Source organism: Rathayibacter sp. AY1H2 (assembly GCF_002931985.1).
Taxonomy (GTDB): Bacteria; Actinomycetota; Actinomycetes; order Actinomycetales; family Microbacteriaceae; genus Rathayibacter.
The window spans coordinates 53,814-108,418 of the sequence record NZ_PSUV01000011.1 but is presented as its reverse complement, the minus strand read 5'-3'; the positions used below and the strand labels follow the sequence as shown (position 1 = coordinate 108,418).

Genomic DNA, 54,605 nt, shown 5'->3' with positions numbered 1-54,605 from the left:
AGGCCGACCCGCTCCAGCATCTCGGCCGCGAGGTCGCGGCGGCGCCAGAACTCCGATCCGGTCGCGTAGAGCAGCGGCGTCATCACGTTCTCGCGGGCGGTCCGCCCCTCCAGCAGGTTGAACTGCTGGAAGATGAAGCCGATGCTGCCGCCGCGGATACGCGCGCGGGCCCGCGAGGACAGGGTCTCGGTGGGAGCGCCCTCGAGCAGCATCCGCCCCTCGGTGGGCTCGTCGATGAGTCCGAGGATGTTGAGCAGCGTCGACTTGCCGGAACCGCTGCGCCCCACGACCGAGACGTGGTCGCCCTCGCCCACCTCGAGATCGACGCCGTCGAGGATCGTCAGCGGCGGTGCGTCGGGCAGCGGGACGACCTTGCGGATCCCCTCGAGCCGGAGGATCGTCACGAGCAGAAGACCGAGCCGTCGGGCTGCGCGATGCAGTCGCCGCCCAGCTGGACGTCGGGAGCCGCCTCCTCCGCGCCCGGCACGAACTGCAGGAGCTCGGCGCCCTCCTCCACTCCGCCGGTGATCTCGACGGAGCTGCCGTCGGTGAGTCCCAGCGTCACCGGGACCTCCTCGGTGCTGCCGTCGTCCGCCCGGCGGAACACGACGCCGGACTGGGCGGTGCCCTCGACCGCGGTGGTCGGCACGACGAGGACGTCCTCCGCCTTGCCTCCCGCGAGCGTCACCGAGGCGGCGAGCCCGGGGAACACGGTGACCTCCGTCGGCACCTGGCAGGTGAAGCTCGTGCCGGAGCCGCCGGTGGAGGTCCCGCCGCCGCCGTCCGTCGCTCCGCCGGTCGTGCCGCCCTCGCCGGCTCCGGCGAGAGGGGTGCTGATGGTGAGGTCGGTGCAGGTGAAGCCGGCGGGCCCACCGGTGATCGCGACCTGCGCCTCCGTCGGCCGGTTCTGGATGCGGTAGAGCTGCTGCGCGTCGATCGTGCCGGTGACGGCGTAGCTCGGCGGCGCGACCTGTCCGGTCACCTCGCCGACCGTGACGGCCTGGTCGTGGATGACGCCGAGCGCGCTGAGGGTGCCGCCGGTCGCGGCGTAGACCCGCTCGAAGCGCACGGAGGGCTCCTGCTGGGTGAGGGTGACGGCGCCGTCCGGGCCGGTCGTCTCGACCGGGTCGCGCGGAGTCTCGACGCGGATGTCGTAGATGAGATCGCCCGACGCGACGGCCGCGCCCTGCTGCACGTAGACGTCGTCGACCGTTCCGGCCGCCGTCGCCTTCAGCGGCACGGCGGGGTCGGCGGCGACGGTGCCCTGGAGGGTGAGGTCGTTGGTGACCGTGCCGCGGGCGACCGTGACGGTCGGCTCGGTGATCTCACCGGTCGGCTGCGTCGGATCGGCCTCGGCCGCGCCGTCCGGGAAGAACGCGATCTTCACCAGGGCGATGCTCGCCGCTCCGATGATGACCATCCATACGATCGGGAACACCCAACGCCGAACCGCACCCATCAAGTCCCCCGACTCCGCTTCCAGGGCGCTCCGCCGTGGGGCGCCGGAGGCAGCCTATCCGGCGGGGAGGTCGCGTCACGGACCGTGGCGCGCCCGTCAGCCGGCGAGCGCCGCGACGATCGAGGCGACGCGGCGCGCCCTCGTCTCGGCGGCCTTCGCGCCCTCGACAGACGTGACGTGGGCCTTCCGCGCGCTGGGCGAGAGCGCGGCGAAGCGCTCCGCAGCGCCCGCCGAGGCCAGCGCGGACGCCAGGTCCTCCGGCACGACGACCTCGCGCGGCGCAGTGTCGAGCTCGATCACGACGTCGATCGCGTCACCGCCGGCGAGCTGCGTCTCGCGGCGCTTCTCGGCCGAGAACGGGATGAGCGCGCGTCCGCCCATCGCTCCGACCGTGCTGGTGAAGCGGTAGCCGTTCACCGTCACCGCGACGGCGGGACGCTTGCCGCCGCCGAGTGCCTCGAGGACCTCGGGCGGCACCTCGATGCCGGTGTTGTTGCCGATCTGGAAGAGCGTCGTGGTGAACTGCACGAGGCGATGATGGCACGGACTCCCGCGTGTCGCGCGGCCGATCGCTGTACTGACGAGGAGGGCCGTCGACTCGATCCTCGTCGACCTCCCGTTCACGGATCCGGAGCGCTCGAGGGCGTTCTCCCCGGCGCTCGGCCGGACCCTGAATCCTCTGCTCAGCCCTGCATCCTCTGTTCAGCGATGACGCCGCCTGCTCCGTCGCCTCCGAGCCCGTGTCCGCGATGCTCCTCCCGCACCCCTCCTTCTCGACCTCCAGGTCGAAGGAGATCATCGTCGCGCGCTCCCGGGTGCAGGACCTCGGCTCCATGCGGGCGCGGCCTCGAGGACCCTGACGGGCACGTCCGGGAGTCCCTGTACACGGATCCGGCCGCGGCCGACGCCGGTCCGCCCCGGGAGTGAGGGGTCGGTGCGCTCAGCAGGAGCGGGTCTCGGGGTCTCCGAGCGAGGAGCGCACGGCGTCGACCGTCATCCTGCCCTCGGGGTCGAGCCGGGCGAGCATGCGCGACATGATGTCGGCCAGCTGCGGGATCTGGTCGGCGTCGAGCGGATCGATGACGTCGGCCAGCACGGTCGCGACGTGACCGGGCGCCGTGTCGACGATCTTCTGGAGGCCGGCGTCGGTGAGCACCGCGTTCGTGGCGCGGCCGTCGGAGGCGCAGGGGCGGCGCTCGAGGTAGCCGCGGGCGACGAGGCGGGTCACCACGTGCGAGAGGCGGGGCAGGGTCGCGTTGGTGCGGGCGGCGAGCGTGGTCATCCGGAGGGCGCGGTCGGGCGCCTCGGACAGCATCGCCAGCGTCAGGTACTCGAAGTGCGTGAGTCCCGCGTCGCGCTGCAGCTGCGTGTCGAGGGCGCCCGGCAGCAGTTCCACGACCGCGATGAAGCGCAGCCAGGCGTCGAGCTGATCGGGCGTCAGCCAACGTGTCTCGGGCGCACTCATCCCCCCACCCTACCCACTACTTGCCGCGACAAGTAAGTCCCCCCGCGCCTCGTCGAGCCGCGTCCCGGGGCTCCGTCGGGAGGCCGACCCGCGCCAGCCTGATCTCACCATCCCCGCGAGCACCGCCCCCGAGGCGAACCAGCGATCCGCGTACCAGCGGATCGCTGCAGCCGTACGCACCCCGCCCTGCAGAACGCACCCCGTCGAGAAGCCGACCGCGCCACACAGAATCCACACCATCCCCGCGAGCACCGCCCCCGAGGCGAACCAGCGATCCGCGTGCGAGCGGATCGTTGTAGCCGAACGCCCCCGCTCCTCAGAACGCACCCCGTCGAGAAGCCGACCGCGCCACGCCCGTCAGGGACGGGCGTGGAATCGACTACAGCACGTCGTCGCTCAGATCGATCGGGTTGCCGAAGCGGTGGTTCGTGATCGAGATCGCCTGCTCGCGGAGGAAGGGCAGCAGTTCGACGCGGCCGGCGGGGGTGACCGGGTCGGCGTAGACGGCGGTGTCGAGGGCGCCGCCGAGGGCTTCGGCGAGGGCGGTCGCGAGGGGGACGCGGGATCCGTCGGCGCGGGTGAGCGGGACCGGCTTGCCTGTGCTGCCGCGGGTCATGCCGGCGACGACGTCGGTGAAGGAGCCGGTCGAGTCGGACGATCGGCGGACGACGGCCTGCTGTCCGTGCGTCGGGCTGCCGGGGGCCTGCGGGCCCGCGTAGCCGTCGACGCGGTCGGAGACGATGTCGCCGATGATGCGGATGCGCGGGGCCGTGATGCGGCCGGCGGCGGCGCGCTCGAGCCACTGGGCGTCGGTCTCGACGACGATGCGCGGGACGAGGCCCGCCATCTCGGCGAGCTCGTCGCCGCCGAGCATCTCCTGAACCCGCGGCGGGAGCGGGAGGGACGTGGAGATGTCCATCCGGGAGCGGGTCAGCAGGCCGGCGGCGATGACGCGGAGGAGCTCTCCGAGGTCGCCGCCGTCGGCCAGGCGCAGCGCGATCGGCACGCGGAGGTAGCGGAACAGGTTGCGCTCGACGCCGACCTTCGAGATGTCGGTGACGACTCCGAACTCGGTCGCCCAGGCGAGCTGGTCGGAGAGTGCGGAGCGGCGGAGCAGGTCGAACTGCTCGAACCGGAGCGAGGACTGGGCCGCCTCGATGAACTGGCGCGCGCGGTCGTCGAGCCCGCGCAGGTGCAGCGTCGAGGAGGAGCGCGCGGGCGAGGGCTTCCAGGAGCCGAGGCCGATGAGGTGGTTGGGTCCGCCCGCCTTCGCGCCGCCGCCGACGGACGAGCGCTTCCAGCCGCCGAAGGGCTGGCGCCGGACGATCGCTCCGGTGATGCCCCGGTTGACGTAGAGGTTGCCCGCCTCGACCGAGTCGATCCAGAGGGCGAGCTCGTCGGCGTGCAGGGAGTGGAGCCCGGCCGTGAGCCCGTACTCGGTGCCGTTCTGCATCCGCACGGCGTCCTCGAGGGTCGCCGCGTGCATGATCCCGAGCACCGGGCCGAAGAACTCGGTGAGGTGGACGTAGCTGTCCTCGGTGACGCCCTCGCGGATCCCGGGGGACCAGAGCGTGCCGCTCTCGTCGAGGCGCTGCGGCTCGACGAGCCACGACTCGCCTCCGCCCAGCGTGGTGAGCGCGTGCAGGAGCTTGCCGGTGGGCTCCTCGATGAGCGGCCCCATCACCGCCGACGGGTCGTCGGGCCGGCCGACGCGGAGCGACGTGACGGCGTCGACCAGCTGAGCGCGGAAGCGCTTGGAGCGGGCGACCGAGCCGACCAGGATCACCAGGGAGGCGGCGGAGCACTTCTGGCCGGCGTGCCCGAAGGCGCTGCGGACGATGTCGGCGACGGCGAGGTCGTAGTCGGCGTGGGGAGTGACGATGATCGCGTTCTTGCCGCTGGTCTCGGCCTGCAGTGCGAGGCCGGGCCGCCAGGAGCGGAAGAGGCGGGCGGTCTCGTAGGAGCCGGTGAGCAGCACGCGGTCCACGAGGGGGTCGGTGATCAGCGCCCGTCCCAGCTCCTCCTCGTCGAGGTCGACCAGGGCGAGGAGCTCCTGCGGGATGCCCGCGTCCCAGAGCGCCTCGACGAGCACAGCGGCCGAGCGGCGGGCCTGGGGCGCCGGCTTCACCACGACTCCGGAGCCGGCGGCGAGCGCCGCGAGGATCGATCCGGCCGGGATGGCGACCGGGAAGTTCCACGGCGGAGCGACGACGGTGACCCGAGCGGGGACGAAGGTGGCCCCGGTGACGGCGTCGAGCTCGCGGGCGCGGGTGGCGTAGTAGTGGGCGAAGTCGATGGCCTCGGAGACCTCGGGGTCGGCCTCGGCGATCGTCTTGCCGGTCTCGGAGGCCATCACCTCGATCAGGCGGTCGCGGTTCGCGGCGAGGACGAGGCCGGCGCGGTCGAGCACGGCCGCTCGGTCGTAGCCCAGGCGCTCGCCCCAGCGCTCCGCGCGGCGGGACACCGTGCGCAGCACCTCCTGGAGCTCCGCCTCGGTGCTCACGCGCGCGGCGTCGGCCGTGCCCGCTCCGATGGTCGAGCCGGCGATGCGCTCGGTGATCAGGCGCGCCCAGCGGCGGTTGCCGGGGAGGGCGGGGTCGGTGTCGGGCTCGTTGTGGAAGCCCGCGGTCGCGGCGGCGGCGCCGGAGCCGCGGCTGAGGCCGAGGACGGCCTGCGTCAGGCCCGCGGCGGCCGGGTCCTGCGCCCGCTCGCCGGCGCGGGCGTGCTCCTGCACGAGGCGGCGGCCGGAGCCGGAGGACCACTCCCGCAGGCGGTCCTGCGTGCGGTTCGGCGGCGGGACGGAGTCGTCGAGGGCCTCGAGCGAGGCGCGGAAGCGGCCGAGCTCCCGCTGCAGCACCTCCTCGTCGTCGAGGCGGAACGCGGCCGACAGGAAGTTCTCGGGGCTGCTGTTCTCCTCGAGCCGGCGGATGAGGTACGAGATGGCCACGTCGAACTCGTGCGGGTGCACGACGGGCGTGTAGAGGAGGAGGCGTCCCACGTCCTCGCGGACGGCGCGCGCCTGCCCGGTCGCCATCCCGAGCAGCATCTCGATCTCGACCGCGCCGGTCACCCCGCGCTCGGTCGCCGTGAGCCACGCCCAGGCGAGGTCGAAGAGGTTGTGCCCGGCGACGCCCACGCGCACCGCGTCGACGCGCTCCGGCCGCAGCGCCCGGTCGAGCAGGCGCTTGTAGTTCGTGTCGGCCTCCACCTTGCTGCCGACGGTCGCGAGCGGCCAGTCGTGCAGGGCCGCGTCGACCCGCTCCATCGCGAGGTTCGCGCCCTTCACGACGCGCACCTTGATCGGGGCTCCGCCGCGGGCCCGACGCTCCTGCGCCCACTCGGTCAGCTCGTCGAGCACGCGGACGGAGTCGGGCAGGTAGGCCTGCAGGACGATGCCCGCCTCGAGGTCGAGCATGCCCGGCTGCTCGAGGAGGCGCCGGAACACGGCGACCGTCAGGTCGAGGTCGCGGTACTCCTCCATGTCGAGGTTGATGAAGGTGGGGTCGGCTGCGGACGCGGCGGCCTGGTAGAGCGGGGTGAGACGCTCCACGACGCGGTCGACCTCCTCCTCGAAGGCCCACATCGACAGCTGGCTGACGACGCTCGAGACCTTGACGCTGACGTAGTCGACGTCCGGCCGCTCGAGCAGGCGGAGGGTCCCCTCGAGGCGGCGGCGGGCCTCGCGCTCGCCGAGCACGGCCTCGCCGAGGAGGTTGAGGTTGAGCCGGTCGCCGCCCTCGCGCAGCGCGGCGACGGCCGCACCGAGACGCGCCTCCGAGGCGTCGACCACGAGGTGCCCGACGAGGCGGCGGAGGACCCGGCGGGCCGCGGGCACGACCACCCAGGGCAGCACGGGGCCGACGGCGCCGCCGGTGCTGATCGCCGCGCGCAGGTAGGAGGGGAGGAAGGCGGGCGTCTTCGCGGTGAGCGCCGCGAGGTTCTCGGCCGCGACCGAGAGGTCCTCGGGCCGGGCGACGCCGTCGACGAACCCGACGGTGAAGTCGAGTCCGTTCGGGTCCTGGAGCACGCCCGCGAGCCGCTGGGCGGCGGGCTCGACCGGGAACTCGCCGCTGCGCGCGATCCAGCGGCGGACCAGGGACTCGACGCGCTCGATCATCGGGCGGTCGTCGACCTCGGGCTCGGCGGCGGCGGGCGCGGCGTGCTCCGACTCCGACGCGGCGTCGGGCCCATGCACGACCTCGTCCTCAGCGTCGCGCACGACCTCGTCCTCGTCCTGGATCTCGGACTCGCTCACGGCCTCGTCCTGAGCGTCGCGCACGACCTCGTCCTCGTCCTGAACACCGGACTCGCGCAGGTCCTCGTCCTCAGCGTCGGACTCCTGCTCGTCCTGAGGCTCAGCCACGTCCCCGCTCCCGGAGTCGCGGGCCTCACCGGCCTCGACCTCGTCGTCCGACTCCGTGCCGCCCTCCGGCGTCCGACCACCGACCGTCGCGTCGACGCCGCTCCGCACGGCCGCGTCGTCGGGCTCGCGCTCCGGGTCGCTGCCGGGCACACCTGGGGTCGTCGACTGCTGCATCCTCCGAGGCTAAGCCCGAGCCGCCGCCCGGACGCGGCGTGACGCGGTGGTCGCGCCGACTCGCCCGCGAGCCGCCCCTGTGGAGGAGCGGATCAGTGCCGGCGGTGGTCCTGGATGGTCATCCGCGGGCCGTGCCGCGGCTTCCTCGCTCCGCTGCAGCCGATCAGCCGGATGATCCGCTGCCGGTGCCCGCGCCACGGCTCGAGGAGCTCGAGCATGCCGTCGTCGTCGACCCCGAGCCGACCCGTGAGCGCGAAGCCGACGGCCGCGGCCAGGTGGTAGTCGCCCACGCTGACCGCGTCCGGATCGCCGTGGGCGAGCATCATCACCTCGGACGCCGTCCACGGCCCGATCCCCGGCACCGACTGCAGCCGGCGGGCGACCTCGTCGCCGCCCCGCCCGAGCGCGAGGGTCCGCTCGAGGCCGGAGGCGACGAGCGCGGCGGTGAGGACGGTCCGCGAGCGCCGCGGATCCACTCCCGCGCGGTGCCAGTCCCACGAGGGCACGCGCCGCCACTGCTGCGCGCTCGGAGCCACGTGCAGAGCGACCGGCCCCGGGGCGGGCTCCCCGTGGAGGCGCACCAGCACCCGGTAGGCGCGCCACGCCTCCGTGCTCGTGACCTTCTGCTCGAGGACCGACGGCGCGAGCATCTCGAACACCAGGTTCGTGCGCGTGAGGCGCAGGCCCGCCGAGCGGCGGAGCACCTCGGCGAGCGGCGCGTGGGCCGACAGGTCGAGCCCGCTCCAGTCGTCGCCGTGGCCGAGGAGCTCGGGGACCGCGTCGATCAGCCACTCCGCTCCCCCGCCCCAGGCGCGCGCGTGGATCGCGCCGTCCGCCGCCTGCCGCAGATGCAGCGTGCCCGGGCCGAGCGGCGTGCGGAACGCCCGCCAGAAGCCGGACGCGTCGAGGAGCATGGTCGGGTCGCCCGAGCCCCGCAGCAGCGTGCGGAGGGTGAGCTCGAGGCTCACGGGCTCCGACGGCGCGTAGACCGTCGCCCAGGAGGGCTCGGGAGCAGGGGCGGGGATCGACACGCAGTGATGCTAACCGGCGGCTCCGACACCGGATCGGACGCTCCTCCGCAGAACCCCCATCCACGACGTGTTCGGAGCGACACGCCCGGCGGATTGGTTCAGACGGCGTGAACACATGCGCGGATCCGATCGCCCGTTTCCACTGGTCAGCAGGTCGGTCCCGGGCGTAGCTTCGCGCTGTCGCGGCGGCGCTCCAGCTGCCCGGCACCCGCCTAACACTGGAGATGCGCACATGTTCGACACGACCTTCATCCGCAACGCGATCGTCAAGAGCTCTGAGACCGCTCTCGACCGTCGCCGCTTCTTCGAGGCCACCGGCGTCGCCGGCCTCGGCATCGGAGCCGCGGCCCTCGCCGCGCCCACCGCCTCCGCCGAGGAGGTCGCTGCCAGCGGCCCCAGCGACGCCTCGATCCTCAACTTCGCCCTCAACCTCGAGTACCTCGAGGCCGAGTTCTACCTCCGCGCCGTCTACGGCACCGGCCTCGGCGGCTCGGACGTGACCGGCAAGGGCACGCCCGGCGGCGTCATCGGCGGCCGCCCCGTCGACTTCAAGACCCCGTGGCTGAAGAGCTTCGCCACCGAGGTCGCGAACGACGAGAAGGCCCACGTGCAGTTCCTGCGGGCCGCGCTGGGCACCGCGAAGGTGGCCCGCCCGGCGATCAACCTGAAGGACAGCTTCAACTCCGCCGCCGTTGCGGCGGGGCTGATCAAGGCGGGTCAGTCGTTCGACCCGTTCGCGAGCGAGTCGAACTTCCTGCTCGGCGCCTTCGTCTTCGAGGACGTGGGAGTGACCGCCTACAAGGGCGCCGCCCCGCTCATCCAGTCGAAGACCTACCTCGACGCGGCCGCCGGCATCCTCGCGGTGGAGGCGTACCACGCGGGCGCGATCCGCTCGGCGATCTACGCCGCCGACCTGTCCGACTCGGCGAACAAGCTCTCCGACGCGCGCGACAGCCTCGACGGCAAGACCGACCTCGACCAGGGCGTCAAGGTCAACGGCCAGGCGAACATCGTCCCGACCGACGGCAGCTCCATCGCGTTCAGCCGCACCCCGGGCCAGGTCCTCAACATCGTGTACCTGAACCCCGCGGCCGGGACGCGCACCGGCGGATTCTTCCCCCGCGGCGTCAACGGCGAGCTCGTCACGACCTAGTCCCACCAGCACCGAGCACGACGACGGGCCCTTCCTCGAGGCGGCGAGGAGGGGCCCGTCGTCGTCCGCGTGCACATCCGTTCACCGGGTCCTCTAACCTGAGCGAGTGAAGATCGGGATCCTGACCTCCGGTGGCGACTGCCCCGGCCTCAACGCCGTCATCCGCGGTGCCGTCTACAAGGGCATCAAGGTCTACGACCAGGAGTTCGTGGGCTTCCGGAACGGCTGGCGCGGAGTGGTCGACGGCGACCTCCTGCCCCTGGGCCGCCCCGAGATCCAGGGCATCGCCAAGCAGGGCGGCACGATCATCGGCACCAGCCGGACGAACCCCTTCGAGGGCGAGAACGGCGGCCCCGAGAAGATCGCCGAGATGATGGACCACAACGGCATCGACTCGATCATCGCGATCGGCGGCGAGGGCACCCTGGCGGCGGCCAAGCGCCTCACGGACGCGGGCCTCAAGATCGTCGGAGTCCCGAAGACCATCGACAACGACCTCGGCGCCACCGACTACACCTTCGGCTTCGACACCGCCGTCGGCATCGCGACCGACGCGATGGACCGCCTCCGCACCACCGGCGACTCGCACGGCCGCTGCATGGTCGCCGAGGTCATGGGCCGCCACGTCGGCTGGATCGCCCTGCACTCCGGCATGGCCGCGGGCGCCCACGTCATCCTCATCCCGGAGAAGCGCACCTCCCTAAACCAGATCGTCGAGTGGGTGCAGAGCGCGCAGGACCGCGGGCGCGCACCGCTCGTCGTGGTCGCCGAGGGCTTCTCGCTCGACACGATGGACGACGCCCACTCCGAGCGCGGCCTCGACGCCTTCGGCCGGCCCCGCCTCGGCGGCATCGGCGAGCTGCTGGCTCCGCTCATCGAGGAGCGCACCGGCATCGAGACCCGCGCCACGACGCTCGGCCACATCCAGCGCGGAGGCACGCCCACCGCGTTCGACCGCGTCCTCGCGACCCGCCTGGGCATGGCCGCCATCGACTCCGTCGTCGCCGAGCACTGGGGCCGCATGGTCGCCCTGCGCGGCACCGACATCTACCACGTGGACTTCGCCGAGGCGCTCGGCACCCTCAAGACGGTCCCGGACGCCCGCTACGAGGAGGCGCGCACCCTCTTCGGGTAGCGCGCGCTCCCCGCGGAGCGGGTCAGCCCTTCGCGCCGTCCGGCGTCGCCGTGGCGACGATCTGCGCCCGCGCGAGGGTGTGGAAGTGCGCGTTGAAGCCGAGGATCGCCGGCGTCGACTCCGGATCGAGGTCGAGCGACTCGACGTCGAGGGCGTGCACCACGAAGAAGTAGCGGTGCTCGCGGTCCGGCGGCGCCGCTCCGACGAACTGGCGCAGCCGCATCTCGTTGGGCAGCGTCTGCGCGCCCGCCGGGAGCAGCTCGAAGCCGGCGGCTCCGGCTCCCGTGGGGAGCTCCGTGGTGTCGGCCGGGAGGTTGTAGACGGCCCAGTGCCAGAAGCCGGAGCCGGTGGGCGCGTCGGGGTCGAACACCGTCACGGCGAAGCTCTTCGTCTCGGCGGGGGCTCCCGACCAGCGCAGGTGCGGCGAGACGTCCTCCCCGCCGGAGCCCTCGCCGTAGTGGCGGGCGGACAGGGGCGCACCGTCGGCGATGTCGTCGCTCTCGAGCGCGAAGGTCGGCACCTCGCCGAGGCGGGCGTAGGGGTCGTAGGTCCAGTCGGACATCCGGTTTCTCCGTTCGGGAAGGGCGGGCGGGGGCCCGCGCCCTCAGCCTAGGAACCCGGCGGTGCGCGCCGAAGGGCTTGCGGAGGGGGTCAGGACCCGAGATAGCGCCCGGGCCGGTGGTTGAACGCCAGGACCAGGTTGAGCACCACCACTCCCGCCGCCGAGATCAGCACGTTCAGCGGAGGCACCACCAGCAGCGCGGCCGCGACCACGCACGCGTCGAGCGCCATCATCACGTAGCCCGCCCGCCAGCCGAGCCGCTCCTGCGCGATCAGGGCGACGATGCTGAATCCGCCCAGGCTCGACCCGTGCCGGAAGAGGATCAGGAGGCCGATCCCCGCGAGCACGTCGCCCGTGAGGACGCCGTAGACGGGCTCGATCCGCAGCTCGCCGAACGCCAGCGGGTGCAGGCCCGCCAGGACCGAGACCAGCACGATCGAGAACATGGTCCGCAGCGTGAAGCGCCAGCCCTTCTTCCACAGCGAGAGGGCGAGGAACGGCACGTTGACCGTGACGAGGATCACGCCGAACGGGATGTCGAGCGGGTACCCCAGCAGCAGTGCGAGACCCGCGGTGCCGCCCGTGACCGCCTGGCTCGCGCGCAGCAGGTAGAGGCCGAGCGACACGACGAACGCACCGGTGACGAGACCGAAGACGTCCTCGAGGCGGGAGTGCGGCACGGGGGCGGAGGCGTCGGGCACCCGACGATGCTGCCACACGCCGCGCCCCGGTCCGGACGTCCTCGTAGGATGTGCCGGTGCTGCCGAAGATCCTGCTGTTCTACCGCTTCGTGCCGCTGGCCGACCCCGAGTCCGTGCGGCTGTGGCAGCGCGAGCTGTGCGAGTCGCTGGGCCTGCGCGGGCGCCTGCTGATCTCGGAGCACGGGGTGAACGGCACGCTGGGCGGCGGGATGGACGCCCTGAAGCGCTACGTCCGCCGCACCCGTGAGCACTCGGCCTTCCACGGACTCGAGGTGAAGTGGAGCGACGGCTCCGGCCTCGACGACGACGGCCGCAGCCTCGACTTCCCCGGTCTCTCGGTGAAGGTGCGCGACGAGATCGTCTCGTTCGGCGCGCCCGACGAGCTGCGGGTCGACGCCGACGGGGTCGTCGGGACGGCGCCGCGGCTCGACCCGGACCAGCTGGACGCCCTGGTCGCCGAGCGCGACGACGTGGTGCTCTTCGACGGCCGCAACGCCTTCGAAGCCGAGATCGGCCGGTTCGAGGGGGCGATCGTGCCGGGGGTCTCCAGCACCCGCGAGTTCGTCGAGCAGCTCGACGCCGGCGTCTACGACCACCTCAAGGGCCGGCCCGTCGTCACGTACTGCACCGGCGGCATCCGCTGCGAGGTGCTGTCGAGCCTGATGACGGCGCGCGGCTTCGGCGAGGTGTACCAGCTCGACGGCGGCGTCGTCCGCTACGCCGAGGCGCGGCGCGACCGCGGGCTGTGGAAGGGGGCCCTGTACGTCTTCGACGGCCGCGGCTCCGTCTCCTTCTCCCCCGACGCCGAGGTGCTGGGCCGCTGCACCTCGTGCGCCGCGCCGACCAGCCGGATGCGCAACTGCACCGACCTCTCCTGCCGCGCCCAGCTCGTCGTGTGCGCGGACTGCGATGCGGCGGCCTGCGCCGCGCACGCGGGCCCTACGCTCGTGCCATGAGCATCGAAGCGCGCGGGCGCACCCTCGTCGACCTCCACACCGCCCCCGAGCTGCTGCAGGTGGTGAACGTCTGGGACGTGATCAGCGCGACCACGGTCGCCGCGCTCCCGGAGACCCGGGCGCTCGCGACCGCCAGCCACTCCATCGCGGCGGCGTTCGGCTACGAGGACGGCGAGCGGATCCCGCTGGAGCTGCACCTCGGCATGATCGAGCGCATCGTCGCCGCCGTCGAGGTCCCGGTCTCGGCCGACCTCGAGGCGGGCTACGGCGACACGGGCGAGACGGTCCGCCGCGCGATCGGGATCGGCGTCGTGGGCGCGAACCTGGAGGACCAGGCGAAGCCGCTCCCGGAGGCGCTGCGGGCGGTCGAGAAGGCCGTCGCCGCGGCCGAGGAGGAGGCGGTGCCCTTCGCTCTCAATGCCCGCACGGACGTGCTCCTCCGCGCCGGCGACCGCGACCGCGGCGAGGTCCTGGCCGACGCGATCGAGCGCGGCCGCGCCTACCTCGACGCCGGCGCCACCTGCTTCTTCGTCCCCGGGCTGCTCCAGGACGCCGAGCTGGAGTCCCTCGTCGCCGCCCTCGGGCGGCAGCGCGTCAGCGTCATCGGCGTCCCCGGATCGCAGTCGCCCGCCCGCTTCGAGGAGCTCGGGCTGGCCCGCGTCTCCTACGGTCCGTGGACGCAGCGCGTCGCCCTGACGGCGCTCCAGGACGCGGCCGCCGCCCTCTACTCCGGCGGATCGCTCCCCGAGGGCACCCGGCCCCTGAACTGACCGCCCGGCCGCGGGCCCGCGGGCGTAGCGTGGGCCCATGTACCGAGCCATCGTCGTCGAGCGGCACTCCGACTCCGACACCGAGACCCCCAACCGAGCCCGCCTCCTCGAGCGCGACGACCCCGACCGCTCGCACGGCGACGTGTCGATCGCCGTCGAGTACTCGAGCGTCAACTACAAGGACGCCCTCGCGCTGGCGGGGCGGCCCGGCATCGTGCGCCGCACCCCGCTCGTCGCCGGCATCGACCTGGTCGGCACCGTGGAGTACGCGGACGGCGAGGCGGGCGAGCGCTTCGACTCCGGCGACCGGGTGGTGCTCAACGGCGCCGGCCTCGGCGAGCGCCACGACGGCGGGCTCGCCGAGCGGGCGCGTGTCGACTCCGCGTCGCTGCTCCGGCTGCCCGGCGCCATCTCGGCGGCACGGGCCGGAGCGATCGGCACCGCGGGCTTCACGGCGATGCTGGCCGTGCTGGCGCTCGAGCGGCACGGCGTGCGACCGGGCAGCGGTCCCGTCCTGGTGACGGGGGCCTCGGGAGGCGTGGGGTCGCTCGCCGTCGCGCTCCTGGCGCGCCTCGGCCACGAGGTCGTCGCCTCGACCGGCCGGCTCGGCGAGCACGGCGCTCTGCTCCAGCGCTTGGGCGCCTCCGACGTCATCGACCGCGCCGAGCTGCAGGAGGGCGGGAAGCCGCTGCAGTCCGAGCGCTGGGCGGGAGCGGTGGACTCCGCCGGCTCGCACACGCTCGCGAACGCCCTCGCGCAGACGCGGTGGGGCGGCACCGTGGCGGCGTGCGGTCTCGCGCAGGGCCCGGACCTGCCGGTGAGCGTGATGCCGTTCATCCTGCGCGGAGTGACGCTGGCCGGCATCAACTCGGTGGAGGCGCCGCGCAAGCTCCGCGAGGAGGCCTGGCGCCGCCTCGCCCACGACCTCGACCTGGAGCTGCTCGACGAGCTGACGACGACGGTGCCGCTCGGCGGGGCGGTCGACGCGGCCGAGGACGTGCTCGCCGGCCGCTCGCACGGTCGGACGCTGGTGGACGTCCGCGCCTGAGGGCACGGCGTCGGCGGAGGGCGTCCGCCCGCCTCGAGCGTGGAGGAGTGGGCGCCTCGGCCGGCGCTGCGGGGCTGCTGCTCGTGCGGCGGTGCGCTACTCCGCGGCCTCGGTGGCGCCGCTCGGCTCGGCCGACGCGTGACCGACGGAGGAGTCGGGGCGCGCGGCGCGGGGTTTCGCCGGCGTGCGGGGCTTCGGCGCGGGCTTCGCGGCCGGCCCCGGCTTCGCGGGGGCGGGCTCGGCGGACTCGGATCCGGCGGGCTTCGGCTCGGCGGGCTTCGATCCCGCGGACTTCGGCTCGGCGGGCTTCGATCCCGCGGACTTCGGCTCGGCGGGCTTCGGCTCCGCGGGCTTCGGCTCGGCGGGCTTCGGCTCCGCGGGCTTCACCGGGGCTGCGGACCCGATCGGCTCGGAGCCGATGACGTACACGGGCGCGGATCCCCCGGACCCGGCCGGCGTGCTCGCGGCGGTCCGAGCACTCGTCTTCGGAGCGGCCTTCGGAGTGGCCTTCGGGCTCTTCGGAGCGGCCCCCGCTGCTGACTCCGTCGGAGCCGCGACGTCCTCCGCGGCGCCGTCCGCCTCCGGAGCCGCGGTCGCCGCTGCCGCCGCGCTCCCGCCGCTCGCAGCCTCCCGGCCCTCGACCACCGTCGCCGGACCCGCCGCCTCCGCGGCCACGGCCGCGGCCTCCGCCGCCTTCGCCTTCTTCTTCGCGCGCTTCTCCGCGGCGGCCGCCTGGGCCCGCTCCGCCTGCTCGGCGACCTCGGGGACGATCACGAGGTCGTCGGTCTCGATCACGGGGATCGCCGCGGTCGTCGTCCCCAGCTGGAGGGCCGCGATCAGCTCGGGAGCGTGCTTGGTGCTCACGATCAGGCGGGAGTAGTCCTCGTCGACCAGGTCGATCACGACGGCCGAGGCGGTGCGCTTGATCAGCAGGAAGTCCTTGCCGCCGTGGAACTTCCACGTGCCGGCCGCGAGCGTGAGCGGCACCGCGGTGCCCGGCGCGCGGATGCCCCGGACCCAGATCCAGGGGTCCTCGGTGACCGTCGCCGAGCGGATGCTCGACCGGTCGACGACGACGTCGCTGCGGTGGAACGCGAGCAGTCGCTCGGCCGCGGTGAGGCGGAGTTCGAGGCGGTCGGGGAGCACGGTCACGACGGGCATGCCTCTAGTCTGCCCCGCCGCCCGCCGCCGGGTCAGCGCCGGATCGCACAACGATGCCCCGCCGCCCGCGTGGGTGGCAGCATGGTCGGATGCCGATGGATCCGGACGAGGCGCGCCTCCTCGACGCGCTGCTGGCCGAGCGGCAGGCCGAGACGCGCGACGAGGCGGCCCGGCTCGAGGCCTCGCTGGCCGAGCTCCTGCGCGACCGTGCCGACGGCACCGCCGATGACGAGCACGACCCGGAGGGCACGCCGCTCTCGGCCGAGTGGTCGCGGATGGCCGGAGTCCGCGACGCTCTCGCCCGCACGGCGCGCGAGCTCGACGCCGCTCGCGCCCGCCTCGGCACCGGCGGCTACGGGGACTGCGCCTCGTGCGGCCGCCCGATCGGGGCCGCCCGCCTCGCCGCCCGGCCCACGGCCGAGCTCTGCATCGACTGCGCCCGTCTGGCGGAGTCGCGCATCCGCTGACGCCCCGCGAGGCGAGCCTGCGGCGCGCCCTCCGCCTGAAGGCCCCCACAGATCCCGGCGTGCGGAAACCCGGTTTCTCCTGCGAGCATTCACATCCGGTCGCGTCCCTCGAACAGGTCTGACGGACCACCCCCTCCCCCCCTGCTCGAAAGGCACTCCTGCGATGACCGAGACGTCGACCGCCCGATCGACCGGCGCCCCTCCCGCCCCCGACAAGCGCGCCTGGCGCTCGCTGATCGTCCTGCTCGCGGGCATGTTCATCGCCCTGCTCGACACGACCATCGTGAACGTGGCGCTGCCCACCATCCGCACCACGCTCGACGCCTCCGAGTCGACGCTCTCCTGGATCATCTCCGGCTACGCCCTCGCGTTCGGCCTCGCCCTGATCCCCGCCGGCCGCCTCGGCGACCGCTTCGGGCACAAGTGGGTCTTCGTCAGCGGCATCGCCCTCTTCACCGTCGCCAGCTTCGCGTGCGGACTGGCCGCGGACGACACCCAGCTCGTCGTCGCCCGCATCGTGCAGGGCCTGGCGGGCGGCGTCTTCGTCCCGGCGGTCAACGCCTACATCCAGCTCCTCTTCCGCGGTCCCTCGCGCGGCAAGGCCTTCGCGGTGATGGGCGCGGTCCTCGGCGTCTCGTCGGCGCTCGGCCCGATCATCGGCGGCCTGATCATCCAGGCCTTCGGCGACGAGAACGGCTGGCGCCTGGTCTTCTGGGTGAACCTGCCCATCGGCGTCGCGACCCTGATCGCCGCTGCGGTCCTCCTCCCCGCCCGTCGCGACCTCGAGGCCGGCGACCGCGCCCCGAGCGGAGGCGTCGACTGGCTCGGCCTCGTGCTCGTCTCCGGCGGCCTGGTCGCCCTGCTCGTCCCGCTCATCCAGGGCGAGGACGAGGGCTGGCCGCTGTGGACCTTCCTCTCGATCGCCGGCGGAGTCCTGCTCCTCGCCGCGTTCGGCGCCTGGGAGGTCCTCCACGTCCGCCGCGGCCGCGCTCCCCTGGTGCCGCCGTCGCTGTTCCGCCACCCGGCCTTCACCGGAGGCGTGATCCTCGCGCTGGTCTACTTCGCGGCCTTCACGAGCATCTTCTTCACCATCTCGCTGCTCTGGCAGTCGGGCCTCGGCCACACCGCGCTCGAGTCGGGACTGGTGTCGATCCCCTTCGCGATCGGCAGCATCATCAGCTCCTCGCAGAGCAACCGGATGACCGCGCGCCTGGGGCGCAACGTCCTGGTGATGGGCAGCGGGCTCCTCGCCATCGGGCTCGGCTGGGTCTGGCTGGTGCTGCTGACCGCGACCCCGGACTCGATCAGCAACTGGCAGCTCCTGCCGCCGCTGCTGATCGCGGGCCTCGGCAACGGCTTCTTCATCGCCCCGAACGTGCAGTTCATCGTCTCGACCGTCGACCCGCAGGACGCGGGCGCGGCGAGCGGCGTGATCTCGGCGATCCAGCGCATCGGCTCGGCCGTGGGCATCGCGGTCATCGGCAGCGTGCTGTTCGGGAGCCTCGTCATCACGGGTCCGGACACGGTCGCCTCGGGCTTCCTCGACGCCGCGGCTCCCGCGATGCTCCTCAGCACCCTGATGGCGGTCGCCGCCTTCGCGCTGGTGTTCGTGCTGCCGAAGTCGGTCTCGCGCCGGGGCTGAGGGCCCCTGTCCGGTCGCCGCACGCCGGCGGCCGGGCGCGCGGGACGTACGCCGCCCGGAGCTCCGGCGCGGCGGGCCCCCCGCCTGATCCGCGGGCGGCCCGGGAGCCTACGCCCGAGCGGCCGCCGCGGCCTTCGCCGCCGCCGGCAGCGCGTCCACGATGCGCCCGATCGCCGCGTCGTCGTGCGCGGCCGAGACGAACCAGGCCTCGTACACCGACGGCGGCAGCGAGACGCCCGCATCGAGCATCGCGTGGAAGAACGCCGGGTAGCGGAACGACTCCTGCGCCTGGACCTCGGCGTAGTCGCGCACCGGCCGGCCCAGGTCCGTGAACATGAAGCTGAAGAGGCTCCCGGCCGTCTGCACCGTGTGCGCGACGCCCTCGGCCGTCAGCGCCGCCGACACCTCGCGCTGGAGCGTCAGCGCCGTGGCGTCCAGCGAGGCGTAGACCGCGTCGTCGGCCAGCTGCAGCGTCCGGATGCCCGCGGCCACCGCGACCGGGTTCCCGGAGAGGGTGCCCGCCTGGTACACCGGCCCGAGCGGTGCCAGGTGGTCCATGACGTCCGCACGGCCGCCGAGAGCCGCGACCGGCATCCCTCCGCCGATGACCTTGCCGAAGGTGTAGAGGTCGGCCCGGTACGGAGCCTCGGCGCCGCGGTTCTCGAGCCCCCACCAGCCGCCGGCGCTCACCCGGAAGCCGGTCAGCACCTCGTCCATGATCAGCAGCGATCCGTTCGCGTGCACGAGGTCGGCGAGGGCCGCGTTGAAGCCCGGGTCCGGAGCGACCACGCCCATGTTGGCGGCCGCGGCCTCGGTGATGACCGCCGCGATGTCGGCGCCACGCTCGGCCAGGACCGCGCGCACCGCCTCGAGGTCGTTGTACGGCAGCACGATCGTCTGGGCCGCGGTCGCGGCCGTGACGCCGGCGGAGGCGGGCAGCGAGAGGGTCGCGAGACCGGAGCCGGCATCGGCGAGCAGCCCGTCGGAGTGGCCGTGGTAGTGGCCGGAGAACTTGATCAGCAGGTCGCGGCCGGTGACGCCGCGGGCGAGGCGGATCGCCGTCATCGTCGCCTCGGTGCCGGTGGAGACCAGGCGGAGCTTCTCGATCGGCGAGACTCCCCCGGCCGTGATCCGCGCCTCGACCAGCTCGGCGAGATCCGTCTCGGCGGGAGTGGACGCACCGAACGAGAGACCGCGGGCGGCCGCCTCCTGCACGGCTGCGACGACCTCGGGGTGCGCGTGCCCGAGGACGGCAGGGCCCCAGGAGCAGACGAGGTCGACGTACTCGCGCCCGTCCGCGTCCGTGATGTACGGGCCGGCGGCCGAGACCATGAAGCGCGGGGTCCCGCCGACCGAGCGGAACGCTCTGACGGGCGAGTTGACGCCTCCGGGGATCGCGTGCCGGGCACGCTCGTACAGGGTGTCGTTCGCCGAGGTGGTCACCCCTCCAGGGTACGCGCGCCGCCCGGCGCCCTCGCGCCGGAGGAGCGCTTTCGGACGAGACGCCGAGGCTCGCTCCCAGGAGGAGGAGCGGCTACTTCAGCAGGTCGCGGGCGATCTCGACGGCCCAGTACGTGAGAACCGCGTCGGCCCCCGCGCGGAGGATCCCCGTGACCGACTCCAGGATCGCCGGCTCGCGCGAGATCCAGCCGTTCGCGGCGGCGGCCTCGATCATCGCGTACTCCCCCGACACCTGGTACGCCCAGACCGGCACGTCCGAGACGGAGGCGACGTCCGAGAGCACGTCGAGGTAGCTCATGGCCGGCTTCACCATCACCACGTCGGCGCCCTCGGCGAGGTCGAGGGTCGCCTCGCGCAGGCCCTCGCGGCGGTTCGCCGGGTCCTGCTGGTAGGTGCGGCGATCGCCCTCGAGCGTGGACTGCACGGCCTCGCGGAACGGACCGTAGAAGCTGGAGGCGTACTTCGCCGAGTACGCGAGGATCGCGGTGTCCAGGTGCCCGGCGCCGTCGAGAGCGGCGCGGATCGCTCCGACCTGGCCGTCCATCATCCCCGAGAGCCCGAGCAGGTGGGAGCCGGCCTCGGCCTGGGCGAGCGCCATCTCCTCGTAGCGGAGGAGCGTGGCGTCGTTGTCGACGCGCCCGCGGTCGTCGAGGACACCGCAGTGGCCGTGGTCGGTGAACTCGTCCAGGCACAGGTCGGTCTGCACGACCAGCGCGTCGCCGACCTCCTCCACGACGACCCGCGTCCCGGCGTTGAGCACGCCGTCGGGGTCGGTCGCACCGGAGCCGACCGCGTCGCGCGTGGTCGGCACGCCGAACAGCATCACACCGCCGATCCCCGCCTCGGCCGCCTCCGTCACCGCTCCGCGGACGCTGTCCAGCGAGTGGTGCATCACCCCCGGCATCGACCCGATCGGCCGGGCCTCGGTGATCCCCTCGGCCACGAAGAGGGGCAGGATCAGCTGCGCCGGGTGGATGCGCGTCTCCTGGACGAGACGGCGGAGTGCGGGGGTCGTGCGGAGGCGGCGCGGGCGGATGGCAGTCATGTCCTCCAGCGTAATCCCGCCCCGCCGAGCACCTCCCGGGAGCGCGGACGCCTCACCCCGTGGAGGTGCTCCGGACGCACGACGTCAGCCGAGAGGCGGGTCCCTGGCCTGCGGGGCGAGGCCCGCCCCTCCCGGCCGACGTCGCGCCGGGGAGGCGGCTCAGCGGGGAGCGCGCTCCGTGGCGACGGCGGCGACCGCGTCGATGAGGGAGGAGGCCGAGCGCTCGTCGGCGACGACGTCGACGCGCAGGCCGAAGGCGCGGGCGTCCTTCGCGGTCTGCGGCCCGATCGCGGCGACGAGGATCGACTCGGGCACCGGGCCGAGCTGCTTCTGGACCTGCTCCGCCACGCTGCCCGAGGTGACGAGGATCGCGTGCACGGCTCCGCCGGCGACATCCGCCACGACGCGCTCCTCCACCGGGACGCCGACCGTGCGGTAGGCGACCACGGAGCGCACGTCGTGCCCGATGCGGGTGAGGCCCTCGGTGAGCAGCGGCTTGGCGATCTCGGACCGCAGCGTCAGCACGCGCAGGGGGTGTCGGCCGCCGGTGGCCTCCTCCCACTCGGCCAGGAGGCCGCGGGCGGAGTTGTCCTCGGAGGGGACGAGGTCGACGGAGTACCCGGCGGCGACGAGCGCGGCCGCCGTGGTCTCGCCGACCGCCGCCACCTTGGTGCTCGCGGGCACGGTGGTGCGCAGGAGGGAGAGGACATCGACCGTGGTGGCGCTCGTGACGGTCATCCAGTCGAAGGCGCCGGCCTCGAGGTCGGCGAGGGCCTGCTCGAGCGCGGGGAAGTCGTCGGTCGGCGCGAAGTTGATCATCGGAGCGACGACGGGCGAGGCTCCCTTGGCTCGGAGAGCGGCTGCGACACCGTCCCCCCACGGGCCTCCGCGGGGGACGAGGATGCGCCACCCCTGCAACGGCTTCTCCCACTGGGAGTAGGCGGCGGGGACGATCACGAAGGGGCTCCCAGGGGTGCGAGTTCGGCGGCACCCGCACCGAGAAGCGCGTCAGCGAGCAGAGAGCCGCAACGGAACGCGGCTTCGACGACGGGCAGTTCGCGACCACCATACTGCGGATCCGCCCGGTGTCGACCACCGCCGACCGAACCGTTATCGACCGGCTCCGCGACCTCCCGTGCGAGGGACGCCGTGCCGTCGACGGCGAAGACCACGCCGTGCAGGACCACGCGGTCCTCCTCGACGACCGCGGAGGCTCCGATCGGAGCGGCGCACCCGGCCTCGAGGGAGGCGAGGAGCGACCGCTCGGCCGTGATCGACGCGCGGGTCGGCACGTGCTCGACCGCCGCGAGAGCGGCACGCAGCTCCTCCGACGGCTCCTCGTCGCGCACCTCGATGGCCAGCGCTCCCTGACCGGGGGCGTGCGGGGAGACGTCGAAGCCGAGCACCTCGGTGATCGCGTCGACCCGGCCGAGGCGGCGCAGGCCGGACAGGGCGAGCACGATCGCGTCCAGCGGCGAGTCGCTGCCGGGCAGCACCCTCCGGAGCCGGGTGTCGATGTTGCCGCGGATGTCCACGATCTCGAGGTCCGGACGGGCGGCCAGCAGCGCCGCGCGCCGGCGGGGCGAGCCCGTGCCCACGCGGGCTCCGACCGGCAGGGTCGCCAGGGTGAGCCCGTCGCGGGCGCAGAGCGCGTCGCGCGGGTCCTCCCGCTCGGGGACCGCTCCGAGCAGCAGGCCCTCCACCGCAGCGGTGGGCAGGTCCTTCAGCGAGTGCACGATCGCATCGCAGCGCCCGGCGAGCAGCGCGTCGCGCAGGGCGCTGACGAACACGCCGGTGCCGCCGAGGGAGGCGAGCGAGCCGCGCATGCGGTCGCCGTCCGACTCGATGCGCACCAGCTCCACGGGGACCCCCGCGGCGGCCGACATCAGATCGGCCGTCATCCGGGACTGCGCCACCGCGAGCGCGCTCGCGCGGGTGCCGACTCTGATGCTCACGACAGACGACTCCTCATCACGGTGCGACTCCCGCCAGGGCGGGCTTGAACCCCGCTCGCACGTTCTCGCAGCAGCCGGGGCGGCAGACGTCGTACCAGGGGCCGAGCGCCGTCATCGAGGGCCGGTCCTCGGTCGGCACGCCGTTGACGCGCTCGAGGACCAGGTCGATCAGGCCGGAGACGTAGACCGGGTCCGTGCCGGGGGTCGCGACGCGGAGCGCGACGAGTCCGTGCTCCTCCGAGGTCTCGAGGGCCTCGTTGTCGAGGTCCCACATGACCTCCATGTGGTCGGACACGAAGCCGAGCGGGACGATCAGCAGCGCGCGGCGGCCGCGGGCCGGCAGCTCCGCGATGGCGTCGTTGATGTCCGGCTCGAGCCAGGGCTGGGTGGGCGGGCCGGAGCGCGACTGGTAGACCAGCTGCCAGGGCACGTCCTCGTCCGTGGCGGCGGCCATGACGACCTCGGCGACGGCGAGGTGCTGCGCCTCGTAGGCGCCGCCCGGTCCGAACTCGTGCACGTCGACGACGGTGCCGTCGTCGTGGCGCTCGTGGGGTCCGCTGCGCTCGGCGTCGGCCATGGGGATCGAGTGCGTCGAGAACAGCACCTCCACCTCGGACGTGACATCGAGGTCGGGCATCCGCTCGCGCAGCTCGTCGAGCCCGTTGTGGACGGCCTTGATGAACGGCATCACGAAGCCGGGGTGGTCGAAGAACTGGCGCACCTTGTCGATCCGCAGCTCGCCCTCGAGGCCGGTCGCGTCGAGCGCCGCCGCGTAGTCCTCGCGGTACTGCCTGCAGGACGAGAAGGAGGAGTACGCGCTGGTGGCGATGGCGAGCAGGTTGGTGAACCCGCGCTCCTTCGCCTCGGCGACGGCCTCGCTCATGTAGGGCGCCCAGTTGCGGTTGCCCCAGAGCACGGGGAGGTCGATGCCGCGGTTCGCGAGCTCGGCCTCGAGCGCCTTCTTCAGCGCACGGTTCTGCGCGTTGATCGGGCTGACGCCGCCGAAGTGGCGGTAGTGGTGGGCGACCTCCTCGAGGCGCTCCTCCGGGATGCCGCGGCCGCGGGTGACGTTGCGGAGGAACGGGATGACGTCGTCCTGACCCTCGGGCCCGCCGAAGCCGGCGAGGAGGATCGCGTCGTAGGCCACGGGGACCTCGACGTGCTCGGGGCCGGACGCCGCCGCAGGGGTGGCCCCGCGGACGAGGATCGGCTCGCTGGTCGTGTCGCTCATCGGAGCACCTCGGCGATCTGGTCGGCGTCGATGCGCCGTCCTGTGTAGAAGGGGACTTCCTCGCGCACGTGGCGGCGGGCCTCGGTGGCGCGCAGGTCGCGCATGAGGTCGACGAGGTTGACGAGCTCCTCGTCCTCGAGCGCGAGGATCCACTCGTAGTCGCCGAGCGAGAACGAGGCGACCGTGTTGGTCAGGACGGAGCGGAACCGCGAGCCCTGGCGCCCGTGCTGGGCGAGCATCGCCCGGCGCTCCTCCTCGGGGAGGATGTACCACTCGTAGGAGCGGACGAAGGGGTAGACCGTGAGCCAGCGGGCCGGCGCCTTCCCGCGCATGTAGGCGGGGAGGTGGTTCGAGCTGAACTCGGCGTCGCGGTGCACGCCCATCGCGTTCCACGTCGGCAGGAGGCCGACCAGCAGCTCCGTGCGCCGCAGCTCGCGGTAGGCCCGCTGCAGCTCCTCGGGCGCCGGGCCCGTGAGCCACAGCATGATGTCGGCGTCCGCGCGCAGGGCCGAGACGTCGTAGGTGCCGCGGACGGTCACGCCCTCGCTCTCGAGCTGGGCGACGAGGTGCTCGTACTGCTTCACCGCGGGATCCACGGCGTCGCTGGAGAGGGTGAACGGACGTGCGGGATCCCTGCGGAGAACCGCCCAGAGCGTGTATCCCAGGGCCTGATCGGAGTGATCCTGATCGGCGGGGGGCTGCGGCGCCGGAGCGGCGGCGCTCGTGTCGGGGGCGGACTGAACGGGACCCGCCGTGCCGGCGGTCTGATCGGTCATTGATCCATCATCCCTCCGCTCGTGCCGATGCACAAAAGCGGCGGGGGCTCTGGCGCCGGAGGGCCCGGGACGCTAGCGCCCCGGGCCCGCCGGCACTCAGTCCTCGATGATCTGCTTCGCGACGCCCCAGACGACGAGGCCCACGGCGGCGGCGGCGCCGACCGCTCCGGCGATCAGCGCGGAGGGGTTCTGGCGGCGCACCACCTGGAGCTTGCGCTCGATCGTCCGCTGGGCGGTACGCACCTTGCGCGGCACGTTGACCTTGTATTCGATCGCGTCGAGGGTCGCGGCGAGCTCGGAGCGAGCGCGCTCGATGTCGGCCTTCAGCTGGCCGGGCTTCAGCTCCGCCGGGTCGACGAAGCGGGGCGTGGTGCTGCTGACGGATCGCTCAGTTGTCATAGCTGCCCACTCCCTTGAACGCCTGGACGTCCTTCTTGATGCTGTCGATCGAGTCCTGCGGCACCGGCGGCACGGCCTTCTTGATGGTGCGCACGCCGACGAGGGCGAGGATCACGGCCACCAGGAGGAAGAAGACCGTCACGATCAGCGCCGACAGCCAGGCCGGAAGCCAGGAGGCGATGCCGATGATCGCGAAGGCGACCAGCGTCGCCCACGCGGTCAGGAGGAGGAAGGCCGCGACCGCGAACAGGCCGACGGCCAGACCCGCGCTCTTCGCCTTGCCCGCCAGCTCGTTCTTCAGCGAGGCGACCTCGGCCTTGACGAGCTCGATCACGAGGCCGGGCAGGTCGCTGACCAGCTCTCCCAGTGATCGGGCGTTCTTGGGATTGCGTTCGTTCACCACGGGAGCTCCTCGAGGGTGGGACGTGCCGGCCGGCGCGCGCCTGGCACGGCCGGAGGGATGAGCACTAGGCCCTGCTGGTGGAGGTGGACGTCGTCGACCCGCCGGAGCCGGCCGACGCCGCGGCCTCGTCGACCTTCGAGGCCGCCTTGCGGGCGGCGGCCGACGCCTCCGCGTCGCTCGCTCCCTGGGCCTTCCTGCCGCCGGACACGGCCTTGACGACCACCGAGCGCACGACCTCGTACGCCTTCTCCGAGACGCTGCTCAGCTGGGTCTTCGCGGCACCGCCGACGGCGCCCGCGACGTCCTGCACCGGCTGGGTCCGCCAGAAGCGGCCTGCCGCCGAGGCGATCTGCTCGTACCGCTTGCGGCCGGCACGTGCTCCCAGCACGTACCCGGCTGCGGCTCCTGCCACGAAAAGAATCTTGCCCTTCACGCCTACTCCTCGTCCTGGGTCGCTCTCGCGATCGTCCACGCGGTCGGTGACCACTCGTGCCGGGGCACGCCGCACGCTCGCGCGGATGCCTGGGCCTAAGAGTAGCCGTCGGCGTCGCGGGCGTCGCTCGGCAGCCCGACTCCTTGACGCACCAGTCGGCGCCGGATAAGGGCGGCCGTCTCGGCGGCGTGCGGGAGCACCGAGGCGAGGCCCGTGCCCGCGATCCAGGTGCCGGTCACGGCGACTCCCTCGATCGGGAGGAGCGCCTCGCGGAACGCCTCCAGGTGCGCGCGGCGGCCCAGCGCCGCGGCGGGCCGGACGTTGGCCCAGCGCACCCGGGCGGAGTCGACGAGCGACGCCGGATCGAGGGCGAGTCCGAGCAGCGTCGAGGCGTCGAGCAGGGCGATCGCGGCCGCCTCGGCATCGGTGCGCCCCTCGAGCGGCGGGCGCTCGCCCGGGCGCCCGTAGGAGAGGCGCAGCACGTGGCGGCCGGGAGGGAGGGAGGCGGCCAGCCAGTCCCACTTCGCGGTCGCGTGCGTGATCGCCTTGGCCGTGACGTCGGTGGCGGTGGGCGCCACGAGCACACCGGAGCCGCGGGGGGCTGCGTCCAGGCGGGCGTCGTCGAGGACCAGGGTCACCAGCTCGACGGAGTCGTGGGGCGCCTCGTCGGCGCGCTCCGCGACGGCGGGAGCGAGGCCGGCGAGCAGCGCCCGGGCGTCGCGCTCCGGCGTCGAGACGATCACCGCTCGGGCGCTCAGAGCGCCGTCGGCGAGGGTCAGGACGAAGTCCCCGTCGGAGCCCTCGAGCCTCTGCACGGAGGTGCAGGTGCGGATCTCGCCGGAGAGGTAGTCGATCCGCTGGACCAGCGCGGCGACCAGGCGGTGCATCCCGCCCTCGATCCCGCGGACCGCGACTCCGGCCGGGAGGTTCGCGCGGAGGGCGGCCACTGCCCGGGCGAGGGAGCCCGCGCGGGTGAGCGCGCCGTTCAGTCCGGGTGCGGCCAGGTCGACGTCGATGTCGTCCGGCCGGCTCGAGTACACGCCCGAGACGACCGGCGCGACCAGGTCCTCGAGCACGCGCTCGCCCATCCGGGTGCGCACCAGCTCGGCGAGGGAGTGGGCGCGGCCGATGCGCAGCACGGGCATCAGGGTGTCGAGCCAGGCGCGCCAGGCACCGCGGCGGCCGATCGCCCGCACGACGTCGGGGGCGAGCGGCGTGCCGGGGATGCCGAGGATGCCGGCCCGGGGCGACGGCACGGAGCGGCCGTTCGAGAGGTGCAGCCACGAGCCGTGCGTCCGCGGCTCGACGATCGACTCGGCGAGCGGGACGCCGTCGAGGGTCAGCGCGGCGAGCGCCCGCTCGACGTGGCCGCCGCGGGTGGCGAAGCTCTCGGCGCCCGCATCGAGCGCGGCTCCGGCCAGCGCGAGCGGAGAGACGGAGCCGCCGACCCGCTCCCCCGCCTCGAGCACCACGACGCGCAGGCCGATGCGCAGGCACTCCGCGGCGGCGGCGAGCCCCGCCACTCCGCCGCCGACGACCGCGACGTCGTACGACGCCGCGTCGCGGGGGCGCTCCTCGCTCACGGCCGCCAGGCGTGCACGAACGCGACGAGGCGCGTGAGCACGTCGGGGTCGGTCTCGGGCGGCACGCCGTGGCCGAGGTTGAGCACGTGCGCGGGGGCGCTCAGGCCCCGGCGGAGCACGTCGTCGACGTGGGACTCGAGGACCTCCCACGGCGCGGTCAGCAGCGCCGGGTCGACGTTGCCCTGCACCGGCACGAAGCCGCCGAGGCGGTGGTTGGCCTCGTCGAGCGGGATCCGGTAGTCGACGCCGACCACGTCGGCGCCGATGCCGTGCATCGCTCCGAGCAGCTCGCCGGTGCCGACGCCGAAGTGCACGATCGGGACGTTGCGGCGCGTCTCCCCGTGGTCGAACGCCAGGTCGCGCACGTGGACGAGGGCGCGCGCGGAGGCGGGAGCGACGTGGGTCGTGTAGTCCGAGAGCGAGAGCGCCCCGGCCCAGGAGTCGAAGAGCTGCGCGGCGCTGGCCCCGGCGAGCACCTGCGCGCGGAGGAAGCGGCCGGTGACCTCGGCGGTCCACTCCATCAGCTGGGCCCAGGCGGCGGGGTCGGCGTGCATCATCGTCCGCGCGCGCAGGTGGTCCTTGGACGGGCCGCCCTCCACCAGGTAGGCGGCCAGGGTGAAGGGAGCGCCGGCGAAGCCGATGAGCGGGGTGTCGCCGAGGCCCGCGACGGTGCGGCGCACGCCCTCGCGGATGGGCTCGAGCGTCTCGTCGAGGACGGACGGGTCGATCGAGGCGAGCTCGGCGACGTCGGCGGCCGTGCGCACCGGCTTCTCGAGCACCGGACCGCGCCCGGGGACGATGTCGACGCCGACGCCCGCGAGCCGCAGCGGGATCACGATGTCGCTGAAGAAGATGGCCGCGTCCACTCCGTGGCGCCGCACCGGCTGCAGGGTGATCTCGCTCGCCAGCGCCGGGTCGAGGCAGGCGTCGAGCATCTTCGTGTCGGTGCGCAGGGCCCGGTACTCCGGGAGGCTGCGGCCGGCCTGGCGCATGAACCAGACGGGCGTCCTCTCGCCCCGCTCGGAGCGGTAGGCGCGCAGGAGCAGCGAGTCGGCCGTGCGGCCGGCGGAGAGGGGGTGCAGCGGATCGAGCAGGCCGTCGGTGGGGGAGGTCACCGCGGCATTATTCCAGGCGCATCCGTGCATTCCTCCCCAGTCCGGGACCCCGCCCCGCAGAGCGCGGGTAGACTGACGTGGTGCTTCTGTGTCTGACGGCGTCGCACAAGAACGCCAGCTTCGATCTCCTCGAGAAGCTCTCCGTCGACTCCTCCGCCGTGACCGCGGCCCTCTCCGAGGGGATCGACTTCGTCTCCGGAGCCGTCGTCGTCGCGACCTGCAACCGCTTCGAGGCCTACCTCGACATCGAGGAGCCGCTGACCGCCGCGCAGGCCGTCGCCGTCGAGGCCGCCACCGCCGCCGTCAGCGCCGCGACCGGCGTCGAGCAGGACGAGCTGCGCGGGAGCGTCGACGTCGTCTCGGGCGACCGGGTGGCCGAGCACCTCTTCGCCGTCTCCAGCGGGCTCGAGTCCGTCGTGGTCGGCGAGGGCGAGATCGCGGGCCAGGTCCGACGGTCCCTCGAGGAGGCGCGCCGCCTCGGCACCACCTCCTCCGAGCTCGAGCGGCTGTTCCAGCGCGCCTCGCAGACCTCGCGCGGCATCAAGAACCGCACCGGCCTCGGCAGCGCCGGCCGCTCGATCGTGCGCCTCGCGCTCGACCTCGCCGCGAGCCGCGTCACCGACTGGCGGGCCGCCCGCGTCCTCCTCGTCGGCACCGGCAGCTACGCGCGGGCGACCGTCGCGGCCCTGCGCGACCGCGGAGTGGTGGACATCGCCGTGCACTCCCCCTCCGGCCGCGCCGAGGGCTTCGCCGCCCGCCGCTCGCTCCGGCCCATCGCCGCCGCCGATCTCGCGCTCGAGGCGGTCTCGGCCGACATCGTCATCACCTGCACCACGACCCAGGAGCCGGTGCTCGACGCCGCCCTGCTCGCCGCCGGGCGCCTCCAGGGCTTCTCCCGCGAGCGCCAGCTCGTGATCGACCTGGGCCTGCCGCGCAACGTCGCCTCCGACGTCACCTCGGTCGCCGGCGTCGAGCTCCTCGACCTCGAGACGATCAGCCTGCACGCGCCTCTCGATGTGCTCGACGCGTCGCAGCAGGCGCGCGCGCTCGTCGACAAGGCGGCCCGGAAGTTCTCGGACGTCGCCGACGAGAAGAGCCTCACTCCGGCCGTCGTCGCCCTGCGCGCCCACGTGTTCGACGCGCTCGACGCCGAGATCGAGCGGGCCCGCTCGCGCGGCGACGAGGACGGCCGCACCGAGCAGGCGCTCCGCCACCTCGCCGGCGTGCTGCTGCACACCCCGAGCGTCCGCGCCCGCGACTACGCGCGCGCCGGAGCGCAGGAGGCGTACCTCACCGGGCTCGAGGCGCTCTTCGGCATCGAGGTCCCGGCCGAGCCCGCCGCCGCGCGCCCCGACTCTGACGCCGCCACCGCGTGAGCCTCCGGCTCCCCTTCGACGCGGAGCCGCTGCGCTCCGCGCCGCTGCTCACCGAGCGCCTGCTCCTGCGTCCCCTCGGACCGGAGGACGCCGAGGACCACGCGCGCTACCAGGGCGACGCCGACGCCGTCCGGTTCCTCCGCTGGCCGGTGCGCACCCCCGAGGAGTCGCGGGCGCACCTGCAGCGCCGCCTCCCCTCGACACGGCTCGCCGCTGACGGCGACGTGGCCGTGCTGGCGATCGTCCCCCGGGAGGGCGTCCTCGCCGGGCGGATGATCGGCGACCTCACGCTCATCGCGACGTCCGTCGAGCAGGAGGCGGTCGAGATCGGCTGGGTTCTGCACCCGGAGGCGCAGGGGCGCGGCTACGCGACCGAGGCCGCCCGGGCGCTGCTCGACCTCGCGTTCGACACCCTCGGCGCCCACCGCGTGATCGCGCAGCTCGACGCTCGGAACACCGCCTCCGCCCGCCTCTGCGAGCGCCTCGGGATGCGCCTCGAGGCGCACCACCGGGAGGACGAGTTCTGCAAGGGCGAGTGGACCTCGACCCTCGTCTTCGCCCTGCTCGCCCGCGAGCGCTGACCGCAGGGCCGGCTGGTCCGCGCCCTCCGGGACGCCGCCGGCCCGTCCGGTCGGCGGCGTCCCGGGAGGAGCGTCAGGCCCCGCGGAGCCCGGTGAAGAGGTACGACTCGAGCTGCTCGAGCGGGATGCGCTCCTGCTTCATCGTGTCGCGGTCGCGGACGGTCACGGCGTCGTCCTCGAGCGAGTCGAAGTCGACGGTCACGCAGTACGGGGTGCCGATCTCGTCCTGGCGGCGGTAGCGGCGGCCGATCGCTCCGGAGTCGTCGAAGTCGACGTTCCAGAGCTGGCGCAGCTGGTCGGCGACGCGGCGCGCGAGCGGCGAGAGGGCCTCGTTGCGCGAGAGCGGCAGCACGGCCACCTTCACCGGCGCCAGGCGCGGGTCGAGGTGCAGCACGGTCCGCGTCTCGACCTTGCCCTTGGCGTTCGGCGGCAGCTCCTGCTCCTCGTAGGCGTCGACGAGGAACGCCATGAGCGCGCGGGTGAGGCCGAACGACGGCTCGATCACGAACGGCACGTAGCGCTCGTTCTTGTTCTGGTCGAAGAACGAGAGGTCCTTGCCCGAGTGCTCGATGTGCGTCTTGAGGTCGTAGTCGGTGCGGTTCGCGACTCCCATCAGCTCGCCCCACTCGCCCGAGGCGAAGCTGAAGCGGTACTCGATGTCGACGGTGCGCTTGGAGTAGTGGGAGAGCTTGTCCTTCGGGTGCTCGTACTGCCGGATGTTCTCGGGGTTCATCCCGAGCCCGACGAACCAGTCCCAGGCGAGCTGCATCCAGGTCTCCTGCCACGCCTCGTCCGTGCCGGGCTCGACGAAGAACTCGAGCTCCATCTGCTCGAACTCGCGGGTGCGGAAGATGAAGTTGCCGGGGGTGATCTCGTTGCGGAACGCCTTGCCGATCTGGCCGATGCCGAAGGGCGGCTTGCGACGGGCGCTCTGCAGCACGTTCGCGAAGTTGGTGAAGATGCCCTGGGCGGTCTCGGGACGCAGGTAGTGCAGACCCGACTCGTCGTCGACGACGCCGAGGTAGGTCTTCATCAGGCCCGAGAACTGCTTGATCTCGGTCCACTGGCCGACCTTGTCGGGGTGCTCCGGGTCCGGGATGTCGGCGAGGCCGTTCACGGGCGGGTGGCCGTTGACCTCCTCGTACTTCTCGAAGAGGTGGTCGGCGCGGTAGCGCTTGTGGGTGATCAGCGACTCGGTCAGCGGGTCCGAGAAGACGCCGACGTGTCCCGAGGCGTGCCAGATCGCCGTGGGCAGGATGACCGCGGAGTCCAGGCCGACGACGTCGCCCCGGCCCTGCACGAAGGTCTTCCACCACTGGCGCTTGATGTTCTCCTTGAACTCCACGCCGAGCGGCCCGTAGTCCCACGCGGAGCGGGTGCCCCCGTAGATCTCACCCGAGGGGAAGACGAATCCCCTGTGCTGCGCGAGGGTGATGACTTTGTCGAGGGTGGTGGGTTCTGCCACGGGTTGCTCCTCAGCTGTTCGGGCGCACGGGGCCCCGGCGCGCGCCGGCTGCGCGCGTCCTTCTGGTGTGCCCCCATGGTAGCCGCGGGGGCGCCGCGACGGTCCGCCCGCGGCGGGCATGATGAGCGGATGAGCACCCTCCCGCCGATCGTCGTGTCCGCCGTCGCCGTCCTCCGCGACCGGCGCGTCCTGATGGTCACGGCGCGGGGCCGCGACGTCCTCTACCTCCCCGGCGGCAAGGTCGACGAGGGCGAGAGCGGGATCGAGGCGGCGGCCCGCGAGGCCCGCGAGGAGCTCGGCGCCGTCGCGCTCGGCCTCGAGCCCCTGTTCACCGTCCGCACCCAGGCGCACGGCGAGCCGGAGGGGCGGGAGGTCCACATGAGCGTCTTCGCCGCCGAGCTCGACCGGGAGGCGCGCCCGAGCGGCGAGATCGACTCGCTGCACTGGGTCGACGGCTCCGATGCGGGCCGCTGCCCGCCCGCCGGGGTCGAGACCCTCCGGCTGCTGCGCGGTCTCGATCTCGTCGACTGACCCTCCGGCGCCGGGCCGACCGCGGGGCGGCTAGCCTCGTGGCGTGGAGACGAGACGGCGTGCACGGGACCGGTCGAGCGCGGAGGAGCCGGACCGGCTCGAGCCGGTCCGGCTGGAGGCGGCCGTGCCGATCCTGCGGATCTTCTCGGTCGCCAAGGCGGGCGAGTTCTACGTCGACTACCTCGGCTTCGAGGTGGACTGGGAGCACCGCGCCGCGCTCGACGCCCCCCTCTACCTGCAGGTGTCGCGCTCGGGGCTCCGCCTGCACCTCAGCGAGCACCACCGCGACGGCAGTCCCGGCGCCGCGGTGCACGTCGCCCTCCGCGGAGTCCGCGAGCTGCACGCCGAGCTCGACGCGAAGGCGTACCCCTACCTCAACCCGCGGATCACCCGCACGCCGTTCGGCTTCGCGCTCGACGTGATCGATCCGTTCGGCAACCAGCTGCGCTTCGCGGAGCCGGCCCCGGTGCCGCGCCTGCCCTGATCGGTGCGCGTGCGGGTGCTTGTACAACCTGAGCGCCGACTGATCAACCGTTCACCGGCCGTCCATGCACTTCGGAGTCCCATCCTTTAGCGTGGCTCCGATGGCTTCACGGGGGACGATCGAGCGGCCGGACACGGCCCGGGCAACGGGACGGCAGCGCCGACCGCGGCTCCGCTTCATGGAGGCCGCACCGCTGGCGACGGGCCTGCTGGGCTCGATCGCGATCCTCCTCGGCTCGCTCGGCGTGGGCTACCTGCCCGCCGGCTCGCCCATCCGCGACTGGCCTCTCGTCGCCTCGATCCGCGCCACGGGCTGGCTCACCGAGTCCAGCGGCGCCCTCGTCGTGGGCGGCGGGATGCTGCTGCTGATCGCGTGGCTCCGCCTGCGCACGGTCGCGCTCGCGGCGGGCCCCGGCTCCGTCCGCACCATCGTGGTGGCGGCCCTCGCCTGGACCGCTCCGCTCCTCGTGACGGTGCCGCTGTTCAGCCACGACATGTTCTCCTACGTGGCGCAGGGTCGCCTGATGACCCAGGGCATCGACCCCTACACCCACGGCGTCGCGACGCTCCCCGGCTGGTTCGACCTCGGCGTCGACCCGCTCTGGGCCGACACGCCCACGCCCTACGGACCCCTCTACCTCCTGATCGAGCGCACCGCGGTGCAGTTCGCGGGCTACGGCGCACCCGAGCTCTCGATCGCGATGCTCCGCGCCGTGTCGGTCGCCGGCGTGGCCGTCATGGCCGTCTACGCGCTCCGCCTGGCGCGCCTGCGCGGCCTCTCGGTCCCGCTCACCGCCTGGACGATCGTCGCCAACCCGCTGACCCTCGTGCTCTTCGTCGTCGCCGGCCACAACGACTCCGTGATGCTGGCGCTCATCCTCGCGTCGCTCTACTACGCCCAGACCGACCGGCGCATCGCCGCCGTCGTGCTGATGGCCGGAGCGATCGCGATCAAGCCGATCGCCGTGATCGCGCTCCCCGTGCTCGCGCTGCTGTGGCTGCGCCACGACGCGACGTGGCGCGAGCGCGCCCGCGGCTGGCTCTGGACGGGCGCCGGAGCGCTCGGCCTCGTGGTCGCCGTCGGGCTGCTCGCGGGCGTCGGGGTCGGCTGGGTCGGGGCGATGGTCGTGCCCGGCTCGATCCTGCACTGGTACGCGCCGATGTCGTTCGTCACGGTCTCGGTCTCCCGCGCCGTCGAGTTCACCGGTCACGACCCCGCCGCGGCGATCGCCGTGGTCAAGATCCTCGCGCTCGGGCTCGCCGGCCTGATCGCTGCGCGCCTCATGCTGTCGCGGCGCTCCATCGATCCGCTCGCCCGCCTGTCCGGTGCGCTGCTCGCGTTCGTGACGGCGTCGACCGCCATCCACCCCTGGTACGCCCTCTGGATCCTGCCGATCGCCGCGCTCGCGCGCCCGTGGAGCCGCTCCCACGTGCACCTGGCGGTCTACGCGTCGATCTTCCTCATGTGCGTCACGCTCGCCGAGCCGATCGACGGCGGAGGCGGCACGATGGACCAGATCCCGGCGCGGGTCGCGACGATCGCCGCGATCGCCGTGGTCGGGATGTACGTCCTCCTCGGCTACACGGACGAGGAGCGGGTCGAGGGTCTGCCCCTCGTGCGCGCGCTGCCGTTCGGCTCCGTGATCCTCGCCCGCCTCAGCGGCGGCCGCCTGGTCGACGCTCGGATGGCCGCCACGCGCCTGCGCGACTAGCCGGAGCCGCGGCTCAGGAGTCGGACTCGTCTCTCCGACGGCGGGTGCGGCGGTCGAGCGCGGCCTGCGCCGTCTCGGCGGCCGAGTCCGGGGAGCCGACCGGCCCGGTGGGTCCGGCGAGGGTGCTCGAGAGCGACGACAGCCAGCCGGAGTCGTCGCGGCCGGCGTTCAGCGCATCCGAGAAGAGGGGGAGGTCGCTGCGGGCGGCGTGGATCGCGTAGGACTCGCGGGAGAACCCGTTGTCGGGTACGACGGGCGTCCTGCGGGACGCGCGCGTGGCGTCCGGGGCCTGCTCCTGTCGCGAGGCGTCCGACGCCTGCTCCTGGGGGGCCTGCTCCTGGGCGGCCTGCTCCCGGCGGGCGTCGCGCTCGTCGCGCGGGGTACTGCTGTCGTGGTCCACGGCGGTCCTCCTGCTCTCCGCCCCGAGCGGAGGGACGGGCGCCGCGATGACGGGGCGGCGCCCGGTCAGGCTACCCCTCGTTCAGGGCGTGGCGTCGTCGTCGGCCTCTGATCGTGGCGCGGGGCGCCAGACGACCAGCTCGGTCCGGCGCTGCGCGCGCGTGCCGTGGCGCAGAGTGACCACGTCCCCCTCGAGTCCGGCGGCGAACACGCGGCGGCCCGGCCGGTTCAGGAGCTCGTCGGCGAGGGCCGACTCCAGCTCGCGCACCCGCTGCGAGAGCGACTGCACCTGGTTCTCGAGCTGCAGGATGCGCGCGATGCCCTCGAGCGAGACGCCCTCGGAGGAGAGCCGGGCGACCTCGCGCAGCTGCACCACGTCGCGCATCGAGTAGCGGCGCGACTTGCCCGCGGTGCGGGTCGGGCTCACGAGCCCGAGCCGGTCGTACTGCCGGAGCGTCTGCGGGTGCATCCCCGCCAGCTCGGCGGCGACGGCGATCGCGAAGACGGGCGTGTTCTCGTCCATGTCTCCTCCTCCGACCGGTCGCGCCGATCCGGTGCTAGTAGCGGGCCTTCTCCAGGATGTCCTCGCGCGGGTCCTCGTCCGGCTCGGCGGCGGCGTAGGCCTCGAGGGCCTCACGGGCGGCGGCGGACAGGTGGCTCGGGACGGCGACCTGCAGGACGGCGAGCAGGTCGCCCGTGCCCTTGGGGGTCGTGACGCCGCGGCCCTTGACGCGCAGGACGCGGCCGCTCGGGGTGCCTGCGGCGACCCGGAGCTTGACGGGCTCGCCGCCGAGGGTCGGCACCTCGATCGTCGCGCCGAAGACGGCCTCGACGAAGGTCACGGGGACCGTCACGCGCAGGTTCAGCCCGTCGCGCTCGAACACCGGATGCTTGCGGACCGAGACGGTGAGCACCAGGTCGCCGGGATCGCCGCCGTCCGGGCTGGGGCGGCCCTTGCCGCGGACGCGGATCTTCTGGTCGTCGGCCACGCCGGCCGGGATGCGCACCGAGAGGGTGCGCCCGTCGCCGGTCTGCAGCTGGACGGTGTCGCCCCGGGTCGCGGTGCGGAAGTCGATGGTGGTGCTGGCGGTGACGTCGGCGCCCTTCTGCGGGCCGCCGAAGCCGCGGTAGCCGCCACTGGGCTGGCCGAAGCGGCTGCCTCCGCCGCCGAACATGCCGCCGAGGATGTCCTCGAAGCCGGGCGGCGGGCCCTGCTGGGTGCTGTAGGAGGTGCGCCCGCCCTGGCCGAACATGCCGCCGAAGACGTCGTCGAACCCTCCGGGCTGGCCTCCCGCGGTGAAGCGCGCTCCGCCGCCCATGGCGCGGATCTGGTCGTACTCCTTGCGCTGCTCGGCGTCCGAGAGCACGGTGTACGCCTCGCTGATCTCCTTGAAGCGCGCCTCGGCCTTCGCGTCCCCCGGGTTGGAGTCGGGGTGGAACTGGCGGGCGAGCTTGCGGTAGGTCTTCTTCAGGTCCGCGGCGGAGACGTCCTTGGACACGCCGAGGACCTTGTAGAAGTCCTTGTCGAACCAATCCTGGCTGGCCATGTGCCTCTTCCTGTGTCGAATGCGGCGAGGGACCCCGCCCCGGTCCGGCAGCGTGCTGCCGAGCGGGGCGGGGTCCTCCGCGGTGGTGGTGCCGGTGGCGGGGTCAGTCGGCGGGGACTGCCACGACCACCTTGGCGGCCCGCAACAGCGAGCCTCCGAGGTAGTAGCCCGCCTCGACGACGTCCGCGACCGTGGAGGTCTCGGCGCCGGGGGTGGGCTGCTGGAAGATCGCCTCGTGGATGTTCGGGTCGAACAGGTCGCCCACGGCGCCGGTCTTCACCAGGCCGAGCTTCTCCACTCCGCCGCGCAGCTTCTGCGCGATGGCCGTGAAGGGCCCGCCCTCGGCGAGGTCGCCGTGCTTCTCGGCGCGGTCGAGGTCGTCGAGCACGGGGAGGATGACCTTCACCGCGTCGCCGATCGCCCGCTCCTTGTCGACCTGGCGGTTCGCCTCGGTGCGCTTGCGGTAGTTCGCGTACTCCGCGGTCACCCGCTGGAGGTCGGCGAGGTGCTCGGCTGCGAGCGTCTCGGCGCTGGACTGTCCCGAGAGGAACGAGAGGTCGGCGTCCGAGAGGCTGGTCTCGACGTCGGGCCCCTCGGCCTCGATGAGGCCCTCCTGGTCCTGGGCGTCCTGCGCCGCCTCGGCTCCCGCCTCGCCGCCGGTGGCCGGCTGCTCCTCGGGGAGGTCCTGGGGCTCGTTCTCGGCTGCCATGGCTACTTCGTGTCCTTCGGCTCGTCCTCGTCGATGACCTCGGCGTCGACGATGTCCTCGTCGTCCTTCTTGTCACCGTCGGCCGGAGCGTCCGCGGGGGCGCTCTGCGCGGCCTGGTCCTGGGAGTAGATCGCCTGGCCGATCTTGGTCTGCGAGGCGTTGAGGGCGTCGAACGCGGTCTTGACGGCCGCGTCGTCGTCGCCGGCGAGCGCGGTCTTCAGCGCGTCGACGTCTCCCTGCACCTCGGACTTGACGTCCTCGGGCAGCTTGTCCTCGTTGTCCTTGATCAGCTTGTCGATCGAGTACGCCAGGGTCTCGGCGTTGTTGCGGATCTCGGCGGCCTCGCGGCGGGCCTTGTCCTCGGCGGCGTGCTCCTCGGCCTCGCGGACCATGCGGTCGATGTCGTCCTTGGGCAGCGACGAGCCGCCCGTGATCGTCATCGACTGCTCCTTGCCGGTGCCCTTGTCCTTCGCGGACACGTGGACGATGCCGTTGGCGTCGATGTCGAAGGTGACCTCGACCTGCGGGATGCCGCGCGGGGCCGGCGCGATGCCGGTCAGCTCGAACGTGCCCAGGTTCTTGTTGTCGCGGGTGAACTCGCGCTCGCCCTGGAAGACCTGGATCGCAACGGACGGCTGGTTGTCGTCGGCCGTGGTGAAGGTCTCGGACCTCTTGGTCGGGATCGCGGTGTTGCGCTCGATGAGCTTCGTCATGATCCCGCCCTTGGTCTCGATGCCCAGCGAGAGCGGGGTCACGTCGATCAGGAGGACGTCCTTGCGCTCGCCCTTGAGGACGCCGGCCTGCAGCGCGGCGCCGACGGCGACGACCTCGTCCGGGTTGACGCCCTTGTTGGGCTCCTTGCCCCCGGTGAGCTTCTTGACGAGCTCGGCGACGGCCGGCATGCGGGTCGAGCCGCCGACGAGGACCACGTGAGCGATGTCCTCGACCTTGACGCCCGCCTCGGCGATGACGTCGGTGAAGGGCTTGCGGGTGCGCTCGATCAGGTCGCTGGTGAGCTCCTCGAACTTGGCGCGGGTGAGCGTCTCGTCGAGGTTCGCCGGACCGTTCTCGGTGAGCGAGAGGTAGGGCAGCTGGATGCTGGTCGAGGTGCTCGAGGAGAGCTCCTTCTTCGCCTGCTCCGCGGCCTCCTTGAGGCGCTGGCGAGCGATCTTGTCCTTCGAGACGTCGACGCCGGTCGAGTCCTTGAAGCGCTTGACCAGGTGGTCGACGACGCGCTGGTCCCAGTCGTCGCCGCCGAGGCGGTTGTCGCCCGAGGTCGCACGGACCTGGATGGTCGAGAAGTCGTCGTCCTTGCCCACCTCGAGGAGGGAGACGTCGAACGTTCCGCCGCCGAGGTCGAAGACGAGGATGAGCTCGTCCTCCTTGCCCTTGTCGAGGCCGTAGGCCAGCGCGGCCGCGGTGGGCTCGTTGATGATGCGCAGGACGTTGAGTCCGGCGATCTCGCCGGCGTCCTTGGTCGCCTGGCGCTCGGCGTCGTTGAAGTAGGCCGGGACGGTGATGACCGCGTCGGTCACCTTGTCGCCCAGGTACTGCTCCGCGTCGCGCTTGAGCTTGCCCAGGATGCGGGCCGAGATCTCCTGCGGGGTGTACTTCTTGTCCTCCACGCCGAAGGTCCAGTCGGTGCCCATGTGGCGCTTGACCGACGCGATGGTGCGGTCGACGTTGGTGACGGCCTGGCGCTTCGCGGTCTCGCCGACGAGCACCTCCCCGTCTTTGGTGAACGCCACGACGGACGGCGTGGTGCGGAAGCCCTCGGCGTTGGCGATGACGGTGGGCTCGCCTCCCTCGAGGACGGCCACGACAGAGTTGGTGGTTCCCAGGTCGATGCCTACGGCACGGGACATATGCGTTGTTCTCCTTCGCGATCGGCGTCGCGCGGGCGGCTGCCGGTCAGTTGACGGGTGGTGCGGAATCCTCTGCGGGAGTTGAGCCCCGCACGCTCAAGTTTACGCATCCGTCGTCTCGCGTCAAGTCCGGAGGCGAGAAGTTGAGTCGCATCGGCTCAACTCTCAGACTCACGGGTCCCGCCGCTTCCGGCCGTTCACCTCCTCCCCCTACGGTGGGCCCATGACGACGCGCACCGGCCGCTGGCCCGTCCTCGCCTGGGGCCTGTGGGACTGGGGCGGATCGGCCTTCAACGCGGTGGTGACCACCTTCGTCTTCACCGTCTACCTGACGACCGACGGGCTCTTCGGCACCTCGAGCGGAGTCTCGGCCGCGCTCGGCTGGTCCCTCGCCGCCGCCGGCGTGGTCGTCGCCGTCATCGCGCCGATCACCGGCCGCCGGGCCGACCTCGGCGGGCACCGCCGGCTCTGGCTCGGGATCCACTCCGCCGTCGTCGTCCTCTGCATCCTGCTGATGTTCCTCGTGCGCCCCGACCCGGCCCTCCTCTGGCTGGGACTCGGACTGCTCGCGGTCGGCACGGTCTTCTTCGAGTTCGCGAGCGTCAACTACAACGCGATGCTCCTCCAGGTCTCGACCCGGGCGACCATCGGCCGCGTCTCCGGCTTCGGGTGGGGCATGGGCTACGTCGGCGGGATCGTCCTGCTGCTGATCGTGTACTTCGGCTTCATCTCGCCCGAGGTCGGGCTCTTCGGAGTGACGGGGGACGACGGCCTCGACGTGCGCGTCTCGATCCTGGTCGCCGGCGTGTGGTTCGCCGTCTTCGCCCTCCCTGTGCTGGTCGCGGTGCCGGAGACGCCGGCGCGCGCGAGCCGGGCGGAGCGCGTCGGCGTGATCGCCTCCTACCGCGCGCTCTTCGCGCAGGTCGCCGGCCTCTGGCGCGAGAGCCGCAGCACCGTGGCCTTCCTCATCGCCAGCGCGGTGTTCCGCGACGGGCTCACCGGGGTCTTCACCTTCGGCGGCGTGCTGGCGCAGGGCACCTTCGGCTTCGACGCCGGCGAGGTGATCCTCTTCGCCATCGCCGCGAACGTCGTGGCCGGAGTGGCGACCATCTCGGTCGGCGCGCTCGACGACCGCATCGGCCCCAAGGCCGTGATCGTCGCCTCGCTCATCGGCCTGGTCGTCTGCGGCACCGCCGTCTTCGTCCTGCACGACGGGGGGAGCACGGTGTTCTGGATTTTCGGCCTGCTGCTGTGCCTGTTCGTCGGCCCGGCGCAGTCGGCGAGCCGCAGCTACCTCGCCCGCCTCATCCCGGAGGGACGCGAGGGCGAGATCTTCGGCCTCTACGCGACCACCGGGCGGGCGGCCTCGTTCCTCGCGCCCGCCGCCTTCGCAGCCGCCGTCTCGATCGCCGCGGCCGTCTCGGGCAGCGGCGAGGCGAACGTGCAGTACTGGGGCATCCTCGGGCTCGTCCTCGTCCTCGCCGTCGGGCTGGTGCTGCTCCTGCCGGTGCGCCGCCCGCCGGCCACCGCCCCCGTCGTGCCGGAGCCGCGGCTCGCTCCGCCCGCCCGCCGGGACTGACGGGGCCCGGACCGCGGAGTCGCTGGCGACGCCCCTCCCCGCGCGCCGCCGGCCGCGGATCAGACCGTGGCGATCCAGAACACGATCAGCAGGAGCGTGACGAGGAAGCCGGTCAGGAAGTTCAGCGCGAGGAAGCGCTTCCAGCCCGCGTTCGCCCGCTCCGCCTCGGCGTCCTCGAGCGATCGGTACGGCCAGATGCTCACCGCGTACGGCACCGCGAGGATCGCCGCGAGAGTCCCCGGCCAGGGCAGCAGGAGCAGGAGCAGGCCGCTCGCGACGTAGGCGGCGATGGCGAAGCGCGTGGTCGCCTTCGCTCCGATCACGGTCGCGATCGAGCCGATGCCGCCCGCCCGGTCGGCCAGGATGTCCTGCACCGCGCCGAAGGCGTGGCTCGCGATCCCCCAGAGGAAGAACGCCACGAGCAGCGCCACGAGAGGTCCGGTGACCACGGTGCCCGCGAGGGCGATCCCGTAGACGGCCGGGCTGACGAAGTGGGTCGCCGAGGTCAGCGAGTCGACGAACGGACGCTCCTTGAAGCGGAGCCCCGGCGCACTATAGGCGATCACCGCGAAGACGCTGATCGCGAGGACCAGCCACGAGACCGGGGATCCGAGCAGCACGAGCGCCACCAGGAACGGCACGTTCGTGGCCACCGCCGCGATCAGCGTCGCGCGGTGCTCGCTCCGGTCGAGCACGGCGCCCTCGACGCCGCCCTTGCGGGGGTTCCGCAGGTCGGACTCGTAGTCGAAGACGTCGTTGATCCCGTACATCGCGAGGTTGTAGGGGATGAGGAAGTAGATCGTGCCGAGCACGAAGGCGAGGTCGATCTCGCGGGTGGTCAGCAGGTACGCCGCCGCGAACGGGTAGGCGGTGTTGACCCAGCTCAGCGGGCGGCTCGAGACGAACAGCGCGCGCAGCCGGTTCACGGCTCGCTCCGACGACGCGAGGGCAGGAGCACCCAGAGCGCCGGGAGGGCGAGGGCCGCGGCGATCGCGTAGGCGAAGTCCTCGATTGGAGCGACGCCGATCCGGATGCCCGAGATCAGGTCGTCGTCGTAGGCGACCAGCAGGCCCACTCCGATCATGATGTTGTCGAACACGGCGGTCATCACCAGCAGCACGGCGAGGGTGCCGAGGACGGCGGGCAGGCGCAGGACGCGTCGGCGCAGCGCGAGCAGCAGCAGCACCAGCACCACCGCGAGGAACACGGCGTTGAGGAGGAGGTAGGTCACGCGCGCGCCTCCGCCCGCCGGGCGACCCGCTGCGAGAGGAAGCCGTGCACGTCCATCGTCAGGTAGCAGAGCAGGGTGAGGAAGAGGACCTCCTCGACCGGGAGCTCCGGCGCGATCTGCAGGCCGGTCATGTAGGAGGTCTCTCCGCGGAAGAAGACGCCCAGGCCGATCCCCACGAGGTCCCAGACCAGGAAGAACGCGACTCCCACGGGCAGCACGATCGCCGCGCGTCGCGCGTCCGCCCAGAAGAACAGCCGGAAGCGGCGGTCGAGCACGATCATCCCGGTGATCGAGACGAGGAGCGCGAGCAGGTAGAGGATCCCCACGCCTACTCCCCCACGGCGACGGGCGCGACCGGAGCGGACGGCGCCTCCCGCACGGGCAGCGGCTCGGTCGACACGTCGCCGCGCACGCGCTTGAGCATGACCTCGGCGCTGATGATGCACATCGGCAGGCCGATGCCGGGGATCGTGGAGCTGCCGGCGAAGAGCAGTCCGTCGACGTGCCTGCTGACGTTCCCGGCGCGGAAGAAGGCGCTCTGCGAGAGGACGTGGGCCGGTCCGAGCATCGAGCCGCGCCAGGCGCCGAGGTCGCTCTCGAAGTCGGCCGGGCCGATGGTGCGGCGGACGACGATCCGCTCGGCCAGGTCGGTCGCGCCGGTCCAGGACGCGATCTGCGCGATGGCCTGGTCGGCGATGGCCTCGACGCGCGCGTCGCCCGCGCCGTCGACTCCGCCGTGGCCGATCGAGGTGTCGGCCGGGATCGGCACGAGCACGAACAGGTTCTCGTGCCCCTCCGGAGCCGTGCTCGCGTCGGTCGCGCTCGGGCGGCAGACGTAGATCGACGCGGGATCGGGGACGGTCGGGTGCTCGCCGAAGATCTTGTCGAAGTTGTCGCGCCAGTCCTTCGTGAAGAGCAGGGTGTGGTGCTCGAGCTCGGGCAGCTCCCCGCGCACGCCCAGGAGGACGAGGACGGCGCTCGGGCCGGGCTCGCGCTTCTCCCAGTAGGCGGGCGGGTAGGTCCGCAGCTCCTCGGGGAGGAGCGACTGCTCGGTGGTGAAGAGGTCGGAGGCGTTGACGACCAGGTCGGCGGGGATCCGCTCCGTGCCGTCGGGGCCCGTGAACTCGACTCCGACGACCTCGGCGCCGCGGCGTCGGCCGCGGGGCGAGCGGGCGGTGAGGATCCGCGTCGCGGGCGAGGACGTGCGGACGGTGACGCCGGCCTCCTCGGCGACGTCGGCGACGGCCTCGATCAGCTTCGTGAATCCGCCCATCGGGTAGAGCACGCCGTCGGCGAGGTCGAGGTGGCTCATCAGGTGGTACATGCTCGGCGCGGCGAACGGCGAGGAGCCGAGGAAGACGGCCGGGTAGCCGAGGATCTGGCGCAGCCGGTTGTCGGTGACCGCCGTCGCCGCGAACGTGTCGAGCGGCGTGAGCAGCAGGCGGCCGAGCCTCCCGGTCCGGCTGAGCACGTCGCGGCGCAGCAGCGGGAGGAAGGAGGAGAAGCTCGTGTAGAGGAAGCGGCGCTTGGCCATCTCGTAGGTGTCGCGCGCGGAGTCGAGGTACGCGCGCATCCGCTCGCCCGCTCCGGGCTCGATGCTCTCGAAGAGCGCGAGGTTCGACTCGAGGTCGGCGAGCACGTCGATCGGCTCGTCGACGCCCTCGCTGTAGACCCGGTAGCCGGGGTCGAGCGTGACGAGGTCGAGGCGCTCCTCGGCGCTGGTGCCCATGAGGCGGAAGAAGTGGTCGAACACCTCGGGCATCAGGTACCAGGAGGGACCGGTGTCGAAGCGGAAGCCCTCGTGCTCCCACGAGCCGGCGCGGCCGCCGACGGCCTCGCGCGCCTCCAGGAGGGTCACGTCGTAGCCGTCGCGCGCGAGCAGCGCGGCGGAGGCGAGTCCGCCGATCCCCCCGCCGATGACGACGGCGCGGTGCGGGCCGGTCCTCGAGCGGGTCGCGCGGACGGGGCCGGGGCCCAGGCGCGGGCCGAGCGTCGACACGGCCGCCTTCGCCGCGAGCGCCGCCTTGGCGGCCGTGGGCACGCTGACGCGGGCGCGGAGGAGCTCCTCGGCGGGCGTCGCGCGGATCCGGTCGGCCAGGGCGGCGAAGAGGGAGTGGGCCAGCAGGACCGCGCGCCGGCTCGAGCGCGGGAGCTCGGGCACGATGGCGGCGGCCTCGGCGAGGTCGTCGTCGAGGTCGGCGAGCAGCGAGGCCTTGTCGCGCTCGGAGAACGCCCGCGGGTCGACTCCGGGGAAGTAGCTGCGGCCGAGGCCGTCGACGTCGGCGGCGAGATCGCGGAGGAAGTTGACCTTCTGGAACGCGGCCCCCAGGCGGCGCGCTCCGGCCACGAGCCGCGCGCGGGCGGCCTCGGAGACGAGCCCCGCGTCCGGCGCCGCGAGGAACACGTGCAGGCACATCAGCCCGACGACCTCGGCGGAGCCGTAGACGTAGGCCTCGAAGGACTCGGGGGTGTGCTCGGTCTCGCGGAGGTCGGCGCGCATCGACGCGAAGAACGGCCGGGTGAGCTCGGTGCCGAATCCGGTCGCCCGCGCGGTCCGAGCGAAGGCGTGGATCACGAGGTTGGAGCTGTAGCCGGAGGCGAGCGCGCGCTCGGTCTCGGCCTCGAAGGCGTCGAGGGACTCCTCCACCGCGGCCCGGTCGAGACGGGCCTCCTCGGCGACGCCGTCGACGATCTCGTCGGCGACGCGCACGAGGGCGTAGACGTCCTCCACCCGCTCGCGGACGCCCGGAGCGAGCAGGCGCGTGGCCAGCCCGAAGGAGGTGGAGTAGCGGCGGATCACCTGCGCGGACGACTCGTGCGCGACGCGGTCGTACAGTTCGCTCTGGCGGCTCATCGTGCCACCGTACGGGGGCTCGGCCGGGCGGAGCGCATCGTCGCGCGCATCCGCGCGTGGCGGACAGCGCTCATCGGGTGCGCCCGACCACGCTGGCCACGAGCGGGCGGACCTCGTTGCGGAACGCCTCCGACACCGCGGGCGTCTCCAGAGCCGCCCAGGCGCGGTCGGCGAACTGGTTCGCGAGCCCCTCGGCGTAGCTGCGGGCGCCGCACTCCTCGAGGATGCCGCGCACCTTCTCCGCGGTCTCGGGCGCGAGGTGCTCGTCGCCGATCAGCGCCTCGATGTCGGGCCAGCAGTCCGTGCCGGCCGCGTGGGCGATGAGGACGGTGCGCTTGCCCTCGCGGAGGTCGCCCAGCGTGGTCTTGCCGGTCTGGCCCTCCGAGCCGAAGACGCCGAGCAGGTCGTCGACGATCTGGTAGGCGATGCCGATCCAGCGGCCGAACTCGCCGAGCGCGTCCACCGCGGCGTCCGAGGCCCCGGCGAGGATCGCTCCGGCCTGCAGCGGCGCCTCGAACGAGTAGACGGCCGTCTTGAGGCGCTCCATCTCGAGCACCTCCTCGACCGAGGGCATGCCCGGCATGAGGGAGAAGTCCACATCGGCCAGCTCGCCCGCGGCGGAGGCGAAGACGGCCTCGTCGAGCAGGGTGAGCAGGCGGGCCCGCACGCCGTCGGAGGCGCCGACGCCCTCGACGAGGCGGTGGGCGCCGGTGAGGGCGAGGTCCCCGGCGATCACGGCCACCGAGGTGCCGCGGTGCTCGGCGATCGGGATGGAGAGGCCCGCGGTCGTCGCCTCGTCGCGGTAGCTGCCCGAGACGTTCGGGCCGCCGCGGCGCACGAAGTCGCGGTCGATCACGTCGTCGTGCACGATCAGCGCGGTGTGCAGGAGCTCGAACGCCGCGCCGAGGTGGGCGGCGGCCTCCGGATCCTGGCCGCCGTGGGCCTCGTACGCCGAGATCACCATCAGCGGGCGGAAGCGCTTGCCGCCGCGGGTGTTGGCCTCCAGCGTCTGCCAGAGGGTCAGGTAGCGGGGTCCGAGACGCACCGCCCGGGACCTCGCCAACGAGAAGAACCTGTCCAGGACGGCATCGACGTGCTCCTGCCTCAACCGGGACAGAACCACGGGGTCGCGCGTATCCACGTGGGAAGGCTAACAAAGGGGAGAACCAGGACGATAAGCCGGCTGATGTGTTGCGGCGTGCTTGACTTGCGGGTATGACTTCGCCAGCCGCCACTGTGCAGACGGACCGGATCGAGCAGGTGGTCCTCCTCGACGAGGCCGGGAACGCCGTGGGGGTCGCCGACAAGGCGACCGTGCACGACACGGCCACCCCCCTGCACCTCGCGTTCTCCTGCCACGTCTTCTCCCCGGACGGCGCACTTCTGGTGACCCGTCGCGCGCTCGAGAAGCGCACTTGGCCGGGCGTCTGGACCAACTCCTTCTGCGGGCACCCCGCACCGGGCGAGCGGATCGAGGACGCCGTCGTCCGCCGGGCCGAGCGCGAGCTCGGCGCCCGGCTGGCCACGCTGGAGGTCGCCCTGCCGGACTTCCGCTACCGCGCGGTCGACGCGTCCGGCGTCGTCGAGAACGAGATCTGCCCCGTCTACACGGCGACGCTGTCGAGCCGCGACGCCCTCGATCCGCGCCTCGACGAGGTCATGGACTACGAGTGGGTCGACGCCGAGGCGACGCTCGCCGCCGTCCGCTCGACCCCCTGGGCGTTCTCCCCCTGGCTCGTGCTGCAGCTCCCCCGCCTGCTGGGCTGACCCCCGCGCCCTGATCCCTGCGCCGGAGTCAGTCGGTGTAGACGTCCGTGCGGTGGAAGTTGAGCGCCGACCGCGACGCGGTCGGACCGCGCTGGCCCTGGTACCGCGAGCTGTACTCCGCCGAGCCGTAGGGCTTCTCGGCGGGCGAGCTGAGGCGGAAGAAGCACATCTGGCCGATCTTCATCCCCGGCCAGAGCGTGATGGGGAGCGTCGCGACGTTGCTGAGCTCGAGGGTGACGTGGCCGGTGAAGCCCGGATCGATGAACCCGGCGGTCGAGTGGGTCAGCAGCCCGAGCCGTCCGAGCGAGCTCTTGCCCTCGAGGCGCGCCGCGATGTCGTCCGGCAGCGACACCTCCTCGTAGGTCGAGCCGAGCACGAACTCTCCCGGGTGGAGGATGAACGGCTCGCCCTGCGGCGTCTCGACCAGGCGGGTCAGCTCGGGCTGGTCCTCGGCCGGATCGATGTACGGGTAGCGGTGGTTGTCGAACAGCCGGAAGAAGCGGTCGAGGCGCACATCGACGGACGACGGCTGCAGCATCGACGGATCGTGCGGGGCGAGCCCCACGCGGCCGGAGGCGAGTTCGAGCGAGATGTCGCGGTCGGAGAGGAGCACGCTGCGATCCTAGGGCGTGGCGCGACCCCGGGGCGTGGGCCGGCTCCGGGCCTTGCTACGATGTCCTGGTGCGCCCGAGCGGCGCCGCGCGAGTGTAGTTCAATGGTAGAACTTCTGCTTCCCAAGCAGATGGCGCGGGTTCGATTCCCGTCACTCGCTCTCCTCTCCCCTCGTCTGCGGCCGGTCCTCCGGCCCGATGTGAGCGGCTCCTCCTCCGGCGCTGCAGCGGCGTCCGGCAGCGCAGCGGCGTCCGTCAGCCCAGCAGCGGCAGCCGCCCGACGATCCTGTCGATCCGGTTCCTCGGCCCCACCAGGCTGACCGCGAGGTACTGCAGCTCGTCGGAGCCGCTCGCCGCCACCGCCTCCCGGTACTCGTCGTACACCCGGGTGGCCTGCGCCGACGCGGGCATGTCGGCGACGAACGTCCCGTCGTGCGCCTCGGCCTTCGCGCGGATCGCGAGCAGGGTCGCCGCGTCGGCGGCGAGGACCGTGCAGCCGGCCCACGGCAGACCGGGATGCAGCGATCCGGACGCGTCGGCGGGGCTCGGTCCGAGCAGCCCCGCGACGTGCGCGGCCGTCGCGGCGCCCACGCAGATCGCGGCGTTCACGGCGCGGCCGGCGGGGAGGGACTCGTCGACGACGACCACCCACTTGAGGCGGGCCGAGCGGGTGGGCGCGGCGGTGTCGATCTCGTCGGGGTGGAAGCCGACGGCGTCGGGGGCGGGGATGGTCATGATGCTCCTCGGTTCGTGCGCAGTGACGTCACGAACAGTAGGCAGGAGGGCTCCCCTTCGGCAGGATCTCCGTATGAACGACCAGCAGAACGGCCCAGGAGCGGCACTCGACGAACTCGACGTCCGGATCCTGCAGGTCCTGCAGTCGGATGCACGGATCACGAACCGTGACCTCGCAGCCGCCGTGCACGTCTCGCCGACCACCGCACGAGGAGCCTCCGGCGCCGCGGCGTGATCACCGGCGCGACGCTCACTCTCGACTTCGCGGCCCTCGGGCGCGGCGTGCAGGCGCTGGTCGCGGTCCGCATCCGTCCGCCGTCGCGCGAGATCATCGAGGCCTTCCGCGACTGGGTCGCCGGCCTCGACGAGACGGTCGGCGTGTTCGTCACCTCCGGCTCGGAGGACTTCATCATCCACGTCGCCGTCCGCGACAACCAGGACCTCTACGCCTTCGTCATCGACGAGCTGACGCAGCGCCGCGAGGTCGCCGATGTGCGCACCTCGGTCGTCTACGAGCACTTGCGCGAGCAGGTCGTCCTGCCGCTGAAGCCGCACGGCCGCGCGGAGCGGTGAGGCGCCCGCGCGGCGTTTCGACGCGACACGCCGGGCGGATCCGCGGCAGCGCGCGGGATCGCGGGACGCAGAGGGCAGGGTGGAGGGGTGACAGAGCTCGTCCAGATCCCGTCGCCGGGCGTCGCCCTCGAGTACGGGCACCCCGGCCGGCCCGTGGTGGTCGTGCTGCACGACGTGTTCGGGCGCCTGCCGTGGCTGGACCCGTTCGCCGAGGCCGTGGCGAAGCACGGCTACCACGTGCTCGTGCCCGACCTCTACGACGGCTGGGCCACGCTCGCCCCGGAGGACGCGCGCGACCTCGCCGCGATGGCCGCGCAGGACCGCACCCTCGCCGCCGTCGCCGAGGCGGTCGGCACCGGAGTCGCGGCCGGGGCGCCGCGCAGCGCCGTCATCGGCTTCGGCTTCGGCGGCCGCCTCGGGCTGCTCGCCGCGGGCACCGGGCTCGTGGACGCGGTGGTCGCGTACTACGCCACCCTCGATGCGGAGGAGCACGTGCTGGTCCCGTGCCCCACCCTCCTGCACTACGCGCAGAGCGACGAGTGGCCCGCGGGCGACGACCCGGAGTCGTTCGTCGGACGGCTGAAGGAGTCGGGGACGCCGGTCACGGCGCACACCTACCCGGACACGCAGCGGCACTTCGCGAACGGCAACCTGCGCGACGCGGTCAGCCCCGCCTCTGCGGCGCTCGCCTACGCGAGGACGCTCTCGTTCCTCAATCCGCAGCTCATCGACACCTGAGCTCAGCCCTGCACGTCGTGCAGGTGGTGCTGGACGTCGTGCAGGTAGTAGCGGGCGATCGTGTCGACCGTGAACGCCGCGCCGTCGCTGCGGCGGCCTCGGCGCTGCCACTGGGCACCGGCGACGGAGTCGAACACCTCGGCGATGCGCTCGGCCGCCTCGACCAGCTCGCGGCCGACCGTCGCGGGGTCCTGCTGGTCGTAGCGCTCCTCCACGGCGGTGACGTCCTGGTCCCAGTTGGGGTAGAGCGGGTCGTCGCCGGCGAGCATCAGCTGCACGCGGGTGCGGTAGATGCGGTGCACGTCGCGCACGTGCGCGGCGTACTCGAGCGGCGACCAGGTCTCGTCGTCGGGTCGGCCCGCCGCGTCGTCGCGGTCGAGCACGTAGGGCCAGGCGGCGGCGTTCTCGCGGATGAGCTCGGCGACCTCGTCGGCGTCGACGAGCGAGGCGTCGAAACCGCACTCGAGGCAGGGGCGCTCGAGGACCCAGGTCCAGTCCTTGGTGTCGGGAGTGATCGGCATGGCACCAGAGTAGGGCGCCGCCGGATCAGCAGCGCGTCGGGGTCCCCTGCACGGCGCCGCGCTCGCCGTCGGCCGTCCACGGGAGCCGGGGCAGGCCCTCGGCTCCCGCCGCGGCTCCCTGCTCGACCGCGATGGCGGCCAGGGTGCGGGCGACCGTTGCGGCGAAGTCGCCGCCGGGCGTCGAGCTGTTGATCGAGACGGCCACGGTCAGGCCCGAGACCGGGTCGGAGTAGGCCGCGGTGACGAAGCCGGGCGCGAGACCCGAGAAGCCGCGGAGGGGTCCCGCCTCGTGCCCGCCGAGCCCGGCGCGGAGGTAGTCGGCGCGGCCCTGGCCCTGGACGACCGGGTCCTGCCACATGGCGTCGCCCGCGGGATCGGCCGCGAGACCCGTCGCCAGCCGCCGGAGGTCCTCCAGATCGGTCAGCGCTCCGCCCGCGGCGCCGAGCGCGGACGGGGACGCGGCGGTGACGTCGAGGCGCACGTCGCAGCGCTTCTCCCCGGTCGCCGGGTCCAGCGCGACCGCGTAGCCGCGGGGGGACGGAGCGGGCAGGTCGACCTCGGAGGCGTCTGGCAGCTCCGTGCTGCGCAGCCCGTACCGCGGCACCACGTACTGGTCGTAGAGCTCCCCGATGCTCCGACCGGTCACCTGCGCGGCGACGATGCCGGCGAGCAGCGGACCGGTGGCGGAGTCGGACCACGCCGCTCCGGGCTCGGCCGAGGCGCCGCGCACCTGGGCCGCGGCGAGCAGCTCGAGCGTCGGCCACTGCCGCGGGGGGTTCTGGAGCACGGTCGGCCAGAGCGCCGAGCGGAAGTCGGCCAGGCCGGAGGTGTGCGCGCAGAGCTCGCGCAGGGTGAGCCCGTCGATGCCGGGCAGGGAGCGCAGCGTCTCGCCGACGTCGGCGTCGAGGTCGACCCGGCCGGAGTCGGCGAGGGCGAGGACCACGTCGCAGGTCATCGCCTCGGTGCCGCCGGTGCCGAGCCGCAGGTGCGCGTCGGTGGTGAGGGCGGTGGTGCGCTCGTCCGACTCCCAGCCGACCGCGCCCTCCCAGCTGCCACCCCACGGCGACCAGACGCCGGCGACCGCTCCGGTCGCGCCGGCGACGCCGACCGTCTCGTCGAGGAACCCCGACAGGGCGGAGGCGAGCTCCTCCGACGCCGCCTGCGCGGGCGCCTCCGCCACGCGCGAGGCGGCGGCGGGCGTGCAGCCGGCCAGTGCGAGCACGAGGACCGGGACGACGAGCAGCCCCGTCCGCGTCCGTCTGCGAGATCCCATGCCGTGCGACTCCCCCGTCGTCTGCGAACGGCACCACTGTACGGGGGCTCCGGCGGGCCGGAGAGGGCCGCTGAGCGCCCGATCGCGATTCGTGTCCTGACCGTGACCGGCGGAGTCCACCCCGTTCCCAAACCGGCAGGCGCCCGGTTACGAAGAGAGGGAGTACAGCGCAGAGGCGCTGCTCGAAGGAGGTAAGAGACCATGCGCAGATCCCCCAATCGACTGCTGGCGACTCTCTTCGGAGCCGTCTACGTCGTCGTCGGGCTGCTCGGCTTCGTCGTGACCGGAGGCGTGCAGTTCCTCTCGACCGAAGGCGGGCTCCTGCTCGGCGTCTTCGAGGTGAACCCGCTGCACAACATCGCCCACCTGCTCATCGGAGGCGCGCTGCTGATCGCGGGCCTGTCGACCGTCGCCGCGGCGAAGACGGTCAACGTGACCGTCGGAGCGGTGTACCTGCTGCTCGGCATCGTCGGCTTCTTCCTGGTCGACACCGCTCTGAACGTGCTGGCGCTGAACACCGCCGACCACTTCCTGCACCTGGCCAGCGCGCTGGTGCTCCTGGGAGTCGGACTCGGCACCGAGAAGACGGCGAGGACGCGCACCGCCGCGACCGCCTGACCCGGGCGGCACCCGCCGCCCCCCTCTACTCCGTCCGCCGTGGGCCCGCCGTTTTCCGCGGCGGACGGACTGAACGGCCCCGGACGACACGATGCGGTGTGTCGATCCGGGGCCTCCTCTTCTTCCCCGATCCAGCGAAGGAGCCGCCATGACCACCGTGGCCCGCTGCAACGCCGCTTTCGCCGGACTCGGCGCCGGGCTCGTCCACCTCTCGCTCGCCGCCGGCGGCGAGGGCGTGCAGGCTCCGGTGATCGGAGCGGTCGGTGCTGTCGAGATCCTCTGGGCGGTCCTCGTCCTGGCACGCGGCCGGATCGTCGTGCCGCGCTCCGCGCTGGTCGTCGCGGTCGCCTCCCTGGCGGCGTTCGCCCTCGCTCTGGCCCTCGGCGCGCTCGCCGAGCCCCTCCCCGCGCTGGCCGCCGCGGTCCTCCAGCTGATCGCGGTCGCCGTGGTGGCCGTCTCGCTCCGCTCTCCGCGCGTCGAGGAGAAGGCCGTCTCGCCGTCGCGAGCTCTCGTCGGACTCCTGGCCGGCGCGCTCACCGTCTCCGCCCTCGCCACCCCCGCCATGGCCGCATCCTCGGGCGGCTCGGGCGACATGGGCGGGATGATGCACTCCGTCGTCGACGGCGGACACGGGCACTGACGCCCTCTGGTCCCGGCGGCCCCGCTCGGCTAAGGTAAGGCAGACCTCAGTCGCCGAGGGAGGCCACCGTGTCGAACGTCATCCCGTTCTCCGAGGCCCTGCGCCTGCGCATCGGGCAGTCCGGCGCGGACGACGAGGGCGCCGCCTTCATGACCTCGCTGATGACCGGCTCCGGCAGCCGCGACGACTACATCGCGCTCATCTCGCAGCACTACTTCGTCTACGAGGCCCTCGAGGCCGTGGCGGAGGACATGGCCGGCGATCCGGTCGCGGAGCCCTTCCTCTCGGCCAAGCTCACCCGGCTCCCCGCGATCGCGGAGGACCTGCGCTTCCTCGTCGGCGAGGACTGGCGGGAGCGCATCCGCCCGCTGCCCTCGACCGGCGCCTACGTCGACCGGATCCGCACCGTGGCCGCGGGCTGGAGCGGCGGCTTCGTCGCCCACCACTACACGCGCTACCTCGGCGACCTCTCCGGCTGCGCGATCGTCCGCGGGCTGCTGCAGCGGCGGTTCGGCTTCGAGACCAACGGCGTCGGCTTCTTCCTCTTCGGCGAGATCGCCGCACCGTCGGCCTTCCGCGCCACCTACCGCGAGCAGCTCGACGCCGCGGGCTGGGACGAGGAGGAGCGCGAGCGGGTCATCGCGGAGGTCGCGGAGGCGTACCGGCTGACGACGGAGCTGTTCCGCGATCTCGCCCGGACCTGCGCGGCGGCCTGAGGGCCTGCTCCGACCTCCTCCGCGGGGCGTCAATCCGCGGACGCCTCCGCGACGGCGGCCGGCTCGGCTCGCCGTTCGGACATGAAGCGCAGCACGTCCTTGTCGACGATGATGTCGCTCGGCCGGAGCGGCCGCGTCAGGTAGAGCCCCTCGAGGCTCGTGATGCGGCTGAGCGCCACGTAGGTCTGCCCGGGCGCGAAGGCGCGCTGCCCGAGGTCGACCACGGCGGAGTCGTAGGTCTTGCCCTGCGACTTGTGGATCGTGACCGCCCACGCCAGGCGGAGCGGGAACTGCGCGAACTCGGCGACGATCTCGCGGGTGAGCTTCTTCGTCGCGGCGGAGTAGGAGTAGCGGTAACGCTCCCAGGTCGCGGGCTCGACCTCGTGGACCTCGCCGTCCACCTCGACCCACACCGTCCCCGCGACCTTCGTCACCCGGCCGATCGTGCCGTTCACCCAGCGCTGCTCGGAGTCGTTGCGCAGGAACATCACGTGCGCGCCGATCTTGAGCTCGAGGTTCTGGTCCGCTGGATAGGCGCGCCCGCCGAAGTCGCCGCTGATCTCGGCCGACGCGGTCTTCAGCGGGCCCTTCAGCCGCGCGAGCGCCGCCTGGTTGATGCGGTTGACCGTGTCATTGCGGGTCGCGAGCGTGATCGCGTCGTCGGCCGGAGGCGTCCGCGCGCCCGCCGCGTTCAGAACGTCGGCGATCTCCTTCGTCACCATGCCGAAGCGGACCGCGTTGAGCATCCACTTGAAGCGCTCATCGCTCTGCCGGTGGATCCGGCCGAGCTCGACGATCCGCAGCGGCGCCTCCTGCCAGACGAGGGCGTCGAAGAACCACAGCGAGCGGTAGCGGTCGGCGAAGTAGGCGCGCTCCTCCGGATCGCCGGGCACGGGTGCGAGCTGGAACGGGTCGCCGAAGAGGACGACCTGCACGCCCCCGAACGGCTCGGAGCGCCGCTGCCGCGCCTGCCGGAGGCTGCGGTCGATCCCGTCGAGCAGGTCGGCGTTGACCATGGAGATCTCGTCGATGACGAGCGTGTCGATGGTGTTGAGGAGCTTGCGCAGCTCGGGCGGCTGGTCGAGGTCGGAGTCGGCGATGACGCCGATCGGCAGTCGGAAGAGCGAGTGGATGGTCTGGCCGCCGACGTTCAGCGCCGCGACGCCGGTGGGGGCGCAGATGACGATCTGCTTGTCGGTGTTCCAGCTCAGGTGGTTGAGCAGGGTGGACTTGCCCGTGCCCGCGCGACCCGTGACGAACAGGTGCTCGCGCGTGTTCTCGATGAGGTCGAAGACCCGCTGCTGCTCGTCGGAGAGGGTCGGCTGAGTCACCGCTCCACTGTACCCGCGGGCCGCCGGGACCCCGGGGCCCGGGCGCGGATCAGCCGCGCTTCTGGAGGGCGGCCAGGCGGTCGTTGTAGGCCGTGAGCTCGGCCTCTCCGGTGCGGTCGGCCTGGCGGTCGCGGCGCTTGGTCTCGCGGGCGTCGGAGCGGCTCCACATCATCGCGACGACGATCGCGAGCGCGAGGGTGGGGATCTCGCCGATGCTCCACGCGATGCCGCCGGCCGCCTGCTGATCGGCGAGCGCGGACGT

At 73.1% G+C, this 54,605-nt stretch carries 57 protein-coding genes and 1 tRNA gene (2 of these 58 cut by a window edge); 21 read left to right on the top strand and 37 right to left on the bottom strand.

What is annotated here, in order from left to right:
- From C5C29_RS09905 to C5C29_RS09870, 6 genes are all read right to left on the bottom strand, one after another.
- Positions 1-404 carry the 5' portion of an ABC transporter ATP-binding protein gene (locus tag C5C29_RS09905; RefSeq protein ID WP_104222861.1) on the bottom strand. It extends 313 nt beyond the left edge of the window, so the window shows 404 of its 717 coding nt (coding positions 1-404); it begins with the start codon at positions 402-404; the stop codon falls past the left edge of the window.
- Positions 401-1,420: an efflux RND transporter periplasmic adaptor subunit gene (locus tag C5C29_RS09900; RefSeq protein ID WP_104222862.1), complete on the bottom strand. Its 1,020-nt coding sequence runs from the start codon at positions 1,418-1,420 to the stop codon at positions 401-403. Before C5C29_RS09900 ends, C5C29_RS09905 begins: the two co-directional genes overlap by 4 nt.
- A 135-nt stretch (positions 1,421-1,555) precedes the next feature.
- Positions 1,556-1,987, bottom strand: coding sequence for a YdeI/OmpD-associated family protein (locus C5C29_RS09895; RefSeq protein ID WP_104222863.1), 432 nt, complete (start codon positions 1,985-1,987; stop codon positions 1,556-1,558).
- Between the two features lie 412 nt (positions 1,988-2,399).
- On the bottom strand, positions 2,400-2,924 hold the full coding sequence (locus C5C29_RS09885; protein ID WP_104222864.1) for a MarR family winged helix-turn-helix transcriptional regulator: 525 nt from the start codon (positions 2,922-2,924) through the stop codon (positions 2,400-2,402).
- Between the two features lie 379 nt (positions 2,925-3,303).
- Positions 3,304-7,041: a proline dehydrogenase family protein gene (locus tag C5C29_RS09880; protein ID WP_104222948.1), complete on the bottom strand. Its 3,738-nt coding sequence runs from the start codon at positions 7,039-7,041 to the stop codon at positions 3,304-3,306.
- Positions 7,042-7,553: 512 nt separating this feature from the next.
- On the bottom strand, positions 7,554-8,492 hold the full coding sequence (locus C5C29_RS09870) for a DNA-3-methyladenine glycosylase (protein ID WP_258062203.1): 939 nt from the start codon (positions 8,490-8,492) through the stop codon (positions 7,554-7,556).
- A gap of 232 nt (positions 8,493-8,724) precedes the next feature.
- On the opposite strand from C5C29_RS09870, the gene C5C29_RS09865 reads away from it, so the two are divergent.
- Positions 8,725-9,645 (top strand): ferritin-like domain-containing protein, encoded by a 921-nt coding sequence (locus C5C29_RS09865; protein ID WP_104222865.1) that lies wholly within the window; start codon positions 8,725-8,727, stop codon positions 9,643-9,645.
- 106 nt (positions 9,646-9,751) lie between these two features.
- The gene (locus C5C29_RS09860; protein WP_104222866.1) at positions 9,752-10,780 is read left to right on the top strand and encodes a 6-phosphofructokinase; all 1,029 of its coding nucleotides are present in this window, start codon (positions 9,752-9,754) and stop codon (positions 10,778-10,780) included.
- Positions 10,781-10,802: 22 nt separating this feature from the next.
- On the opposite strand, the gene C5C29_RS09855 is transcribed toward C5C29_RS09860, so the two are convergent.
- Both C5C29_RS09855 and C5C29_RS09850 read right to left on the bottom strand, forming a co-directional pair.
- Complete coding sequence (locus tag C5C29_RS09855) at positions 10,803-11,342, bottom strand: YbhB/YbcL family Raf kinase inhibitor-like protein (protein ID WP_104222867.1); 540 nt, start codon at positions 11,340-11,342, stop codon at positions 10,803-10,805.
- An 89-nt stretch (positions 11,343-11,431) separates the two neighbouring features.
- A complete protein-coding gene (locus tag C5C29_RS09850; RefSeq protein WP_244230588.1) occupies positions 11,432-12,043 on the bottom strand; it encodes a YitT family protein in 612 nt (203 codons plus the stop codon).
- 56 nt (positions 12,044-12,099) lie between these two features.
- On the opposite strand from C5C29_RS09850, the gene C5C29_RS09845 reads away from it, so the two are divergent.
- From C5C29_RS09845 to C5C29_RS09835, 3 genes are read left to right on the top strand one after another with little or no spacing between them, the layout of a single operon-like run.
- Entirely contained in the window at positions 12,100-12,999 is a 900-nt protein-coding gene (locus C5C29_RS09845) for a rhodanese-related sulfurtransferase (protein WP_104222869.1), read from the top strand.
- The gene (locus C5C29_RS09840; protein ID WP_104222870.1) at positions 12,996-13,769 is read left to right on the top strand and encodes an isocitrate lyase/phosphoenolpyruvate mutase family protein; all 774 of its coding nucleotides are present in this window, start codon (positions 12,996-12,998) and stop codon (positions 13,767-13,769) included. The genes C5C29_RS09845 and C5C29_RS09840 overlap by 4 nt, the downstream gene beginning before the upstream one ends.
- Positions 13,770-13,806: 37 nt before the next feature.
- Positions 13,807-14,817 carry an MDR family oxidoreductase gene (locus C5C29_RS09835; RefSeq protein WP_104222871.1) on the top strand — a complete coding sequence of 337 codons (1,011 nt, stop codon included), beginning with the start codon at positions 13,807-13,809 and terminating at the stop codon, positions 14,815-14,817.
- 96 nt (positions 14,818-14,913) lie between these two features.
- Here C5C29_RS09835 and C5C29_RS17490 read toward each other — a convergent pair whose 3' ends face one another.
- Positions 14,914-15,978 (bottom strand): hypothetical protein, encoded by a 1,065-nt coding sequence (locus C5C29_RS17490; RefSeq protein ID WP_258062204.1) that lies wholly within the window; start codon positions 15,976-15,978, stop codon positions 14,914-14,916.
- Positions 15,979-16,067: 89 nt separating this feature from the next.
- On the opposite strand from C5C29_RS17490, the gene C5C29_RS09825 reads away from it, so the two are divergent.
- Together C5C29_RS09825 and C5C29_RS09820 are read left to right on the top strand one after the other, a co-directional pair.
- Complete coding sequence (locus C5C29_RS09825) at positions 16,068-16,445, top strand: TraR/DksA family transcriptional regulator (protein WP_258060010.1); 378 nt, start codon at positions 16,068-16,070, stop codon at positions 16,443-16,445.
- A 163-nt stretch (positions 16,446-16,608) separates the two neighbouring features.
- Positions 16,609-18,087: an MFS transporter gene (locus C5C29_RS09820; RefSeq protein WP_104222873.1), complete on the top strand. Its 1,479-nt coding sequence runs from the start codon at positions 16,609-16,611 to the stop codon at positions 18,085-18,087.
- Positions 18,088-18,195: 108 nt separating this feature from the next.
- Here the strand turns inward: C5C29_RS09820 and hemL are convergent, their stop codons facing one another.
- The 11 genes from hemL to hemE form a co-directional block, all read right to left on the bottom strand.
- Positions 18,196-19,530 carry a glutamate-1-semialdehyde 2,1-aminomutase gene (gene hemL, locus C5C29_RS09815; protein ID WP_104222874.1) on the bottom strand — a complete coding sequence of 445 codons (1,335 nt, stop codon included), beginning with the start codon at positions 19,528-19,530 and terminating at the stop codon, positions 18,196-18,198.
- 91 nt (positions 19,531-19,621) lie between these two features.
- Positions 19,622-20,593 (bottom strand): porphobilinogen synthase, encoded by a 972-nt coding sequence (gene hemB / locus C5C29_RS09810; RefSeq protein WP_104222875.1) that lies wholly within the window; start codon positions 20,591-20,593, stop codon positions 19,622-19,624.
- Between the two features lie 159 nt (positions 20,594-20,752).
- Complete coding sequence (locus C5C29_RS09805; protein ID WP_104222950.1) at positions 20,753-21,547, bottom strand: uroporphyrinogen-III synthase; 795 nt, start codon at positions 21,545-21,547, stop codon at positions 20,753-20,755.
- The gene (gene hemC / locus C5C29_RS09800; RefSeq protein ID WP_104222876.1) at positions 21,547-22,548 is read right to left on the bottom strand and encodes a hydroxymethylbilane synthase; all 1,002 of its coding nucleotides are present in this window, start codon (positions 22,546-22,548) and stop codon (positions 21,547-21,549) included. The genes C5C29_RS09805 and hemC overlap by 1 nt, the downstream gene beginning before the upstream one ends.
- 16 nt (positions 22,549-22,564) lie before the next feature.
- On the bottom strand, positions 22,565-23,779 hold the full coding sequence (locus C5C29_RS09795) for a ferrochelatase (protein WP_104222877.1): 1,215 nt from the start codon (positions 23,777-23,779) through the stop codon (positions 22,565-22,567).
- Positions 23,776-24,555 carry a hydrogen peroxide-dependent heme synthase gene (gene hemQ, locus C5C29_RS09790; RefSeq protein WP_104222878.1) on the bottom strand — a complete coding sequence of 260 codons (780 nt, stop codon included), beginning with the start codon at positions 24,553-24,555 and terminating at the stop codon, positions 23,776-23,778. The genes C5C29_RS09795 and hemQ overlap by 4 nt, the downstream gene beginning before the upstream one ends.
- A gap of 96 nt (positions 24,556-24,651) precedes the next feature.
- Positions 24,652-24,954 (bottom strand): DUF3618 domain-containing protein, encoded by a 303-nt coding sequence (locus tag C5C29_RS09785; RefSeq protein WP_104222879.1) that lies wholly within the window; start codon positions 24,952-24,954, stop codon positions 24,652-24,654.
- A complete protein-coding gene (locus tag C5C29_RS09780; RefSeq protein ID WP_244229489.1) occupies positions 24,944-25,354 on the bottom strand; it encodes a phage holin family protein in 411 nt (136 codons plus the stop codon). Before C5C29_RS09780 ends, C5C29_RS09785 begins: the two co-directional genes overlap by 11 nt.
- A gap of 67 nt (positions 25,355-25,421) precedes the next feature.
- A complete protein-coding gene (locus tag C5C29_RS17485; RefSeq protein WP_181136553.1) occupies positions 25,422-25,790 on the bottom strand; it encodes a hypothetical protein in 369 nt (122 codons plus the stop codon).
- 95 nt (positions 25,791-25,885) lie between these two features.
- A complete protein-coding gene (locus C5C29_RS09770) occupies positions 25,886-27,373 on the bottom strand; it encodes an NAD(P)/FAD-dependent oxidoreductase (RefSeq protein ID WP_258062205.1) in 1,488 nt (495 codons plus the stop codon).
- Positions 27,370-28,518, bottom strand: coding sequence for a uroporphyrinogen decarboxylase (hemE, locus tag C5C29_RS09765; RefSeq protein ID WP_104222882.1), 1,149 nt, complete (start codon positions 28,516-28,518; stop codon positions 27,370-27,372). Before hemE ends, C5C29_RS09770 begins: the two co-directional genes overlap by 4 nt.
- A gap of 50 nt (positions 28,519-28,568) precedes the next feature.
- Between hemE and C5C29_RS09760 the strand changes: the two genes are divergently transcribed.
- Together C5C29_RS09760 and C5C29_RS09755 are read left to right on the top strand one after the other, a co-directional pair.
- Positions 28,569-29,864, top strand: a complete 1,296-nt coding sequence (locus C5C29_RS09760) for a glutamyl-tRNA reductase (RefSeq protein WP_104222952.1) — start codon at positions 28,569-28,571, stop codon at positions 29,862-29,864.
- Positions 29,861-30,445, top strand: a complete 585-nt coding sequence (locus C5C29_RS09755) for a GNAT family N-acetyltransferase (RefSeq protein WP_258059379.1) — start codon at positions 29,861-29,863, stop codon at positions 30,443-30,445. The genes C5C29_RS09760 and C5C29_RS09755 overlap by 4 nt, the downstream gene beginning before the upstream one ends.
- Before the next feature lie 73 nt (positions 30,446-30,518).
- Here C5C29_RS09755 and C5C29_RS09750 read toward each other — a convergent pair whose 3' ends face one another.
- Positions 30,519-31,910, bottom strand: a complete 1,392-nt coding sequence (locus tag C5C29_RS09750; RefSeq protein WP_104222883.1) for a glycine--tRNA ligase — start codon at positions 31,908-31,910, stop codon at positions 30,519-30,521.
- 129 nt (positions 31,911-32,039) lie between these two features.
- Between C5C29_RS09750 and C5C29_RS09745 the strand changes: the two genes are divergently transcribed.
- The 3 genes from C5C29_RS09745 to mptB all read left to right on the top strand — a co-directional run bounded on the left by C5C29_RS09745 (position 32,040) and on the right by mptB (position 34,636).
- On the top strand, positions 32,040-32,441 hold the full coding sequence (locus C5C29_RS09745; protein ID WP_104222884.1) for an NUDIX domain-containing protein: 402 nt from the start codon (positions 32,040-32,042) through the stop codon (positions 32,439-32,441).
- A 43-nt stretch (positions 32,442-32,484) separates the two neighbouring features.
- Complete coding sequence (locus C5C29_RS09740; protein ID WP_208543318.1) at positions 32,485-32,925, top strand: glyoxalase superfamily protein; 441 nt, start codon at positions 32,485-32,487, stop codon at positions 32,923-32,925.
- Between the two features lie 100 nt (positions 32,926-33,025).
- Positions 33,026-34,636: a polyprenol phosphomannose-dependent alpha 1,6 mannosyltransferase MptB gene (mptB, locus tag C5C29_RS09735; RefSeq protein WP_146082225.1), complete on the top strand. Its 1,611-nt coding sequence runs from the start codon at positions 33,026-33,028 to the stop codon at positions 34,634-34,636.
- 13 nt (positions 34,637-34,649) lie between these two features.
- Here mptB and C5C29_RS09730 read toward each other — a convergent pair whose 3' ends face one another.
- The 5 genes from C5C29_RS09730 to dnaK all read right to left on the bottom strand — a co-directional run bounded on the left by C5C29_RS09730 (position 34,650) and on the right by dnaK (position 39,156).
- The gene (locus tag C5C29_RS09730; RefSeq protein ID WP_104222886.1) at positions 34,650-35,036 is read right to left on the bottom strand and encodes a hypothetical protein; all 387 of its coding nucleotides are present in this window, start codon (positions 35,034-35,036) and stop codon (positions 34,650-34,652) included.
- Between the two features lie 81 nt (positions 35,037-35,117).
- Positions 35,118-35,558, bottom strand: a complete 441-nt coding sequence (locus C5C29_RS09725; RefSeq protein WP_104222887.1) for a heat shock protein transcriptional repressor HspR — start codon at positions 35,556-35,558, stop codon at positions 35,118-35,120.
- A 34-nt stretch (positions 35,559-35,592) separates the two neighbouring features.
- Complete coding sequence (locus C5C29_RS09720; RefSeq protein WP_104222888.1) at positions 35,593-36,582, bottom strand: DnaJ C-terminal domain-containing protein; 990 nt, start codon at positions 36,580-36,582, stop codon at positions 35,593-35,595.
- 103 nt (positions 36,583-36,685) lie between these two features.
- Positions 36,686-37,291: a nucleotide exchange factor GrpE gene (locus C5C29_RS09715; protein WP_104222889.1), complete on the bottom strand. Its 606-nt coding sequence runs from the start codon at positions 37,289-37,291 to the stop codon at positions 36,686-36,688.
- Between the two features lie 2 nt (positions 37,292-37,293).
- Positions 37,294-39,156, bottom strand: a complete 1,863-nt coding sequence (gene dnaK, locus C5C29_RS09710; protein ID WP_104222890.1) for a molecular chaperone DnaK — start codon at positions 39,154-39,156, stop codon at positions 37,294-37,296.
- Positions 39,157-39,379: 223 nt separating this feature from the next.
- Between dnaK and C5C29_RS09705 the strand changes: the two genes are divergently transcribed.
- On the top strand, positions 39,380-40,735 hold the full coding sequence (locus tag C5C29_RS09705) for an MFS transporter (protein WP_104222891.1): 1,356 nt from the start codon (positions 39,380-39,382) through the stop codon (positions 40,733-40,735).
- Positions 40,736-40,794: 59 nt separating this feature from the next.
- On the opposite strand, the gene C5C29_RS09700 is transcribed toward C5C29_RS09705, so the two are convergent.
- From C5C29_RS09700 to C5C29_RS09680, 5 genes are all read right to left on the bottom strand, one after another.
- Positions 40,795-41,661 (bottom strand): prenyltransferase, encoded by an 867-nt coding sequence (locus C5C29_RS09700; RefSeq protein WP_104222892.1) that lies wholly within the window; start codon positions 41,659-41,661, stop codon positions 40,795-40,797.
- A complete protein-coding gene (locus C5C29_RS09695; RefSeq protein WP_104222893.1) occupies positions 41,658-41,966 on the bottom strand; it encodes a lycopene cyclase domain-containing protein in 309 nt (102 codons plus the stop codon). The genes C5C29_RS09700 and C5C29_RS09695 overlap by 4 nt, the downstream gene beginning before the upstream one ends.
- Complete coding sequence (locus C5C29_RS09690; protein ID WP_104222894.1) at positions 41,963-42,292, bottom strand: lycopene cyclase domain-containing protein; 330 nt, start codon at positions 42,290-42,292, stop codon at positions 41,963-41,965. The genes C5C29_RS09695 and C5C29_RS09690 overlap by 4 nt, the downstream gene beginning before the upstream one ends.
- A gap of 2 nt (positions 42,293-42,294) precedes the next feature.
- Positions 42,295-44,820 (bottom strand): phytoene desaturase family protein, encoded by a 2,526-nt coding sequence (crtI, locus tag C5C29_RS09685; protein WP_104222895.1) that lies wholly within the window; start codon positions 44,818-44,820, stop codon positions 42,295-42,297.
- A gap of 70 nt (positions 44,821-44,890) precedes the next feature.
- Positions 44,891-45,865 carry a polyprenyl synthetase family protein gene (locus tag C5C29_RS09680; protein ID WP_258062206.1) on the bottom strand — a complete coding sequence of 325 codons (975 nt, stop codon included), beginning with the start codon at positions 45,863-45,865 and terminating at the stop codon, positions 44,891-44,893.
- Positions 45,866-46,035: 170 nt separating this feature from the next.
- On the opposite strand from C5C29_RS09680, the gene idi reads away from it, so the two are divergent.
- Entirely contained in the window at positions 46,036-46,587 is a 552-nt protein-coding gene (gene idi, locus C5C29_RS09675) for an isopentenyl-diphosphate Delta-isomerase (RefSeq protein ID WP_104222897.1), read from the top strand.
- 28 nt (positions 46,588-46,615) lie between these two features.
- Here idi and dcd read toward each other — a convergent pair whose 3' ends face one another.
- On the bottom strand, positions 46,616-47,200 hold the full coding sequence (gene dcd / locus C5C29_RS09670; RefSeq protein WP_104222898.1) for a dCTP deaminase: 585 nt from the start codon (positions 47,198-47,200) through the stop codon (positions 46,616-46,618).
- A gap of 88 nt (positions 47,201-47,288) precedes the next feature.
- Here dcd and C5C29_RS09665 point away from each other — a divergent pair.
- Positions 47,289-47,359: transfer RNA gene (locus C5C29_RS09665), tRNA-Gly, on the top strand.
- Between the two features lie 94 nt (positions 47,360-47,453).
- Here C5C29_RS09665 and C5C29_RS09660 read toward each other — a convergent pair.
- Positions 47,454-47,933 (bottom strand): DUF2000 domain-containing protein, encoded by a 480-nt coding sequence (locus tag C5C29_RS09660; protein ID WP_104222899.1) that lies wholly within the window; start codon positions 47,931-47,933, stop codon positions 47,454-47,456.
- 73 nt (positions 47,934-48,006) lie between these two features.
- On the opposite strand from C5C29_RS09660, the gene C5C29_RS17475 reads away from it, so the two are divergent.
- The 3 genes from C5C29_RS17475 (at position 48,007) to C5C29_RS09645 (ending at position 49,244) form a co-directional block, all read left to right on the top strand.
- A complete protein-coding gene (locus C5C29_RS17475; RefSeq protein ID WP_104222900.1) occupies positions 48,007-48,168 on the top strand; it encodes an Lrp/AsnC family transcriptional regulator in 162 nt (53 codons plus the stop codon).
- Positions 48,165-48,506 carry an Lrp/AsnC family transcriptional regulator gene (locus tag C5C29_RS09650; RefSeq protein ID WP_104222901.1) on the top strand — a complete coding sequence of 114 codons (342 nt, stop codon included), beginning with the start codon at positions 48,165-48,167 and terminating at the stop codon, positions 48,504-48,506. The genes C5C29_RS17475 and C5C29_RS09650 overlap by 4 nt, the downstream gene beginning before the upstream one ends.
- An 87-nt stretch (positions 48,507-48,593) precedes the next feature.
- On the top strand, positions 48,594-49,244 hold the full coding sequence (locus C5C29_RS09645; RefSeq protein ID WP_104308333.1) for a dienelactone hydrolase family protein: 651 nt from the start codon (positions 48,594-48,596) through the stop codon (positions 49,242-49,244).
- A gap of 2 nt (positions 49,245-49,246) precedes the next feature.
- On the opposite strand, the gene C5C29_RS09640 is transcribed toward C5C29_RS09645, so the two are convergent.
- Both C5C29_RS09640 and C5C29_RS09635 read right to left on the bottom strand, forming a co-directional pair.
- The gene (locus C5C29_RS09640) at positions 49,247-49,765 is read right to left on the bottom strand and encodes a DinB family protein (RefSeq protein ID WP_104222903.1); all 519 of its coding nucleotides are present in this window, start codon (positions 49,763-49,765) and stop codon (positions 49,247-49,249) included.
- Between the two features lie 25 nt (positions 49,766-49,790).
- Positions 49,791-51,038 (bottom strand): serine hydrolase, encoded by a 1,248-nt coding sequence (locus C5C29_RS09635; protein WP_104222904.1) that lies wholly within the window; start codon positions 51,036-51,038, stop codon positions 49,791-49,793.
- Between the two features lie 201 nt (positions 51,039-51,239).
- Between C5C29_RS09635 and C5C29_RS09630 the strand changes: the two genes are divergently transcribed.
- The 3 genes from C5C29_RS09630 (at position 51,240) to C5C29_RS09620 (ending at position 53,012) form a co-directional block, all read left to right on the top strand.
- Positions 51,240-51,656, top strand: coding sequence for a DUF4383 domain-containing protein (locus C5C29_RS09630; protein WP_104222905.1), 417 nt, complete (start codon positions 51,240-51,242; stop codon positions 51,654-51,656).
- A gap of 148 nt (positions 51,657-51,804) precedes the next feature.
- Complete coding sequence (locus C5C29_RS09625) at positions 51,805-52,296, top strand: hypothetical protein (protein WP_104222906.1); 492 nt, start codon at positions 51,805-51,807, stop codon at positions 52,294-52,296.
- Between the two features lie 68 nt (positions 52,297-52,364).
- Positions 52,365-53,012: a heme oxygenase (biliverdin-producing) gene (locus C5C29_RS09620; RefSeq protein ID WP_104222907.1), complete on the top strand. Its 648-nt coding sequence runs from the start codon at positions 52,365-52,367 to the stop codon at positions 53,010-53,012.
- A gap of 29 nt (positions 53,013-53,041) precedes the next feature.
- Here C5C29_RS09620 and C5C29_RS09615 read toward each other — a convergent pair whose 3' ends face one another.
- On the bottom strand, positions 53,042-54,343 hold the full coding sequence (locus C5C29_RS09615; protein ID WP_104222908.1) for an ATP-dependent RecD-like DNA helicase: 1,302 nt from the start codon (positions 54,341-54,343) through the stop codon (positions 53,042-53,044).
- A gap of 49 nt (positions 54,344-54,392) precedes the next feature.
- Positions 54,393-54,605 carry the 3' end of a bifunctional copper resistance protein CopD/cytochrome c oxidase assembly protein gene (locus tag C5C29_RS09610; RefSeq protein WP_258062207.1) on the bottom strand. Its footprint extends 1,926 nt past the window's final position, so 213 of the gene's 2,139 nt are visible here — the last part of the coding sequence; the start codon falls outside the window, past its right edge; it ends in the stop codon at positions 54,393-54,395.

What these genes read in the sequence shown, in the direction of transcription:
- C5C29_RS09900 (WP_104222862.1), bottom strand. Translation starts at nt 1,420, where the DNA reads ATGGTCATCATCGGAGCGGCGAGCATCGCCCTGGTGAAGATCGCGTTC.
- C5C29_RS09885 (WP_104222864.1), bottom strand. Translation starts at nt 2,924, where the DNA reads ATGAGTGCGCCCGAGACACGTTGGCTGACGCCCGATCAGCTCGACGCC.
- C5C29_RS09880 (WP_104222948.1), bottom strand. Translation starts at nt 7,041, where the DNA reads ATGATCGAGCGCGTCGAGTCCCTGGTCCGCCGCTGGATCGCGCGCAGC.
- C5C29_RS09865 (WP_104222865.1), top strand. Translation starts at nt 8,725, where the DNA reads ATGTTCGACACGACCTTCATCCGCAACGCGATCGTCAAGAGCTCTGAG.
- C5C29_RS09855 (WP_104222867.1), bottom strand. Translation starts at nt 11,342, where the DNA reads ATGTCCGACTGGACCTACGACCCCTACGCCCGCCTCGGCGAGGTGCCG.
- C5C29_RS09840 (WP_104222870.1), top strand. Translation starts at nt 12,996, where the DNA reads ATGAGCATCGAAGCGCGCGGGCGCACCCTCGTCGACCTCCACACCGCC.
- C5C29_RS09835 (WP_104222871.1), top strand. Translation starts at nt 13,807, where the DNA reads ATGTACCGAGCCATCGTCGTCGAGCGGCACTCCGACTCCGACACCGAG.
- C5C29_RS17490 (WP_258062204.1), bottom strand. Translation starts at nt 15,978, where the DNA reads ATGCCCGTCGTGACCGTGCTCCCCGACCGCCTCGAACTCCGCCTCACC.
- C5C29_RS09825 (WP_258060010.1), top strand. Translation starts at nt 16,068, where the DNA reads ATGCCGATGGATCCGGACGAGGCGCGCCTCCTCGACGCGCTGCTGGCC.
- C5C29_RS09820 (WP_104222873.1), top strand. Translation starts at nt 16,609, where the DNA reads ATGACCGAGACGTCGACCGCCCGATCGACCGGCGCCCCTCCCGCCCCC.
- hemB (WP_104222875.1), bottom strand. Translation starts at nt 20,593, where the DNA reads ATGACTGCCATCCGCCCGCGCCGCCTCCGCACGACCCCCGCACTCCGC.
- C5C29_RS09795 (WP_104222877.1), bottom strand. Translation starts at nt 23,779, where the DNA reads ATGAGCGACACGACCAGCGAGCCGATCCTCGTCCGCGGGGCCACCCCT.
- hemQ (WP_104222878.1), bottom strand. Translation starts at nt 24,555, where the DNA reads ATGACCGATCAGACCGCCGGCACGGCGGGTCCCGTTCAGTCCGCCCCC.
- C5C29_RS09785 (WP_104222879.1), bottom strand. Translation starts at nt 24,954, where the DNA reads ATGACAACTGAGCGATCCGTCAGCAGCACCACGCCCCGCTTCGTCGAC.
- hemE (WP_104222882.1), bottom strand. Translation starts at nt 28,518, where the DNA reads ATGCACGGATGCGCCTGGAATAATGCCGCGGTGACCTCCCCCACCGAC.
- C5C29_RS09745 (WP_104222884.1), top strand. Translation starts at nt 32,040, where the DNA reads ATGAGCACCCTCCCGCCGATCGTCGTGTCCGCCGTCGCCGTCCTCCGC.
- mptB (WP_146082225.1), top strand. Translation starts at nt 33,026, where the DNA reads ATGGCTTCACGGGGGACGATCGAGCGGCCGGACACGGCCCGGGCAACG.
- C5C29_RS09725 (WP_104222887.1), bottom strand. Translation starts at nt 35,558, where the DNA reads ATGGACGAGAACACGCCCGTCTTCGCGATCGCCGTCGCCGCCGAGCTG.
- C5C29_RS09720 (WP_104222888.1), bottom strand. Translation starts at nt 36,582, where the DNA reads ATGGCCAGCCAGGATTGGTTCGACAAGGACTTCTACAAGGTCCTCGGC.
- C5C29_RS09715 (WP_104222889.1), bottom strand. Translation starts at nt 37,291, where the DNA reads ATGGCAGCCGAGAACGAGCCCCAGGACCTCCCCGAGGAGCAGCCGGCC.
- dnaK (WP_104222890.1), bottom strand. Translation starts at nt 39,156, where the DNA reads ATGTCCCGTGCCGTAGGCATCGACCTGGGAACCACCAACTCTGTCGTG.
- C5C29_RS09705 (WP_104222891.1), top strand. Translation starts at nt 39,380, where the DNA reads ATGACGACGCGCACCGGCCGCTGGCCCGTCCTCGCCTGGGGCCTGTGG.
- crtI (WP_104222895.1), bottom strand. Translation starts at nt 44,820, where the DNA reads ATGAGCCGCCAGAGCGAACTGTACGACCGCGTCGCGCACGAGTCGTCC.
- idi (WP_104222897.1), top strand. Translation starts at nt 46,036, where the DNA reads ATGACTTCGCCAGCCGCCACTGTGCAGACGGACCGGATCGAGCAGGTG.
- C5C29_RS09660 (WP_104222899.1), bottom strand. Translation starts at nt 47,933, where the DNA reads ATGACCATCCCCGCCCCCGACGCCGTCGGCTTCCACCCCGACGAGATC.
- C5C29_RS17475 (WP_104222900.1), top strand. Translation starts at nt 48,007, where the DNA reads ATGAACGACCAGCAGAACGGCCCAGGAGCGGCACTCGACGAACTCGAC.
- C5C29_RS09640 (WP_104222903.1), bottom strand. Translation starts at nt 49,765, where the DNA reads ATGCCGATCACTCCCGACACCAAGGACTGGACCTGGGTCCTCGAGCGC.
- C5C29_RS09635 (WP_104222904.1), bottom strand. Translation starts at nt 51,038, where the DNA reads ATGGGATCTCGCAGACGGACGCGGACGGGGCTGCTCGTCGTCCCGGTC.
- C5C29_RS09630 (WP_104222905.1), top strand. Translation starts at nt 51,240, where the DNA reads ATGCGCAGATCCCCCAATCGACTGCTGGCGACTCTCTTCGGAGCCGTC.
- C5C29_RS09625 (WP_104222906.1), top strand. Translation starts at nt 51,805, where the DNA reads ATGACCACCGTGGCCCGCTGCAACGCCGCTTTCGCCGGACTCGGCGCC.